We start from the raw sequence: 52,898 nt of genomic DNA on the forward strand, positions 1-52,898 counted from the left end.
CTTTCGTGTCCGATTCCCGGTCGAAGCGGGGCCGCTTTCCAGTTCCACGCTTTCGCGTTTCCCTTTCCGGCGATTCCAACCTTACCAGACTCTTTCCTCACCGTTTCCGGTTCGAATTTGAATTCCGGTGGCCTTTGGAGTGGCCTTGCCTTTCGGCGGATCCGACTTTATCAGAACTTCTGAGTCGGAATTCCCGCCCCGTTCGGGGTGACCACTGCACACGAGTGTGCGCGGTGCTTCCCGGCCTGGCGGAGCCGTAAACGTACTGGAGCGGGGCGCCCCGATGCAAATCGGGGGCCCCGCTCCGGAGTTCGCGCCGGTCGGGGTCAGACCTCGACGACGACGGGAAGGATCATCGGTCGCCGACGGTAGGTGTCGGAGACCCACTTGCCCAGCGTGCGGCGGACCAACTGCTGGAGCTGGTGGGGCTCCAGCACGCCGTCCTGGGCGGACCTGTTGATGGCTTCCTCGATCTTCGGCACGACGGCACTGAACGCCGAGTCGTCGATGCCGGAGCCACGGGCATGGATGTCCGGGCCGCCCGTGATCTTGCCGGTGGAACTGTCGACCACGATGAAGACGGAGACGATGCCCTCCTCACCGAGGATCCGACGGTCCTTCAGGGAGGTCTCGGTGACATCGCCGACCGAGAGGCCGTCGACGTACACGTAACCTGCCTGGACCTTGCCGACGATCTTGGCCTTGCCGTCGACGAGGTCGACGACGACGCCGTCCTCGGCGATGACGATGTGGTCCTTGGGTACGCCGGTGAGAGCACCCAGTTCGGCGTTGGCCCTCAGGTGGCGCCATTCGCCGTGGACCGGCATCAGGTTCTTCGGCCTGCAGATGTTGTAGAAGTACAGCAGTTCGCCGGCCGAGGCGTGGCCCGAGACATGGACCTTGGCGTTGCCCTTGTGGACGACGTTGGCACCCCAGCGCGTCAGGCCATTGATCACGCGGTAGACCGCGTTCTCGTTGCCCGGGATCAGGGACGACGCCAGGATCACCGTGTCGCCCTGCACGATGCGGATCTGGTGGTCGCGGTTGGCCATACGGGAGAGTGCGGCCATCGGCTCGCCCTGGGATCCCGTACAGACCAGCACGACCTCGTCGTCCGGCAGGTCGTCGAGGGTCTTGACGTCGACCACCAGGCCCGCGGGGACCTTCAGATAGCCCAGATCACGGGCGATGCCCATGTTGCGGACCATGGAGCGGCCGACGAAGGCGACCCGGCGGCCGTACTCGTGGGCCGCGTCGAGGATCTGCTGGATGCGGTGCACATGGCTGGCGAAGCTCGCCACGATGATGCGCTTCTGGGCGTTGGCGAAGACCGTGCGCAGGACGTTGGAGATGTCCCGCTCGGGCGGCACGAAGCCGGGGACCTCCGCGTTGGTCGAGTCGGAGAGGAGAAGGTCGATGCCTTCCTCGCTCAGCCGGGCGAACGCGTGCAGGTCGGTGAGTCGGCCGTCCAGCGGGAGCTGGTCCATCTTGAAGTCGCCGGTCGCGACGGCCATGCCTGCCGGCGTGCGGATGGCGACCGCGAGCGCGTCCGGGATCGAGTGGTTGACCGCGACGAACTCGCAGTCGAAGACGCCGATGCGCTCGCGCTGGCCCTCCGCGACTTCGAGGGTGTAGGGGCGGATGCGGTGCTCCTGCAGCTTCGCCTCGATCAGCGCGAGGGTCAGCTTGGAGCCGATGAGGGGGATGTCCGGCTTCAGGCGCAGCAGATACGGGACGCCACCGATGTGGTCCTCGTGGCCGTGCGTGAGGACGATGCCCTCGATGTCGTCGAGACGGTCCCGGATCGTGGTGAAGTCCGGCAGGATCAGGTCGATCCCGGGCTGCTCCTCCTCGGGGAAGAGAACGCCGCAGTCGACGATGAGCAGGCGGCCGCCGTACTCGAATACCGTCATGTTGCGGCCGATTTCACCGAGGCCGCCGAGCGGGGTGACGCGAAGGCCGCCCTTCGGGAGCTTCGGCGGGGTGCCGAGTTCGGGGTGCGGATGACTCAAAAGACTCTCCTTACCACGCGCGCCACGTACCGCTTGGGCACGTGGCGCGCATGTCATTCGTGCACTTGCTGTTGTCTGTGATGTCGCTCTTGCGAGTGTTCTTCGCTTATTCAGTTGTGAAGTCTGTGGTTACAGCTCTACCCCACCGGCGGCGAGATCGATCTTGAGCTGCGCCGTTTCCTGTGCGGTGAGTTCCACCAGGGGGAGGCGCAGCGGGCCCGCGGGGAGGCCCTGGAGCGCCAGCGCGGCCTTGGTGGTGATCACGCCCTGGGTACGGAACATACCGGTGAAGACCGGCAGGAGCTTCTGGTGGATCTCCGTGGCCTTCTGGACGTCGCCACCGAGGTAGGCCTCGATGAGGGCGCGCAGGTCGGGAGTGACGACATGGCCGACGACGGAGACGAAGCCGACGGCGCCGACCGAGAGGAGCGGCAGGTTCAGCATGTCGTCGCCGGAGTACCAGGCGAGGCCGGACCGGGTGATCGCCCAGCTGGCACGGCCGAGGTCGCCCTTGGCGTCCTTGTTGGCAACGATGTGCGGGTGCTCGGCGAGCCGCACCAGCGTCTCTGTGTCGATCGGCACACCGCTGCGGCCCGGAATGTCGTAGAGCATCACCGGCAGACCGGTGGCGTCGGCGATAGCCGTGAAGTGCCGGAAGAGGCCTTCCTGCGGCGGCTTGTTGTAGTACGGCGTCACGGCGAGGAGGCCGTGGGCGCCGGAGCGTTCGGCCGTGCGGGCGAGCTCGATGCTGTGCCGGGTGTCGTTGGTGCCGATGCCGGCGACGATGTGGGCCCGGTCCCCCACCGCTTCCAGTACTGCCCGTACGAGCTGGTCCTTCTCCGCGTCGCTGGTGGTCGGGGACTCGCCGGTGGTGCCGTTGACGATCAGGCCGTCATTGCCTGCGTCCACCAGATGGGCGGCGAGCCGCTGGGCGCCGTCGAGGTCGAGTGCGCCGTCCGCCGTGAAGGGCGTGACCATAGCGGTGAGGACCCGCCCGAAGGGGGTCTGCGGAGTGGAGATCGGAGCCATGGGTAACACGCTACTCGTTGCTCAGCGCCCAATGCCCCCTCGGGGGGACAAGCTAGAGGAGCCCGACACTGCCTGCTCGGGGGTTCAAGCAGTGCCGGGTCCGTTTGATCAGCCTAGATGAACTTCACGAAACGCCGCAATACGGACACCGCTTACGGGGCTACGCGTCCGTTTTTGTTGAAGGCTGCATGGGTGAGCGGCATGAGCCGGGCCCAGTGCTCTTCCATCTGCTGGCCGACCATCTCGATCTCGCGCTGCGGGAAGGACGGCACCTTCGCCAGCTCGTGCTGGGTGCGCAGGCCCAGGAAGTGCATCAGTGAGCGGGCGTTGCATGTGGCATACATCGAGGAGAACAGGCCCACAGGGAGCACGGCGCGGGCGACCTCGCGGGCCACTCCCGCGGCGAGCATCTCCTGGTACGCCTCGTACGCCTGGCGGTAGGAGTCCTCCATGATGCGGCCGGTGAGCTCCTGCTGGGCCTGGGTGCCCTCGACGAACTCGTACTTGCCGGGGCGGCCCTGCTGGACAAGCTTGCGGGACTCCCCCGGGACGTAGAAAACGGGTTCCAGCTCCCTGTAGCGGCCCGATTCCTCGTTGTACGACCAGCCGACGCGGTGGCGCATGAACTCGCGGAACACGAAGATCGGGGCGCTGATGAAGAAGGTCATCGAGTTGTGCTCGAACGGGCTGCCGTGCCGGTCGCGCATCAGGAAGTTGATGAGCCCCTTGGAGCGCTCAGGGTCCTTCGTGAGCTCCTCCAGGGACTGCTCACCGGCCGTGGAGACACGGGCCGCGAACAGCACGTCGGAGTCACCTGCAGCGTGTTTCACCAGGTCAACGGTGACATCGCTGCGGAAGCTGGGCTTTGCGGGCTCGGGGGTCTCGGTCACCGGCGGGGTCCTTCCAATTGCGTCGCTCGGGCGGCGCCCACTCTACGGGCCGCCACTGACAACGAGGGCTGGAAGGGCCGTCCAGGGATTTCTTCGACGAATTCGGCGATTCGGGGCACCGAATGGGCCCGCTGTGCGTCTGACTCAGTAGCAGCATCCGTAACAGAGTTCAAGGAGAGTTTCCTCATGTTCCGCCGGCGTGAATCCGTCCCGTTCTCGTTCGTAGCCGAGGCCGACCGATTCCGCAGTAACGTCACCCCGCCCCCGCGGGAACGCACCAGCGTCTCCCAGCTGGCCGGCCGTTCCCTCATCGGGCTGACGGTCGTCGCGGGCCTCGTGGGGTCGCTGATCCTCGGCCTGCCAGCCCTGAGCCCCGCCCAAGGCCCGTCGCACACCCAGCAGACCGAGGCCTCGCACGGGGGCTGACGCGCGCGGGCCCCCTGGGGTGGTCCCGTCGGCGATCTCCTCGATAGCCTCACCGAGCACAGCAATCGAGCGTGCTTGTGAGTGAGGATCAGTCGTGCCCCTGCCCTTTCTGACGGCCGACCGCGCGTTTGACGCGAGCGCCGAGGACATCGCGCTGCCGTTCGACGACCACGACGACTGGCGGCGTCCGTACCGCCCCGGGCCCTGGCGGGTCGCTGCCGCGGCCTTCCTGCTGCTGTTCGCTTCGTTCATCCTGCTCGCGGGGATGATCATCGCGTTCGCCGGAGCGGTACCGGGCGCCGTCGTCTGCCTGGGACTGGCCCTCGTGGTCATCGCCTGTGCCCTGCGGCTGCTGCGGATCGGCGCCTGGGTGAGCCGGCACGGCGTGCGCCGGGTGGGCTTCTTCACGACGACGACCGTGCCGTGGGACCAGGTCGCGGCCGTCCGTACGGTGCAGCAGCCGGTGAAGTGGCTCGGTTTTCCGCGCACCGTACAGGGCCAGGCGCTGATCGTCGTACGCCGGGGAGGCGAGGCGGTTCCGCCGCTGCTCACCGACAGCAACGCGGATTTCCTGACGCGGGGCGAGGCGTTCGACCGTGCCGCCGACGCGGTCGAGGCGTGGGGGGACGAGTACCGGCGGGACTGAGGCGAGGGGCGGCGGGGCCGTTCGGCAACCGGTTCGCCCTCCGTCCCCGGGCGCGCACGAAGGGCGTCCTCGACCGCAGACCGGCCACCTCATCCGGACACATCGGCCCGGATCAGGTGGCCGGTCGGCCCCGTCGGCCCGGATCAGGGCGTGCTGGGCCGGGTGGCCTTCATGTGCAGGGCGATGGCTCGCTGCATGGCCTTGCGGGCCCGAGGGGTGTCCCTGGCGTCCTGATAGGCGACGGCCAGTCGGAACCAGCAGCGCCAGTCGTCCGGAGCGTCCTCGGTCTCCTCACGGCGGCGTGCGAACACGGCGTCGGCCGAAGCACGGTCGATACGACCGGACGGGGTACGGACCAGTTCGTCGACCGGCAGACCGCCCTCCGCGTCGAGTTCCGCGGCCAGCGCGTTGGCCCGCGCCACGAACTGGGTGTTCTTCCAGAGGAACCAGACACCGATCACCGGCAGGATCAGCACCGCGACCCCGAAGGTGACCGTCAGCAGCGTGCCGTGCCGGATGAGCAGGACGCCACGGCTGCCGACCAGGACGAAGTAGAAGACCAGGACGGCAGCGGTGACGAAGTAGGTGATCTTTGCGCGCATGGCGTGGCTCAGTCAGTTCAGGTCGAGGAAGTGTTCCAGGCCGAACGTGAGACCCGGAGTGGTCACCACACGGCGTGCGCCGAGCAGGATGCCCGGCATGAAGCTGCTGTGGTGCAGGGAGTCGTGGCGGATGGTGAGGGTTTCGCCCTCACCGCCGAGCAGCACTTCCTGGTGGGCCAGGAGCCCCCGCAGCCGGATCGAGTGGACCGGGACCCCGTCGACGTCCGCGCCGCGGGCACCGTCGAGGGCCGTGGTGGTGGCGTCCGGCTGCGGGGCGCAGCCTGCCTTCCGCCGGGCCTCGGCGATCAGCTCGGCGGTGCGGGTGGCGGTGCCCGAGGGGGCGTCGGCCTTGTTCGGATGGTGCAGTTCGACGACCTCGACGGACTCGAAGTACCGGGCGGCCTGCTCCGCGAACTTCATGGTGAGGACGGCGCCGATGGAGAAGTTCGGCGCGATGAGCACACCGGTCTCCGGGGAGCCGGCGAGCCAGGTGTTCAGCTGCGCGAGCCGTTCGTCGGACCAGCCCGTCGTACCGACGACGGCGTGGATGCCGTGCCGGACGCAGTAGTCGAGGTTGTCCATCACCGACGCGGGGGTGGAGAGTTCGACGACGACCTGGGCGCCGGAGTCCGCGAGGGTCTCCAGCTTGTCGCCGCGGCCCAGGGCGGCCACCAGCTCCATGTCGTCGGCGGCCTCGACGGCTCGTACCGCCTCGGAGCCGATGCGGCCCTTGGCGCCGAGAACGGCCACGCGCAGCTTGCTCATTGCTCTGCTTCCTTACGGGGAGTTAGGAGACCGCTTCGTCGAGGCGGTCGGCCTGCTTGTCCTTGAGCGGGCCGATGACGGAGAGCGAGGGGCGGTGTCCGAGGACCTCGCCCGCCACCGCGCGGACGTCATCGGGGGTGACCTGCGCCATCCGGGCCAGCATGTCGTCGACCGACATCTGGTCGCCCCAGCACAGTTCGCTCTTGCCGATGCGGTTCATCAGCGCGCCGGTGTCCTCCAGGCCGAGGACCGTGGAGCCGGACAGCTGCCCGATGGCGCGGCCGATCTCCTCGTCGCTCAGTCCTTCGGACGCCACTCGGTCGAGCTCGTCGCGGCAGATCTTGAGGACGTCGTGGACCTGGCTGGGCCGGCAGCCCGCGTACACGCCGAAGAGTCCGCAGTCGGCGAAGCCCGAGGTGTACGAGTAGACGCTGTAGGCGAGGCCGCGCTTCTCCCGTACCTCCTGGAAGAGGCGCGAGCTCATGCCGCCGCCGAGGGCGGTGTTGAGGACGCCGAGCGCCCAGCGGCGGTCGTCGGTGCGGGCCAGGCCGGGGACGCCGAGGACGACGTGGGCCTGCTCGGTCCTGCGGTTCAGCAGCTCGACGCGGCCCGCGGTGCGCAGGGTGCGGGAGCCCGCGCGCGGGGCGACCGGAACGGCGTCGGTGCGGGACAGCGCACCCGCCCGCTCGAAGGCCTTGCGGACCTGGCGCACGACCGTGGCGTGGTCGATGTTGCCCGCGGCGGCGACGACCAGGTGGGTGGGGTCGTAGTGCTTCTTGTAGAAGCGGGCGATCCGGCCGCGGTCGAGCGCGTTGATGGTGTCGACGGTGCCGAGGACCGGGCGGCCGAGAGGGGTGTCGCCGAGCAGCGTGTGCGCGAACAGGTCGTGCACGCAGTCGCCCGGGTCGTCCTCGGTCATGGCGATCTCTTCGAGGATGACGCCACGCTCGGCGTCGACATCCTCGGCGGTGATCAGCGAGCCGGTCAGCATGTCGCAGACGACGTCGATGGCCAGCGGCAGGTCGGTGTCCAGGACCCGCGCGTAGTAGCAGGTGTACTCCTTTGCCGTGAAGGCGTTCATCTCGCCGCCGACCGCGTCGATCGCGGCGGAGATGTCGAGGGCGCTGCGCTTGGCGGTGCCCTTGAAGAGGAGGTGTTCGAGGTAGTGCGTCGCGCCGTTCAGGGTGGGGGTCTCGTCGCGTGAGCCGACGTTGGCCCAGATCCCGAAGGTGGCCGAGCGGACGGAGGGCAGGGTCTCGGTGACGACCCGGAGGCCGCCGGGGAGAACGGTGCGGCGAACCGTACCGATGCCGTTGCTGCCCTTGAGAAGCGTTTGGGTACGGGCGACGGCCCGCGCCTTCGAGGAGGCGCGGGCCGTCGTCACGGAACTACGGGACGTCACTTGGCGGCGTCGTCCTTCTTCTCGTCCCCTGCGGCGGAGCCGCCATCGGACTCAGCACCCTCGATGACCGGGATCAGGGAGAGCTTGCCGCGGGAGTCGATCTCGGCGATCTCGACCTGGACCTTGGTTCCGACGCCGACCACGTCCTCGACGTTCTCCACGCGCTTGCCACCGGCGAGCTTGCGGATCTGCGAGATGTGCAGCAGGCCGTCCTTGCCGGGCATGAGGGAGACGAACGCACCGAAGGTGGTGGTCTTGACGACCGTACCCAGGTAGCGCTCGCCGACCTCCGGCATGGTCGGGTTGGCGATCGAGTTGATCGTGGCACGGGCGGCCTCGGCGGCCGGTCCGTCGGCGGCACCGATGTAGATGGTGCCGTCGTCCTCGATCGTGATGTCGGCGCCGGTGTCCTCCTGGATCTGGTTGATCATCTTGCCCTTGGGGCCGATGACCTCACCGATCTTGTCCACCGGGATCTTGACGGTGATGATCCGCGGGGCGTTCGGGGACATCTCGTCCGGGACGTCGATGGCCTCGTTCATCACATCGAGGATGTGGAGGCGGGCGTCGCGGGCCTGCTTCAGCGCGGCGGCCAGGACCGAGGCGGGGATGCCGTCGAGCTTGGTGTCGAGCTGCAGCGCGGTCACGAACTGCTTCGTTCCGGCGACCTTGAAGTCCATGTCACCGAAGGCGTCCTCCGCACCGAGGATGTCGGTGAGGGCGACGTAGTGGGTCTTGCCGTCGATCTCCTGGGAGATCAGGCCCATGGCGATACCGGCGACGGCGGCCTTGAGCGGCACACCGGCGTTCAGCAGCGACATGGTGGAGGCGCAGACCGAGCCCATGGACGTCGAGCCGTTGGAGCCCAGCGCCTCGGAGACCTGGCGGATCGCGTAGGGGAACTCCTCGCGCGTCGGCAGCACCGGCACGATGGCGCGCTCGGCGAGCGCGCCGTGGCCGATCTCGCGGCGCTTGGGCGAGCCCACGCGGCCGGTCTCACCGACGGAGTACGGCGGGAAGTTGTAGTTGTGCATGTAGCGCTTGCGGGTCACCGGGGAGAGGGTGTCCAGCTGCTGCTCCATACGGAGCATGTTGAGGGTGGTGACGCCCAGGATCTGGGTCTCGCCACGCTCGAACAGCGCCGAGCCGTGCACGCGCGGGATGGCCTCGACCTCGGCGGCGAGCGTACGGATGTCCGTGACGCCACGGCCGTCGATGCGGACCTTGTCCTTGATGACGCGCTCGCGGACCAGCTTCTTGGTCAGCGCACGGTACGCGGCGGAGATCTCCTTCTCGCGGCCCTCGAAGGCCGGGAGGAGCTTCTCGGCGGCGATCTCCTTGACGCGGTCCAGCTCGGCCTCGCGGTCCTGCTTGCCCGCGATGGTGAGCGCCTGGGCCAGCTCGGACGTGACGGCGGCGGCGAGCGCCTCGAACACGTCGTCCTGGTAGTCCAGGAAGACCGGGAAGTCGCCGGTGGGCTTGGCGGCCTTGGCGGCGAGGTCCGACTGGGCCTTGCAGAGGACCTTGATGAAGGGCTTCGCGGCTTCGAGACCGGCGGCGACGACCTCTTCGGTCGGAGCCTCGGCGCCGTCCTTGACCAGCTGGATGGTCTTCTCGGTGGCCTCGGCCTCGACCATCATGATCGCGACGTCGCCGTCCTCCAGGACGCGACCGGCGACGACCATGTCGAAGACGGCGTCCTCGAGCTCGGTGTGCGTCGGGAAGGCGACCCACTGGCCCTTGATCAGGGCGACACGGGTGCCGCCGACCGGGCCGGAGAAGGGCAGGCCGGCCAGCTGTGTGGAGCAGGAGGCGGCGTTGATCGCGACCACGTCGTACAGGTGGTCGGGGTTGAGCGCCATGATCGTCTCGACGATCTGGATCTCGTTGCGCAGGCCCTTCTTGAAGGAGGGGCGCAGCGGGCGGTCGATCAGGCGGCAGGTGAGGATCGCGTCCTCGGAGGGCCGGCCCTCACGACGGAAGAAGGAGCCCGGGATCTTGCCCGCGGCGTACTGCCGCTCCTCGACATCCACCGTGAGGGGGAAGAAGTCGAGCTGGTCCTTGGGCTTCTTGGAAGCGGTGGTGGCCGACAGCACCATGGTGTCGTCGTCCAGGTACGCGACGGCGGAGCCTGCGGCCTGCTTGGCCAGGCGGCCCGTCTCGAAGCGGATGGTGCGGGTGCCGAAGGTTCCGTTGTCGATAACGGCCTCGGCGTAGTGGGTCTCGTTCTCCACTAGCTTTTTCTCCGATACATATCGTCTTCTCGCCCCCACGCCCGTGTGGCGGGGGACGGTAGCGGAGAAGCCCTCCATCGGGGGCCGGTCTTCGATCGAAGCACCCGGGTCGATGAGTCCGGGGGCCACTACCGAGGACCGGCGGCGGGGAGGTCTGCTTCTCGCTCGTCCGTGGGTCGTTCTGCGACCAGGTTACTGAGATTCGGCTCAGCTTGGCATTCCGGTGGTGCGGGCGGACGCGCCACACCCCGTACATGCGTACGCACGCATTCCTGTGCGTACAGCAAAGGGAGCGGCCCCCTCAGTGGTGGGAACCGCTCCCTTCACGGCGTACTACTTGGCGCCGCCGGCCGCACCGCGGCGGATGCCGAGGCGGTCGACCAGGGCACGGAAGCGCTGGATGTCCTTCTTGGCCAGGTACTGCAGAAGGCGGCGGCGCTGGCCGACCAGGATCAGCAGACCACGACGGGAGTGGTGGTCGTGCTTGTGGACCTTGAGGTGCTCCGTCAGGTCCGAGATGCGACGGGAGAGCATCGCGACCTGGACCTCGGGGGAACCGGTGTCACCCTCCTTGGTGGCGAACTCGGCCATGATCTGCTTCTTCGTAGCGGCGTCGAGCGACACGCGGTACTCCTCTTTGATGTTCGATGCGTCCACGAGTGCCCCTGGTCTTGGTCTCAGGGGGTCTTCCGTTACTCGGGGGCGAGGGTCCGATGGGCGCAGCTTCCAGGATGATCCGGAAGCGCGTACACAAACGGCCGTCACACAGCGTACCAGCCCCAGCGGGGCACGCCGCGCGGGGGCGGTCCCGGTGCCCCGGGAACGGTCGGTGCCGCTCCGTCCTCGGTTCTCGCAGGACCGTGTTGCGCCCGGCCTGCCCGGTTCCGGACCGGCCGGGGCGGCCGGTCTCAGCCGGTCAGGGACCTGGCCCGGGCGAAGACGTCCAGTACCGCCAGGCAGAGCGGGACCAGGGAGAGCAGGACGGTGCTCTCGGCCAGGTCGAGAAGACGTCCCCAGAACGGGGAGAGGCCCTTGCGGGGGATGATCAGGCCGATCGCGGTGAGCAGAGCGGCTCCGGCGGCCACGGCCGTGGAGAGCCAGATCGTCCGGATGTCCAGGGAGCTGCGGTCCCCGTACCGGACGAGATCGAACAACAGGTCCGTCGGCGGATTGAGGGAGAGGCCGAGGACGAGCAGCGCGACCGCGCCGAGGCCCGCCACCAGCACGCAGGCGACCTGCGAGGTGTAGCGGAAGAGGCGGGCGCGCAGCAGCATCGCGAGTCCGGCGGCCAGTGCCAGGAACTGCCCCCAGAAGTTGTCCGAGAAGCCGAGGACGGCCGCGCACCCCACGACGACCGCGGCGCAGCCCCCGACCAGGCCCAGCAGCATCTCGTGGCCGCGGCGGGCCTGGGCCGCGATGCGGTCGGCGTCGACGGGGGTGCCCTGGGTCCGGGGTTCCGCGTTCGGGTCGGCGAAGTTGTCGTCGTAGCCGCCGGGGGCGGTGTGCGGCGAGGCGTAGCCGATGGGCAGCCGGGCGAACCTGGCGGAGAGGCCGGGCAGGAAGGCGACGAGACCGAGGGCGACGGGCGCGCAGACCGCGGCGGTCTCGGTGGCGGACGCGTCGGTGAGGATCGCGACGAAGGTCGCCAGGGTGCCGACGGTGGCGAGGAAGGTCGCCGCGACGAACGGGGCGTCGCCGCTCGGGGTGAGGACGACCAGCGCGACCGAGGCGACCAGGACCGCGACGCAGCCGAGGAGGAACTGGAGCCTGCCGGGCCCCTGGCCGGCGTCCGGGCCGATGATGCCGGAGCCCGCGATGAGCACGAGGGGCAGCGCGCCGAGGCCGAGCGCAACGGCGGTGGCCCGGTCCGCGTAGACCCGGGCGCGCACCCCCGCGAACGCGGTCAGCAGGAGTCCCGCGGAACCGGCGATGACGCCGGGCAGACTGTGCATGTCGTGGCGGACGGGGTCGGCGAACCAGAGCACGAAGCCCATCAGCACGAGCAGCAGTACACCGCCGACGAGGCCCGCGCCGCGCAGCAGTTCATCGCTCCACAGGTGGCGGTCGCGGGTGACGGCCGAGGCGACGGCGTCCGAGACGTCGTCGAAGACGGCGGGCGGCAACGACTGGGCGAAGGGCCGCAGGCTGAGGAGTTCGCCGTCGAGGACCTGCTGGGCGGCGAGGGTGCGCGCGCCGTCGAGGACCGTGCCGTCGCGGCGTACGAGGTGGTAGCCGGTGGGACTTCCGGCCTCCTGGGTCTGGCCGGTGAGACGGAGGATCTCCGGGTAGACGTCGGCGACGGCGACGTCCTCCGGCAGGGCCACGTCGATCCGGCTGTCGGGTGCCACGACAGTCACGCGGCAGAAGCCCGTCGCTGCGGTCGAACTCACGTGTCTGGTCCCCCTGATTCGCGGTTGCGCACGGTGCGCGCGCCACCCTACCGGGAGGAGGACAGGTCATCTGCAAGTAGGATCGCCGTCTCGCGGAGGGACGTCCGCAAGCACAGGCAGCCACGGGGGCTTCGGTGCACGTCCGGCCGGCCTTCCGTCCGTCCGTACCGAGGGATTGATGTTTCGGTGAGCCAGATCGTCGTGAAACGACCTCCGCGGTCCCTGCCGCCGGAAGTCCCCATGGACGAGTTGACGTTGGAGTCCCCTCCCGAACTGCCCCGCGGGCAGCAGGAGGGCATGCTGATGCAGATCCTGCCGGTGCTCGGCATGGGTTCGTCGGTGGTCTTCTTCTTCTCGCCCCAGGCGCCTCCGTTCATGCGGATCATGGGCGTTCTGATGCTTGTCTCGACCGGCGGAATGGTGGTCGCGCAGTTGGTCCGTCATCGCCGCGGTACGCAGGGGCAAATGGCAGATGTCCGGCGCGACTACCTCAAATACCTGGCGCAGACGCGGCGTACGGTGCGCCGGACCGCGCGTCGGCAGCGGGACGTGCAGCTGTATCTGCAACCGGCTCCCGAGCAGCTGTGGTCGGTGGTCGCCGAGGGCAGCCGGGTGTGGGAACGGCGCGTCGGCGACAAGGACTTCGGGCAGGTTCGGGTCGGGCTGGGGGTGCAGCAGCTGGCCACACCGCTGATCGCCCCCGACACCGCTCCGGTGGACGAGCTGGAGCCGTTGTGCGCGGGTGCGATGCAGCGGTTCCTGGCCGTGCACGGGTCGTTGGACGGGCTGCCGATGGCCGTGTCGATCCGGGCGTTCTACCACGTGACGGTCTCCGGTCAGCCGGAGGCCGCGCACTCGGCGGCGCGCGCGCTCGTCGCGCAGCTGGTGACGCTGCACTCCCCCGAGGACCTGATGGTCGCCGTCGTGGCGGCGCGGGGCGCGGTGTCGCGCTGGGAGTGGACGAAGTGGCTTCCGCATCTGCAGGTGCCGGGGCAGATCGACGGGGCCGGAACGAAGCGGCTGTTCGGGGATGATCTGGGCGAGCTGGAGCAGTTGCTGGCGAGCCGGCTCGACGGGCGGCCGCGGTTCGGCCGGGAGGGCCAGCCGCTGCTGGACCAGCCGCACATCGTGGTGGTGCTGGACGGTGCGATGGTGCCGCCGGACTCGTTGTTCGCGGCGGCCGAGGGCATGCAGGGGGTGACGATCGTCGAGGTGGTGCCGGGCGAGCTCGACGAGCCGCGCGGCGGTCTCTCGGTGGTGGTGCGGCCGGGGCTGCTCCGGCTGGAGTCGGGTGCGGGGCTGGTGTACGAGGGTGAGCCGGACGGGATCTCGCTGCCGGCGGCCGAGGCGCTGGCCCGGCAGCTGGCGCCGCTGCGGATGGGCGGGGGCGACGACGACGAACCGCTGCTGGCCAACCTGGACTTCACGGATCTGCTGAGTCTGGGCGACGCGGCGTCGATCGACGTGGCACGGACCTGGCGGCCCCGGTCGGTCTCCGAGCGGCTGCGGGTGCCGATCGGGGTCGGCGAGGACGGCCAGCCGGTGATGCTGGACCTGAAGGAGGCCGCGCAGGACGGCATGGGTCCGCACGGCCTGTGTGTGGGCGCGACGGGGTCCGGCAAGTCGGAGCTGCTGCGGACGCTGGTGCTGGGGCTCGCGGTCACTCACTCCTCGGAGACGCTGAACTTCGTGCTCGCGGACTTCAAGGGCGGTGCGACCTTCGCCGGGATGTCGCACATGCCGCATGTGGCGGCCGTCATCACCAACCTCGCGGACGACCTGACGCTGGTCGACCGCATGGGGGACGCGATCCGCGGGGAGCTCCAGCGCCGTCAGGAGCTGCTGCGGTCCGCGGGCAACTACGCCAACATCCACGACTACGAGAAGGCGCGGGCGGCCGGAGCGGCGCTGGAGCCGCTCGCCTCACTCGTCCTGGTGATCGACGAGTTCTCCGAACTCCTCACCGCCAAGCCCGACTTCATCGACATGTTCATCCAGATCGGCCGGATCGGCCGTTCGCTGGGAGTGCATCTGCTGCTCGCCTCGCAGCGTCTGGAGGAGGGCAAGCTGCGCGGTCTCGACACGTATCTCTCGTACCGGGTCGGGCTGCGGACCTTCTCCGCCGCCGAGTCGCGTACGGCACTGGGCGTGCCCGACGCGTACCACCTGCCGTCGGTGCCCGGTTCCGGCTATCTCAAGTTCGGTACGGACGAGATGACACGGTTCAAGGCGGCGTACGTGTCGGGGACGTACCGCACCGGTGGTCCCGATCTCTCGGTGGGGGCACTGCCGATCGAGCGGCGGGCCGTGGTGTTCAGCGCCCTTCCGGTGCCGGTGGTGTACGCGGCCCCCGACCCGGCGCATCTGGTGGCGGCGCGGGCGAGCGCCGAGGACGAGGCGCTCGCCGACACGGTGCTCGATGTGATCGTGCGCCGGCTCGAAGGGCAGGGGGTGCCCGCGCATCAGGTGTGGCTGCCGCCGCTGGACCGAGCGCCGACGCTGGACCAGTTGCTGCCGGGCCTCGCGCCCACCGCCGAGCGGGGATTCACGGCCACGGAGTACACGCGTCCGGGCGGACTGACCGTGCCGCTCGGGCTCATCGACAAGCCCTTCGAGCAGCGGCGCGAGGTGCTGTACCGGGACTTCTCGGGCGCCGCGGGCCACATGTTGGTCGTCGGCGGACCGCAGTCCGGCAAGTCGACGCTGGTACGGACGCTCATCTCGTCGTTCGCCCTCACCCACACCCCGCACGAGGTGCAGTTCTACGGACTGGACTTCGGTGGCGGCGGCCTGGTCTCGCTGGCGGAGCTGCCGCACGTCGGCGGAATGGCCTCCCGGCTGGACCCGGAGCGGGTGCGGCGTACGGTCGCCGAGGTCGCCGGTGTGCTGAACCGGCGTGAGGAGTTCTTCCGCGCCCACGCCATCGACTCCATCGCCACGTACCGGCGCAAGCGCGCCCTGGGCGAACTGCCCGGCGAGGCCTGGGGCGACGTCTTCCTGGTGGTCGACGGCTGGGGCGGATTCCGGTCCGAGTACGAGATGCTGGAGCAGGTCGTCACCGACATCGCCGCGCGCGGGCTCGGCTACGGCATCCACGTCGTCATCACGGCCGCCCGCTACATGGAGGTGCGGGCCGCGCTGAAGGACCAGATCCTCGGCCGGCTGGAGCTGCGGCTCGGCGATGTCATGGACTCCGAGTTCGACCGCAAGGTCGCGGCCAATGTCCCCGCGGGTGTTCCGGGCCGGGGACAGGTGGCGCAGAAACTGCACTTCATGGGGGCGCTGCCGCGCATCGACTCCTCCAGCAGCGCCGCGGATCTCTCCGACGGTACGGCCGCGCTCGTCGGATCGGTGAAGGCCAACTGGGCGGGGCCCGCGGCGCCGGCCGTACGGCTGCTGCCGCGCAAGCTGCCGGCCGATCATCTGCCGAAGGGCTTCGAGTTCCCCCAGCGGGGCATCGCGATCGGTATCGACGAGACCGATCTGGAGCCGGTGTTCGTCGACTTCGAGACCGATCCGTTCTTCCTCGTCTTCGGGGAGAGCGAATCGGGGAAGACCAATCTGCTGCGGCTGATCGCGAAGCAGATCGCGGAGCGCTACTCCCCCGACGAGGCGAAGCTCGTCGTCGGCGACTACCGGCGGGCGCTGCTGGGTGCGCTGCCGGAGAGCCATCTGCTGGAGTACGCACCGATGGCGAGCTCGATGCAGATGCACATGGAGGCACTGGCCGGGGTGTTCGCGCGCCGACAGCCTCCGACGGACGTCACCCCGCAGCAGCTGCGGGACCGCAGTTGGTGGACCGGTCCGCAGATCTTCATCATCGTCGACGACTACGACCTGGTGGCGACGAACGCGGGCAATCCGCTCGCACCGCTGGCGGAGTATCTGCCGTTCGCGCGGGACACCGGGGTCCGCTTCATCATCGCGCGGAACTCCGCCGGGGCGTCGCGGTCGATGTACGAGGCGTTCATGCAGCGCATCAAGGAGCTGGGGGCGCAGGGCGTGGTGCTCTCCGGTGATCCGTCCGAGGGCGATCTGATCGGTTCGGTGCGCGGGCACGCGATGCCGCCGGGGCGCGGGTACTTCGCCTCGCGCCGCCGGGGGAACCCGCTGGTGCAGATCGGTCGGCTGCCGGAGCAGCACTGAGCCGACGGGGAGCCGGGGCGGGATTCTCACGCACCCCGGCTCCTTCGGCGGGCACAGGTGTATTAGCGTCTCCTAAGTGATCTCCACCCGTGCGGGCGAGGGGCATCAGGTGTACGACAGTCGCTGTTTCGGGGGAGCTCAGGGGTTTTGACGAGGAATGGGGTCTGCTGCACGGTCGGTGGCCTTCTTGGTGTTCGGCTCCAGCTCGGCCTCGATCGTGTTGACGTCCACCGCGGCGGTCAAGGAGTTCGAGCTCATGCTCAATGGTCGGACGACCGGCAGCACCCAAGCCCACACGTACCTGACCGACACCACCAATTGACCGCCCCAAGCAACACGTCCCCGGCCCGACCGGTCGCTCCCCACCTGCCGCGGAGGAACACCACATGTCCGAACCATCCGCCGGCAAAACGCCCAACCGCCGTCCCCTGTACGCGGTCACCGCCGCCCTGCTCGCCGTGGCCATGGCCGGGGGCGCGTGGTTCCTGCTCGGCCGGGGGCAGCCGACGGACTACTGCGGCACGCTCATCAAGGATGATCGTGTCAAGTCCGCGCTCGGCTCGCACCGCTCGGCCGACATGAGTTGCGCGGATCTGGGTGCGGCGGTGAAGGCCGCCACCACCGGTGGCAAGGTCGCGCCGCACACCCGGGCCCAGGCCGACAGCATGAAGAAGATCCTGCTCGCCGTGAACGACAGTCTCGTCCACGACGACCGGGCTCTCGCCGCGGATCTCCGGATGCCACTCGCCGAATCCCTGGCCGCCTACGCGAACGACACCCAGGAGATCCTGGACGGCACCAACTCCGAGTACACCCGGTGGGTCTCCCCGAACAGCATCGCGTGGCAGGACGAAACGGGGTACCACTTCTCGGTGTTCCGGGGCGAACTCGTCCGCGTGCTGCGGGGCGTCTCGGAGGAACCGACGGCGTACGCGATCCTGCGCGATGCCCAGACGCGATGGGGTGCGGCGCAGCTCGGTTCGCTGACCGCGGAGGCGAAGAGCAACGTTCTGGAGGGTGCGCCGGTCACCAATGCCTCGGCTCTCGGCGGCTACGACGCGATCGCGGCCGACGTGGTGCGGGACAAGGAGGCGTCGGCCGCGGCCCGGTGGAGGGAAGCGGTGTACACGGCCCTGAGCAGCCCCGAGGCGACCGCGTCGGCGACCCCTCGGTCCGCACTGTCCGACCGGGTCGCCGAGAAGTGGCGGGCGTCGCTGGCATCGGTACCGGCCAAGGAACGGACGGACCACCTGCGCAAGCAGGGCACGTTCATGTTCACCACCTGGGCCGAGGCGGCGGGGGTGGGCCGTGACCGGGCGGAGCCGGTGGAGACGCAGTGCCGTCTGACCAGTGGGGAGCAGTACGCCGCACTCGCCCAGAGCCTGAGAATGTCGTGACGATCGGGAAGCTGAAGGGGAACACCGCATGTCCGGACCGTCTGCCGCCGCGCAGCCGCCGCCTGCTGTACGGAGCCGCCGCCTCGTTGATCGCCGTGGTCCTGGCCGGAGGGGCGTGGTTTCTGTTCAGCCGGGGGCAAGCGGCGGTCGGCTGCGAGGGGCTCGGCCAGGACCGTCGTGTCAAGTCCGCGCTCGGCTCGCACTACTCGTCCGAGATGAGCTGCTCGGAGCTCGGCGCGGCGGTGAGGACCAGCACCACAGGTGGCGGTGCCGGGCCGCGCACCAAGGCTCAGGCTGACAGCATGAAGCAGGTCCTGCTCGCCGTGAACGACAGTGTTGACGGGGACGGCCGGGCCGTTGCCGCAGACCTCCGGAAACCGCTCGCCGAGTCACTGGCCGGTTACGCGAACGATGTTCAAGAAATTCTGGACGGTGTCAGCTCGGAGTACTTCGACGCGGACGGCCAGGACGATCCCGCGTGGCAGGACAAGGACGAGGCGGGTTACCACTTCTCCGTGTACTACGGCGATCTCGTCAACGTGCTGCTGGCTGTCGCAGAGGACCCGGCGGCGTACGCGGTGCTGCGCAACGCCCAGACGGAGTGGGGGGCAGCTCAGCTCGCCTCCCTGTCCAGCGCGACGATGGGCAAGAACCTGGTGGCGGCCCCCACACCCAACGCGTCGGCACTCGGGGCCTATGACGCGATCGCTGCCGATGTGGTGCGGCGCAAGGGGGCATCGTCCGGGGCCCAGTGGACGGGCACGGTGTTCAAGGCACTGCACAGGCCCGCGACAATCGCTCCGGCGCCCCCTCCGTCCGCGCTGTCCGACCGGATCACGAAGAGCTGGCGAGCGTCATTGGTGTCGGTGCCGGCCGGGCAGCGGACGGACCGGCTGGGCCGGCAAGGGCTGTTCATGTTCACCACTTGGGCCGAGGCCGTGGGGATGAGCCGCGAGCGGGCGGAGGTCGTGGGGGAGTTGTACCGCCTCAGCAGCGAGAGCGGGTACGGCCGGCTGATGTCGCGCCTGAAAATGTCATGACGGCACTTCCGGAAGAGTGCCCGCAGGAGTCGCGATGAGCGACACGACGCCGTCGCCCGAGCCCGGGAGCAAGCGGCTCCGCACTCGGCCGCGGCGCCCTGCGGGCGGTCGCTACCACCGTGGCACGGATGCTGTAAACACCGGGACCGCTGGGCGCGGCAGCGGGGATAGTCTGTTCGCGGGCGACGAACGCGTTCCGCCACGGGAGAGGAAAGGCACCTGATGGGCACGCAAGCGGAGAAGGACGAGCTGTACGCACTCGACATCTCGGGGGTGGAGTGGCTGAGTGCGCCCGGTACCGAGGAGGCCGAGGAGCGCGTCGAGATCGCGCATCTGCCGGGCGGCGCGGTGGCGATGAGGTCCTCGTTGGATCCCGGGACCGTGCTGCGGTACACCGAGGCCGAGTGGACTGCCTTCGTCCTGGGCGCACGGGACGGCGAGTTCGACCTGAAGTAGTCGCCGTGGCAGGACACGAAGAGGGGCACGCCCGTCGGAGCGTGCCCCTCTTCGTGTGCGGCCGCGGGTGGTCAGTACGCCTCGGTGAAGGCGCGCGAAGCCTTGAGGTCCGTGGCCCGGTAGCTGTCCTTGCCGGACTCGATGATCTTCGCGACCTGCTCCAGGCGGTTCTTCATGTGGTCCGCCTTCTCCTTGTACTTGCGCTGGAGGTTCACGTACTCCCGGTGCGCCTCACCGTCCCAGGTGTCGGTGACAACCTTGAGTGAGGCGTCCATCTCCGTGAGGTCGTTGACGATGTCCTGCGAGACCTTGCGGATACGGTTCGCCATCTCCTGGACGCTCTCGTACCTGACCTTGGTGTTCGGGTCGTGCCCCATGTCGTGTCCTCTCCTCGGTGCTCAGCATGTGCGGAAGGGGTGGTGCGGCGTCGCTCAGACGGTGTTCAGACCGGAGGTGTTGGCCGACGGCCCCTGGTCCTTGACCGCGTTGAAGGCCGCACGGACCTCCTCGTCATTGGCGTTGCTGAGGTTCTTGGTGCTGCCCACCGCGTTGAGCAGGACGTTGAGGAGCCGACGGATCTCGTCGTGGTCCTCGTTGATCATGATCTGTGCGGAGGTGAACCCCGAGGCGCCGACACCCGTCCATCCGGCGGCGGCCGTCGCGAGGATGTCCGCCAGCTCCCTGGACTGCCGGGACACCCCCTGGGCCGTCTCGATGATCTTATTCTTCGCCTGGACGATCGGATCGTCGGCGAGTCCGAAACCGCCTGCGGGATTGGTCATCCGGAGGTCCTATCTCTCAGTTCCCGGGCCTGCCCGCGTGTCGCGGTCAAGCTTCTTCCTGCCCCCGTGTGCTCCGGCAAAGGGGTGGGGAAAGCACGGGACCGGGCCGCGCTTTGTCGGCATTTCCGCGCTCCGAAATCGGACTCGGCCACTTCTCGTTCCCCCGTCACACACGTGAAGTCTGGTACCACCCTAGTCATTTCGTCGGCTCTCCCCAACTGTGGTTCGCGAAGGCCGAGTCGGCGCATCGGGCGGGCGGTGTCATCGCGGAGCGCGCCTTCGGCGAACGTCCCGGACGACCGTCGCGGTCCCGGCGATCACACTGACCACGACGGCCGCCACGGCGAGCGCGTAGGTGGCGTACCGCTCGTCGCGCTCCCGCGGGGTCTCCGAGAGCGAGAGGTGCGCGGGCTCGGGAGCGGGTGCCCTGGGCGGTGCCGGATCGGGGTGCGGGGCATCCTGCGGGACGTCGTCGCCGGACAGGGCACGGACCGGGTCGACCACGCCCCAGCCGACGAAGGCGTCGTGGCCGGTGACGGAGCGTTCGGCGGTCTGCTCGATCCGGGCGACGATCTGGGCCGCCGTCCACTTCGGGTACTTGGCGCGCATCAGGGCGGCGACCCCGGCGACGTACGGGGCTGAGAAGCTCGTGCCGTTGTCGGTGCACTGACCGTTGCCGGGGACGGTGGAGACGATGTCGACGCCCGGTGCGGCGACCCCGACGAACTCACCGGCCTGGGAGAAGGGGGCGCGTTCGTTGTTGCGGTCGGAGGAGGCGACGGCGAGGACCCCGTCGAAGGCCGCGGGATAGGTGAGCTTCAGTTGGCCGTCCATGCCGTCATTGCCCGCGGAGGCGACCACGACGATGTTCTTGGCGAGCGCCCTGGCCACCGCCCGGCCCAGGGCGGACGTCTCCGTCAGGGGTTGGGTCGTGTCCTGGGAGATGTTGATGACGTCGGCCCCCTTGGCGATCGCGTGGTCGATCGCGGTCGCCATCGTGGTGTCCTTGCCGCTGTTCTTCTCGTCGTTCTGGCGGATCGGGATGATCGTGGCCTCGGGGGCCAGTCCGACGAATCCGGTGCCCTTCCGGGGGCGGGCGGCGATGATGCCCGCGACCTTGGTGCCGTGTCCGACCTCGTCGACCGTGCCGTCGCTCTTGCCGCCCTTGAGGTAGTCGGCGCCCGCGGACACGTCGACGGCCGGCTTGAGCTGCGGATTGACGTTGTCCACGCCGGTGTCGATGACCGCGACCCGTACCCCCTTGCCCTTGGTGTCCTGCCACAGTTCGTCCAGCAGGACGCGCTGCAGCGACCAGGGGCGGCCCTCGTACTGCCGCTTCATCGGGAAGGTGCATTCGCCGCTGCCGTCCACGCCCAGCGCACCGGGGTCCCGGGCTCCGTCGACGGCGTACGCGGCCGTCGGCGCCGCCAGTGCGAGCAGCACGGCGACGACCGCCGTCGGCAGGACCGTCCTGCGGTACGACATCTGTTCCTCTCCCCCGGGGTCCGCGATTCCCGCGGCGCTCCGGAACGTCATGAACCCTGGGGCTGGCGGGCGCTGTTGGTATCGAGCCGGGGGCCCTTGGACAGGAAATCCGACCAGGCGATCGGTACGAGGACGGGCGTGACCTTCTCATATCCGAGCCTGCTCTGCGCCTGGCTGGGCTCGGGGCGGCCGTCCGACTGCTTCTGCCCGTCGCCGGCGCCGATGTCGGAGCGCCGGGCATCGCTGTCGCCGTTCGCCTGGACCGCGTACCGCAGTCCGGTGTCGGTCACCAGGAAGAGCGATCCGTCGGGGCTGGTCTGCCGGCCCCGGACCTGGGTGTAGAGCAGGCCGCTGCCGGGGGTCACATAGGTGCTGGTGCCTCCGGCGCCGATGGTGGCGGGGTAGGCGGTGCCCGCCCAGGTGCTCAGGGTCGTGCGTCCCGAGCCGTCGACCTTGCGCAGCACACTGCAGATGGTGTCGCGGCTGCCACTGCCGCCCTCCGCGGAGTTCACCTGGTCGGCCTTGCGGGCCGGCCAGCGTGCGGCCTGTCCGGCGAAGGGCGCGACATCGGGCACGAAGTCCTGCAGACCCACGGCGCGTGCCTCGCTGTCCAGGTTGAGGACGGCTGTCTGTGGGGAGTTGATGAGCAGCCAGGCGGTGAACTCGGAGACCGGCTGCACCATTCCGTCGAGCACGACGTAGTAACCGGTGCCCTCACCGGTCCTGGTCCTGAGGACCATGCCGACCCTGTTCTCCTCGGCGGAGAGCTGCCCTTCGACATGTGCCGCGGCGCCGACGGTGCCCGGGATCCGCGGGAAGACGATCGGGCTGCCGTCGTGCAGGGTGGCCAGCCAGTCGTCGGTGACGGACTGCGGCTGCCTGCTGCCGACCAGGGCGTTGGTCAGATGGCCGTTGTCGGCGGCGGTCTCCTTGATGCGGTACTTGGTGCCGTTCGCGCCGACGAGATAGCGGGCCCGGTCCTGGCCCTGCACGTACAGCACCTGGCCGCCGGCGAGCCGCTTCCTGCCCTCGGTCAGCCTGGTGTCGCGTTCGCCGAAGACGAAGGCGGCCTTCTGCACCGTGTTGCCCTTGCCACCGGGCTGTACGCAGACGGCCCACCGCTTGGCCGTCCCGGCGTCCTTCGCGTCGGGCAGCCGGTCGGGGGCGTAGGGGATGCCCAGGATCGGTCCGCGCGGGGGTTTGCCCGCGTCCAGGACCTCGTCGCCGACCTGGATGACGTCGTAGTTCTGCGGGTTGAGGAGCAGCCGGGCCGAGGCGAGGTTGAGCACGGGGTGCAGGAGGGTCTTCTTCCTGCCGCCCTGGCCTGTGGTGAGCACGACGTAGCGGGTGGTGGACTTCTTGCCGACGATCACCTTGGTGCCGGGCTTGTCCCAGTCCTTGGGCGCGGTGGGCTTGAACATGCCGAAGGCGCCGAAGCCCGCGAGGATCAGCGCACCGACGACCATGCTGGGAAGGACCGCGCGCAGCGGTCGCGGAGCGCCCTCCTCGGTGCCGGTGGGCGAGGGTTGGAGGAATGCCGCCACCGTGCGTTTCTTCGCAAAGGTGTACGCGTTGAGCTCATCCCGCCGTGATGCCATGAGTCGCTTTTTCTCCCGTGTCTCCCCGCGCGGCACCAGGAGCGGTCGCTTCCGGCTCCCGTGCCGGGCCCGCGATGCCGGACCTAGGTGCCGGACCGGCCCCTACTATGCCTGCTGACCGTCGGTGACGGTGGGGCGGGTAGGGTGATCCAGCCGCCGAAGCCCCGTACGGGACAGGCGGAATACGGGCGGAGTTGGGGACTGATGAACGGGGGGAATGCCGGAATGACGGCTTCCGCAACACGGACGCGTCCGGCCGGGAACGCACATGTCCCCGCTGCTCCCCCGGCCGGTGGGCCACCGGCCTCCCGCCGCCCCGCCCGGGGCGCGGGCGGGCGGACGCCCGGTCGGCTCGACGGACTTCCCGGACTGTTCGGTTCGTTCCGATTGCAACAGCTCGTACTGCTGGAGATCGCGGCCGCGCTGCTGCTCACGGCATGGGTGATCGAACCCCTGCTGCTGGCCCCGGCCGCCGTTCTCGCCGCGCTGCTGGTGCTGTTGGCCGTCGTGCGCAGACACCGCCGCTCGCTTCCGGAGTGGCTGGGCACCGTCCTCTCGCTGCGCGCGCGCTCCCGCAGGGCCGGCTCGCTGGAGCTTCCCGCGGGCACGGAGCCGGGCATCGCGCCCGTCGTCGAGTGCGATCCGGCGCTGCGTACGTACTCCTTCAGCGACCGTGACCGGCGGCCCGTGGGCATGATCGGCGACGGTACGTTCGTCACGGCCGTGCTCCAGGTGGAGTCGGACGCCACGGCGCTCAGGCCGGACCGGTCCGCGCAGCCGCTGCCTCTGGCGCTCGTGAGGGACGTCCTCGAAGTCGACGGCATCCGGCTGGAGTCGGCGCAGATCGTGCAGCACACCCAGCCCGCGCCCGCCCCGCATCTGCCCCCGCAGTCCGTCGCCGCGCGCAACTACGCACCGCTGCAGGCGCAGACGGGTTCGCCCGCCGTCCGGATCACCTGGATCGCGCTCAAGCTGGCCCCGGAGCTGTGTCCGGAGGCGGTGCAGGCGCGCGGCGGCGGCATCACGGGCGCCCAGAAATGCGTGGTGCGCGCGGCCGACCAGCTGTCCAGCAGGCTGACCGGGGCGGGTTTCCGCGCGACGGTGCTGACCGAGCAGGAGCTGACGTCCGCGATCGCGACCTCGGTCTGCGCCAGTGCGCCGGCCATGGCGCAGGCCGGCCGGACCGGGACGCCGGCGCGCCGCACCGAGGAGACCTCGCGGACCTGGCGCTGCGACGACCGGTGGCACACCACCTACTGGGTGGCCCGCTGGCCGCAGTTCGGCGGCGGCAGCGGGGGCGCGGCGATGCCACAGCTCGTCGCCCTGCTCACCTCGATGCCCGCGCTCGCCACGACCTTCAGCCTCACACTGGGGCACGGCGAACGGCAGGGCGTCTCGATCACCGGGCACATCCGGATCACCGGGCGCAGCGACGAGGAACTGCTGGGCGCCCGCCATGAGTTGGAGCGCACCGCGCGCGGCGTCAGGACCTCGCTGGTCCGGCTCGACCGCGAGCAACTGCCCGGTGTGCTCGCCACGCTGCCGCTCGGGGGTACCCGCTGATGTCCGTACCCACGCACGCCCGTGCCCGGCTCGGCTTCGGGCTGATCGGTCCGCGTCGCGGACGCCGGTCGGTCTCGCTCGACCAGTTGGCGTCGCTGGCCCTGCCGGTCGGTGACGACGGCATGGTGATCGGTGTGGACGCCCACGGCCGCCCCGCCGTGCTCGGCGTCAACCGGCCGACCCCGTACGACGTCACACTGATCGGCGGGCTGTGGACGGCGCAGGTGTTCGCGCTGCGGGCCGCCGCGACCGGGGCACGGATCGTCGTGGAGACCGGGCGGGCCCCGACATGGACGGGGCTCGCGCACGCCGCGGGCGGCGGTCAGCCGTGCATCACACTGCACGATGTGGGGCGGGTGCCGCCGCAGGGGCCGTCGGCCGGTTCGCCGGTGGTCGTGGTGCGGGACTGCGGCATGCGGCCGCCGCGCGGGCGCGTGGTGTCCGGACCGTGGCAGTCGGTGCTGACGCTGCTGCCCTATCTCAGTCCGGTGGCGCCGAGGCTGATCGAGAAGTCGGCCCTGGTCGGCATTCAGCGGGTATCTCCTGACGAAGCGGCACAGCTCGGTCGCATCCTGAATCTTCCGGCTGCCGAGACGCAGGCGCTGTCCACCCTGGCGGACGGGGTCACCCTCTGGTGCTCGGGGCAGGACCGGCAGTTCGTGATGACCCAGGCGACCGACGCCGAGACCGGATTGCTGGGCGGCGCGCGCCGGATGGACTGACAGGGTCCGGCCTCCTCGCGGCGTGCACGGAGCGTTCGGCATTCCGTGCGCAGTTGCACGAGTTTGACCGTTTCGCCCTTCACGCTGTGCCGTACTCGGTTCACTTGGGGGGCAGTGCGTGATGTACGGGACAGCTCCCGCGGTGCCGTACGGCCTGCCGGAGCGGGCCCCATGACGATTAGGGTGGGTCCGGGCGCGGCAGAAGAACCTGCGGGCAGGCGATGCGGGTCCCGGGGGGAGAGCCGGGCGGTCAGGAAGTCGGAAACGCTCGCCCCCACCCACCACGGCACAAGGGTGCTCGACCACACCAGGAGGCAAAGTGAACGGCGATCGGGACGAGATCCGCGGGGGCTGGAACAAGCCCGTCGACGAGTCGTCCGACGCGGAGCCCGCCGAGATGACGGGTGAGTTCACCATCGACTACACCCCGCCCGCCTGGTACACGCAGAACGCGCCGGGGGACTCGTCGGGCGGTGCCGGAACACACCTGGCGCCGCCTCCGCCGCCCAACGGGGCGCCGTTGTCCGTGCCCGCGCCGCCGGCCGGCGGCGGGTTCGACCCCGACTGGGCTCCGGCACCACCCGCGCCGGCTCCGGTTCAGTCCGTGGCGGGGGACTCCGCGCCCACCCCTGCCGCGGCTCCTGCCGAGGGGACCGCGGCGGCCTCTCCCGACGGGATGACGGACCCCTTCGGGGGCGGCGATGTGGAGAGCGGCGCGACCATGCGGTTCTCCCCGGCCGCACTGAAGCGGGAGATCGCGGAGCGCGAGGAGACGTCGAAGAACGCGGGCGCGGACGGCTCGGGTTCGGATGCGGGTACGGGCTCCGCGGGTGCCGGTACCGGTGCCGGTGCCGGCACCCGCGGTGCTGACGGTACGGACGAGAGCGAGGTGTCCGCCTCCGACTCCGTTTCCGACCCGGACTCCGTTTCCGGCTCCGCGCCGGCGGCGGACGCGAGCGCCGATGGGCCGGACGGCGCTGCCGTCGTGGATTCCGGTGCCGACGCCGCGGCAACCGCCGGGGCTCCGGCCGGCACCACGGGCGGCGCCGACGGCCCCGAGGACTCCGCGCCCTCCGACGCCGTCACGGACGCCGCGCCCCAGGACGCACCGCCGCTCGGCGCACCGCAGGACGCCCCGGCTCCCGCCGCGCCGACCCCCTGGGCCCCGGGGCCGCCGCAGGCCGGTCTGCCGCCGCTGCCGCCCGCCTTCCAGCCCGCCGCGCCGCAGCCCCTCGCGCCCCAGCCGGCGCAGCAGTGGCCCGCCCCCGGCCCGGCAGGCCAGGGGCAGCCCGGCGGCTACGGATTCCCCAACGCCGCAGCGCCTCAGGCACCGCAGCCGCCGCAGGGCGGTTACGGGTTCCCGCAGCAGCCCGCACCCCCGGCCCAGCAGACACCGCCACAGGGGGGTTACGGGTTCCCACAGCCGCCTCAGACAGTGCAGCCCCCTCAGGCACCGCACGTGCCCCAGCAGCCGCAGCCTTCCCAGGGGCCGCAGACTCCCCAGGCACCTCAGGCACCTCAGTGGCCCGCACAGCAGGGCGTTCCCCTGCCCCCGCAGGCCCCCCAGGCACACCAGCAGCCGGTCCAGGGCATGCCGCCCCATCTGCCCGCGCAGGTCGCCCCGCAGCCGCCCGCACAGCAGCCGGGGCCCCTCGCACCGCAGCAACAGCAGGCCCCGGTGCAGGGACAGCCCGTCGACCCGCGTACCGGGGCGGCCTGGCCGACGCCGGTCACCCACGACCAGCGCGAGCGTTCCGTGCCCGGCGCCCCACTCGGCTACACGGCGGCGGTGGAGCTCTCCTCCGACCGGCTCGTCCGGGGCAAGCAGAAGGCGAAGAGCAGCCGTACGCCGTCCGGCGCGGCCCGCTTCAAGCTGGGCGGCAAGAAGGAGGAGGCCGAGCGGCAGCGCAAGCTCGACCTGATCCGTACGCCTGTGCTGTCCTGCTACCGGATCGCGGTCATCAGCCTCAAGGGCGGAGTGGGCAAGACCACGACGACCACCGCCCTCGGCGCGACCCTGGCCACCGAGCGCCAGGACAAGATCCTCGCCATCGACGCCAACCCGGACGCGGGCACGCTCGGCCGCCGGGTGCGCCGGGAGACCGGGGCCACCATCCGTGACCTGGTCCAGGCGATCCCGTACCTCAACTCGTACATGGACATCCGCCGCTTCACCTCCCAGGCGCCCTCCGGCCTGGAGATCATCGCCAACGACGTGGACCCGGCCGTCTCCACGACGTTCAACGACGAGGACTACCGGCGCGCCATCGATGTACTGGGCAAGCAGTACCCGATCATCCTCACCGACTCCGGCACCGGTCTGCTCTACAGCGCGATGCGTGGAGTGCTGGACCTCGCCGACCAGTTGATCATCATCTCGACACCGTCGGTCGACGGTGCGTCCAGCGCGTCCACCACGCTGGACTGGCTGTCGGCGCACGGGTACGCGGAGCTCGTGCAGCGTTCCCTCACCGTGATCTCCGGCGTCCGGGAGACCGGCAAGATGATCAAGGTCGATGACATCGTGCAGCACTTCGAGACGCGCTGCCGCGGCGTGGTCGTCGTACCGTTCGACGAGCATCTGGCGGCGGGCGCCGAGGTCGACCTCGACATGATGCGCCCCAAGACCCGCGAGGCGTACTTCAATCTCTCCGCCATGGTCGCCGAGGACTTCGCACGCGCCCAGCAGCAACAGGGACTGTGGACGTCGAACGGCCCCAACCCGCCCCCGCAGTACGCCCCGCCGATGCCCGGCCAGCAGCAGTACGCTCCTCAGCAGCCGCCGCAGCCCTACCCGCCGCAGCAACAGCCGCCGTACGGCGGCCCGCAGCCCCAGCAGCCCTACCCGCCGCACCCCGGCCCCGGAGTGCAACAGAACGGCTGGCAGCAGTCGTTGCCCTCCCAGGCCCAGTCCGCGGCGAGCCCGGCCGGCCCGCCGCAGCAACACCAGCGGCCCGGACAGCCAGGTCAGCCGATCCCGCCCGAGCCGCAGGGTCCCGTCCCGCCCGCCGGTTGGCAGCAGCAGCCGCCGCCAGCGCCTCAGCAGTAAGGCAACAGAGGTCTAAACCAATGAGGGCCCGCACCGTCTCCACGGTGCGGGCCCTCTGCGCATTCCCGCAGACCACACGCCATTTCGATGACCGTTGACGCGGCTCGACCCCCGCTGATAAACCTTCGCTTCACCAGCTGGCGAACCACAGATCAACCCGCCTTCTCCGTGCGAGTCATGACGCGAGGTCCCTGACCATGGTCGAAAGAGTTCCACCACGCTCCATCCAGCCACGCTCACGTCTGCGTGTCCTGCTGGCCTCCGGCGCCGCCGCTCTGGCACTGACCGCCGGGTCCGTCGTCGGCGTGCCCCTGGGTGCCGCGCCGCAGCAGGCGCAGGCCGCCGACAGCGGCAAGTCGACGCTGACCGTCGCCGTCGCACAGAGCGTCGATTCCCTGAGCCCGTTCCTCGCTCAGAAGCTGATGAGCACGAGCGTCAGCCGGCTCATGTACGACTTCCTGACGAACTACGACCCCAAGGACAACCACGCGGTCCCCGCCCTCGCCACCAAGTGGGAGCCGTCCGCGGACAAGTTGACCTGGACGTACACCATCCGGTCCGACTCCAAGTGGTCGGACGGCCGGCAGGCCACCGCCGAGGACGCGGCGTGGACGTTCAACAAGATGATGACCGACGAGGGCGCAGCGCAGGCCAACGGCAACTTCGTCGCGAACTTCAAGAAGGTGACGGCTCCAAGCCCGACGCAGCTGGTCATCGAACTCAAGGAGCCGCAGGCCACCATGGCCGCGCTCGACGTGCCGATAGTCCCGAAGCACGTCTGGGAGAAGGTCGGTGACTTCTCCAAGTTCAACAACGACACGAAGTTCCCGATCGTCGGCAACGGGCCGTTCATCCTGACGGACTACAAGGTCGACCAGTATGTGAAGCTCAAGGCCAACAAGGACTTCTGGCGCGGTAAGCCGAAGTTCGACGAGCTGGTCTTCAAGACGTACAAGGACCAGGACGCCGCGGTCGCCGCGCTGCGCAAGGGCGAGGTCTCCTTCGTCGCCGGCTCCCCCGCCCTGACGCCCGCCCAGGCTGCCTCCCTCAACGGCGAGAAGAACGTCAAGGTCAACGAGGGTCCGGGCCGCCGCTTCTTCGCGCTGGCGACCAACCCGGGCGCGCAGACCAAGGACGGCAAGAAGTTCGGCAACGGCAACAAGGCCCTTCTCGACCAGAAGGTGCGCCAGGCCCTCTTCCTGTCCATCGACCGCAAGACCATCATCGACAAGGTCTTCCAGGGCCACGCCGTCGAGGGCCAGGGCTACATCCCGCCGCGCTTCTCCACGTACTTCTGGCAGCCCTCCGCCGACCAGAGTCTCGCCTACGACCCAGCCAAGGCGGCCAAGCTCCTCGACGAGGCGGGCTACCCGCTCAAGGGCGACCAGCGCGTCGGCAAGGACGGCAAGCCGCTCGACCTGCGCATCCTCTGCCACGCCACGGACCCGAACGACAAGGCGATCGGCAAGTACCTCCAGGAGTGGTGGGGCAAGCTCGGGATCGGCCTCAAGGTCGACTGCCGCGACGACGTCTCCGTGCCCTGGTACGCGGGCGAGTACGACCTCGCCTTCGACGGCTGGTCCGTCAACCCGGACCCGGACTTCGTCCTCGGCATCCACACCTGCGGCGCGCTGCCCGTCAAGGCCAAGGACAGCGCCACCACCGACAACTTCATCTGCGACAAGACGTACGACGAGCTGTACAAGAAGCAACTCGCCGAGTACGACCCGGCCAAGCGCGCGGAACTCGTCAAGCAGATGCAGTCGTGGATGTACGACTCGGGGTACATGAACATCATCGCGTACCCGAACGCGGTCGAGGCCTACCGCACCGACCAGATCAAGTCGATCACGACCATGCCCGAGGCGGCAGGCAACATCTACGGCCAGGACGGGTACTGGAGCTGGTGGTCGGCCGTTCCGGCGGGCAGCAGCAGTTCGGACAGCTCCGGCGGGTCCGGCTCCACCGGAGTCGTCGTAGGCATCATCGTGGCGGTCGTGGTACTCGCCGGTGGCGGGCTGTTCATCGCGAAGCGCCGTCGTACCACCGCGGACGACCGCGAGTAATCACACGGAAGGGTTGAGAGGGGCCGGCCGGGGCGGCGCGGAAGCCGTCCCGCCGGTTCCTCCAAGTGCAGCACGAGTAACGAGAGTTCCCCATGACAGCTGAAAGCACTCCGGCGCTCGTGCAGGTCGCGGACGCGGACACCGAAGGTCCGGCTCAGGCCGGGCCCTCGGCCGCCCGCGGCCCACGGGCGCGTAACACCAAGGCCTACCTCCAGTACGTGGCGGCCAAGATCGTGGGAGCGGCCGTCTCCCTGTTCGCAGTCCTGGTCACCAGCTTCTTCCTCTTCCGGCTCATTCCCAGCGACCCGGTGAAGCAGATGACGGGCGGCCGTCCCGTCTCCGCCGAACAGCTCCAGTCGCTGCGTCATCAGTTCGGCCTCGACCAGCCGATGTGGCGGCAGTTCACCAGCTACGTCGGCGACGCCCTCACGGGCGACTTCGGCACTTCGTTCCAGTTCCACGCGCCCGTCATCGACAAGATCACCGAGGCGCTCCCCGCGACCCTGCTCCTCACCGGCACGTCGTACGTCCTGTACACCGCGCTCGGCATCTGGCTCGGCACGCGTACCGCGTGGCGCAACGGCTCCATGAGCGACCGGTTCAACACCGCGTTCGCGCTCACGCTGTACTCGGTGCCGGCGTTCTGGCTGGGCCTGCTCCTGATCATCGTCTTCGCGGTGGGCATCGGACCGATCCCCGGGATGTTCCCGACCGGCGGAATGCAATCGGGCGGCGAGAGCGGATTCGCGTACATCCTCGATGTGGCGCATCACCTGGTCCTCCCGGTGATCACGCTGGTCGCGGTCGGGTACGCACAGACGCTTCTGGTGATGCGCTCCTCGCTGCTGGACGAGATGGGCAGCGACTATCTGACGACGGCCCGCGCGAAGGGGCTGCGGGACGATGTCGTACGCCGCAAGCACGCCGTGCCGAACGCGATGCTGCCGACGTTCACGCTGATGTTCGTGAACCTCGGCCATGTGGTCGCCGGGCAGATCCTGGTCGAGACGGTGTTCTCCTGGCCGGGCCTCGGCGGTCTCTTCTACCAGGCCCTGAGCGTGCCCGATCTCCCCCTCGTGCAAGGGCTGTTCTTCACCTTCGCCACCGCGGTGATCCTGGCGAACACCCTTGCCGATGTGCTGTATCCGCTGCTCGATCCCCGGGTGGGCCGATGACGACCGAATCCATGCCCACGCCCACGAAGGCCGAACCGGCCGGGAATCCGCGCGCGCTCGCCCGCGCCCGCAAGCGGCAGTCCGCCGCCCGGTTCTGGCGGGAGTACCGCAAGCACAGGAGCGGATTGTGGGGTCTGGGCGCGCTCGTTCTGATCGCGCTGATCGCCGTCTTCGCGCCGCAGCTCGTCGGAGCCGACTCGCAGAGCGTCACCGGCGCGCCCGGTGGCGCGCTGGAGTCGCCGAGCGGTGAATTCCCGCTCGGCACCGATCAGTTCGGACGCAGCGTGCTGGCCCTGCTGGTCTGGGGCACCCGTGTCTCATTGACGGTGGGCCTGCTCGCTGCGTTCCTGTGCGTCGCCATCGGCACGGTCGTCGGCATCGTCGCGGGGCACTTCCACGGCTGGTACTCGACGATCCTGATGCGGATCACCGACTGGTTCCTGGTGATGCCGACCCTGGTCCTCGCGATCGCGCTCGCCACCGTGATGGACCGTTCGATGTGGACGGTCATCATCGCGATCGGCGTCACGACCTGGCCGACCACGGCCCGGCTGGTCCGCGCCCAGACCCTGGCCGTGGAGTCCCGACCGTACATCGAGCGGGCCCGTGCCCTGGGGGGCGGCCACGGACACATCATGGTCCGGCACGTCCTGCCGAACGTGATGCCGCTGGTGCTCGCGCAGACCACGCTGGTGATCTCCAGCGCGATCCTCACCGAGGCCACCCTGGCGTTCCTCGGCCTGAGCGACCCGACCACCACCTCCTGGGGCGGCATGCTCCAGGACGCCCGTGAGGCGGGCGCGGTGAGCGCGGGCGACTGGTGGTACCTGGCACCGCCCGGCATCGCCATCGCCGTGGTGGCCCTGGCATTCACGCTGTGCGGCCGCGCCATCGAGTCCGTCCTCAATCCGAAGCTGGGGGTGGCCCGTTGAGTACGACGAGCATCCGTAGGACGCCGCTTCTCGACGTACGGGACCTCACGGTGACGTACGCGGGTGGGGCGCAGGCCGTCCGCGGGGTGAACCTCACCGTCGACGCGGGGCAGAAGCTCGGCATCGCCGGTGAGTCGGGCTGCGGGAAGTCGACGCTGGCGCTCGCGCTGCTGCGGCTGCTGCCCGCCGGGACGAAGGTCTCCGGCGAGATCCTGCTGAACGGCGAGGACGTCCTCGCCATGAAGTGGGGCCAGGTCAGGGCGGTGCGCTGGGCGGGGGCATCGATCGTGTTCCAGGGCGCGATGCACTCGCTGAACGCGGTGCACCGCATCGGGGACCAGATCGCCGAGCCGATCCTGCTGCACCGGAAGGCGACGCAGGCGGCGGCTGCGAAGAAGGCCGGCGAGCTCCTGGAACAGGTGGGGCTGCCGGCCGCCCGCGCGAGCGCCTATCCGCACGAGCTCTCCGGCGGGCAGCGGCAGCGCGTGATGATCGCGATGGCGCTCGCCTGCGATCCGGGGCTGGTCATCGCGGACGAGCCCACCACGGCACTCGATGTGATGATCCAGGCCCAGATCCTGCGGCTGATCGAGCAGTTGGTGTCCGAGCAGGACCTCGGCCTGATCATGATCAGCCATGACCTCGCGGTGCTCTCGGACACCTGTGACCGACTCGCGGTGATGTACGCGGGCCGGGTCGTGGAGGAGGGCCCGGCGTCCGAGGTCTACGAGAACGCGCACCATCCGTACGGCAAGGCCCTGTCCGGCGCGTTTCCGCGCATCGGCGACCCGGCCTCCCGGTTCGCGCCCCGCGGGCTGCCCGGTGACCCGCCGGACCCGTCGGCGCTGCCCGGCGGCTGCACGTTCCATCCGCGCTGCCCGGTGGCCCTGGACTCCTGTTCGACGCAGGACCAGGAACTGCGCGCGGCGGGGCCGGAGCGGCGGGCCGCCTGTGTGCTGGTGGAGACCGGGGCGACGGCCGCGGCCGCGGCCCGGCCGGACGCTGAGGAAGCAAGGAGCACACCATGACCACCACCACTCCCCTGCTCAGCGCGGAGGACCTGAAGGTCACCTTCCCCGGCCGGCGCGGGGCCGCGCCGGCGCGGGCCGTGGACAGCGTGGACCTGGACATCCGGCCCGGCGAGATCGTCGCGCTGGTCGGCGAGTCGGGCTGCGGCAAGACGACGCTGGCGCGTTCGCTACTGGGCCTGGTCCCGCCGACGTCCGGGCGGGTGACCTTCGGCGGGCAGCCGCTCGACTACGCGAGCCGGGCGCTGAAGGCGTACCGCAAGCGGGTCCAGCTGGTGCTCCAGGACCCCAGCGGTTCGCTCAATCCGCGGCACACGGTGTACGACGCCGTCGCCGAGGGCCTGCGGATCCACGGGTACGCGGGCGACGAGCGGACGGCGGTGGCCGAGGCGCTGTCGCGGGCGGGGCTGCGGCCCCCGGAGCGATTTTTCCTGCGCTATCCGCACGAGCTGTCGGGCGGTCAGCGCCAGCGGGTCGTGATCGCGGGCGCGCTCGTCCTGGAGCCCGAACTCATCGTGGCCGACGAGCCGGTGGCCTCGCTGGACGCTTCGGTGCGCGGCGAGATCCTGGCCCTGCTGCTGCGGCTGCGGGACGAGCTGGGCCTGTCCGCGCTGGTGGTCACGCACGACCTCGGGCTGGCGTGGAACATCGCGGACCGGGTCGCGGTGATGTACCTCGGGCGGATCGTGGAGACGGGCGAGGTGGAGCAGATCCTCACTGCTCCGCAACACCCTTACACCCAGGCGCTGTTGTCGGTGCTGCCGGAGTCCGGGGACGATCCGGTGATTCTGACCGGCGAGCCGCCGGACCCGTCCAGGGTGCCGTCCGGGTGCCGGTTCCACGTCCGCTGCCAGGTGCTGGCCTCGGGCGAGGCGGAGCGGGCGGGCGTCGCGGACGCGTGCCGTACGAAGGATCTGCCGGTGCTCGCGGGCGGCGGGCAGACCCAGGTGGCATGCCACTGGGCGACCGCGGCGGCGAAGGCACGGGCGTAGCGCGGTGCCGGGGAGCGCGTCTCCCCGGCCCGACCCGGCCCCGACCCGATCCGGCCCGGGGTGAACCACGGTCCCGGGGCCCGGCCACCGGACAGGTCGCGCCCCGGTCTGCCCGGCGGCCGGGAGGGAGTGCCGTCGGATCCCCCGCTCGGTGAGCCGCGCGTACACCACCCGGCGCGCACGGCGAAGAGGTCAGCCGCGCTCGTACGCGGAGACCAGCTCGCTGCACCGCTTCACATCGGCGGCCATCGCCACGAGCAGCTCGTCGATCGAGTCGAACTTCAGCATCCCGCGCACGTACGCGAGGAAGTCCACCGAGACATGGAGTCCGTACAGGTCGAGGCCGACGCGGTCGATCGCGTACGCCTCCACCGTCCGCTCCGTGCCGTCGAACTGCGGGTTCGTGCCGACCGAGATCGCGGCGGGCATCGCCTCGCCGTCCACATTGAGCCAGCCCGCGTAGACGCCGTCGGCGGGGATGGCGGTGTGCGGCAGGGTCTCCACGTTGGCCGTGGGGAAGCCCATGTCACGGCCGCGCTGGGCGCCGCGGACCACGATGCCCTCGACCCGGTGCGGCCGGCCGAGGATCTCGGCGGCGCCCGCGACATCGCCCTCGGCGACCAGTCGCCGGGTGAGCGTGGAGGAGAACGGCTCGCCGCCGCCCGCCTCACCGCTCACGTACAGGTCGATGACCTCGACGCGGTAGTCGTAGGTCTCGCCGAATTCGGTGAGCAGCCGCACGTTCCCGGCCGCCCTGTGGCCGAAGCGGAAGTTGGGGCCCTCGATGACCAGCTGCGCGTGCAGCTTGTCGACGAGCACCTTCACGATGAAGTCGGCCGGTGCCAGCTTCGAGAACTCCGTGGTGAACGGCAGGATCAGCACCGCGTCCACCCCCAGCTCCGCCATCAGCTCGGCGCGCCGGTGGTGCGGGGCGAGCAGCGGCGGGTGGCTGCCGGGCCGCACGACCTCGCTGGGATGCGGGTCGAAGGTCACCACGACCGACGGCACGCCCAGCTCGCGGGCGCGCTCCACGGCCCGTCCGATGATCAGCTGGTGCCCGCGGTGCACCCCGTCATAGGAGCCGATGGTGACGACGCTGCGTCCCCAGTCCTCGGGGATGTCCTCCAAGCCACGCCAGCGCTGCACTGTGACCGCTCCTCGCCCGAACCTGTGTACGTGAGATTGCCTGTTACGCAGGTCTAAGACTGCCATGCTCACGCCCCGCGGCCCGCATCGGCATCGTCTTCGGGCTCGCCAGGGCCTCCACCGTCCGCCGTGCGCTGGGGCCGACGAGCGCCGCCCACTCCTGCGGGGCGTCGGCCAGCCACCCGGTCACCAGGGCGGCGAATCCGGGTACGTCACGAGCCAGCTCGACCAGCCGGCCGTCGAAGCGGACCGCGCCCTCGGGCGTGCGGACCAGGAGCATCCCGGTGCGGTGGACCAGCGCACGGGTACGCGCCGGCGTGCGGGCGCCGGAGCCGGTCGCGGCGGCCCGCAGCAGCGCGTCGAGCACGGCCGGATCGCGGTGGGCCTCCTGCTCGAAGTCCAGCAGGACCTCCAGCAGCTCGCCCCTGAGCTGTGCGGAGGCGGGGCTGCCCGGCGCGGCGAGCACCCCGGCGAGCGCGGCGCGCACCGGCGGCGGCACCGGCCGGTCCCGCAGCAGTCCGGTCACCAGGGGCAGCAGCAGGGCGCGGGCGGCGGGTCCGTGCTCCAGCCTCCGGTCGATGTACGAGGCGGCGTGCACGGCGTCGTCCGGGTGGCTGTCGATGTACGCCCGCACGAGCCCGGCGGCGTGCAGGGCCAGCGCGGGCGCGTCGATCCCGGCGAGCGCGCACAACGCCTCGCCCGCCCCGTCGCCGGGCCGGGTCAGCCTCTCCCGCAACGCGGCGAGCACCGGCTCCGGATGGGAGGGCAGCGCGACGGCCAGCGCCTGCGCGGACAGCTGCGGCTCGCCCACGACGAAGGCCCGCAGCGCCTGCGGGAGGTGGCGGTCCCGGGTCCGTGGATCCTGTACGAGGAGGGTGAGCGCGGTCCCGTGCAGGGGGCCGTCGGTCGGGCGGGCCAGCAGGGCGAGGGCGGCCCCGCGTAGCAGCTCGCGGTCGGCGTCGCACGTCGCGTGCACGGCGGTGAGCAGGGCGTACGAGGCGGCGGCGGCCCGGCGGCCGGGCCTGTCCTCGTCGCGGGCCCAGCGGTCGACAGCGCGGCACAACGCGGCGGGCTCGTCCTCGGCCAGCGCGGCCAGCAGCTCCTCGGCGCGGGGGTGGGCGGTCGAGACGAGTGCTTCGGTCAGGTCGTCGACGGCCAGGTCCCGGCAGGCGTAGAGCAGCGCCTGAGCGGCCGCGGCCACGGTCGGGCGCATCGCGGCCCCCTCCCCCTCCTCGGCGGACAGTGGGCGCTCGTCGGTGAACCAGCCGCAGAGCAGCGGCTGCACGGTCCGGGGCTCGGCGGCGAGCCGCCGCGCGACGGCATCCAGGAAGCGTTCACCGCCGTCGGAATGCGGGGCACAGCTGTGGTCCTTGTCATCGCGCGGGCCGTCGGCGGGGACGAGACGCCGGAACAGATCGATCCGGTCCGCCTCGGGCAGCCTCAGGCGGCGCCAGAACCACGGACCGAACTCCGCGAACGGCCTCGCGCCCGCGGACCCTCCCGCCCCGGCGCTTCCGACGACGCGGTCGGCCAGCAGCCGCAGCACCCCGAGCTGGGTCCGGGCGTCGGGCACCCGGAGCAGGGTCTCCGAGAGCAGGTGGACCGCCCACCAGCGGGCGTCGTCGAGGCCCCCGGCGTGCGATCCGGGCCCCGGTGCCGGCCGGCCGAGGGCCTCGATGAGGCCGGTCAGCCGGTGTGCCGGCGCGGCGGGCCCCTGTCTGCGGCCCAGGAGCAGCAGGGCCTGGACGACCGGGCCCGTCCGATGGTGCGGTACGGGCAGGGTGCGCGGCGCGGTCGCCGATGCGGCCTCCGCGGCGGCGTCCGGCGCGGGGACGCGGCTGAGCTCCGCTCGCGGCCCCTTCGGCCCCCGGAGCACCGCCACGACGTCCTGCGCGGGCCCCCGGCCGCGCCCGGTGCGCGGCCTCCGTGGCTGCGGAACACGGGCCTCCACCGCCCCTGCCCCGTCCTCCGCCTGCCACCGGTGGACCAGCGCGTACAGTGCCGCGTCCAAGTCCAGGTGGGCGCCCTGCACCCAGTCCCCCAGCTCCTCGTGCGCGAAGCGGTAGCCCGCGCCCGCCGGCACGAACAGGCCCTCGGCGAGGACCGCCGACGCCCAGCCCGTGCGCCAGGGGAACACCTCCTCGAACGCCGCCCGGTCCAGCTCCCCCTGTCCGGGACCCAGACAGCGCCGCGCCGCCTCGTGGACCTGCCCGGCCACCCGCGCGGCGAGCCGGCGGACGGCGGTGCCCCGGGGCACCGGGCCCGACAGCGCCGCGATGCGGACCGCGACCCGCAGGCACATCAGATCCAGGTGGGCACCGAAGACGTCCTCGGCGTCGGGCCGCCCGGCGACGTCCCCGGGCAGCGCCTCGCGGACCTCCGCGAGCAGGCGCAGGGTGAGCGGGTGCCGGTCGTGGCCGGGGGCGAGCGCGCCGGGCGGAATGGCGTACCGCTCCCGGGCCTGTTCGGCCTGGCTCGCGGTGAGCTCGCCGAGCCGGACCGCGGACGGCAGTCGTCCGGCCGGCCTGGCCGGGCGGTACAGCGCACCGGCCGGGCAGAGCGCACCGGCCGTCTCCCAGTGCTCGGGCGTGCAGGCCATCACGAGCCGCGCCCCGTTCCCCCGCAGCCAGTCGACGGTGCCCGCGGTCCACCGGGCCGCCCCCCGGGCCAATACGGGCGGCATCTCCTCGGGTCCGTCCAGCAGGACGAACAGCGGGCTCCCGGACTCCGTGGCCAGCCGGGCCACCCTCTCGGGGGTGACGGTCGTCATGTCGCCCCTCGCCCCGGCGGCGGTGACGATCCGGCAGGACCGCCGCAGCGTGCGGGCGATCGCGTCGGCGACCGAGGAGTCGTCGGCCAGCAGGTCGGCACCGCGGAGCCGGAGCGTGGCCGCGGGCACGGAGCCGCGGGCCCGGCGAGCGGCGAGCGCGGCCAGTTCGGTGGTACGGCCGGTGCCCGGCGCTCCGACGAGACCGAGGACCACGGCGGGACCTGGCGGCACGGACGAGGGGCCGTCGGGCATCGAGAAGGCCGTCAACTCCGCGATCACCTCCGGGCGTTCGACCGGATCGGGACAGGCGGCCGGACCGCCGGCCGAGCCGAGCGAGGTCGCGGTGAGGTGCAGGGCGCCCGCGAGATTCAGATCGCGTCCGTATCCGGGAACGCTCCTTGCGTTGCGCCGCAGCAACGCGCCCAGCGGGCCGTCGGCGTTCACGCTCCCGAGCGGCACCGCGAAACCCGCGGCGGGATGCCCGGCGCGCAGTGCGGTACCCAGCACGGCGAGGACCGCGCCGCTGTCCGGGTCGAGGACGGGCCCACCCACGGCCGTGCCGCCGAGCCGCAGCGCGTCCGAACCGTCCGTGCCCAGCGCCAGCTCCAGCGCGGCGCCGATCCGATGGGAGCGGCCGTTCGCGGTGTACGTCACCGGGGCAGTGCCGAGCACCCGCGCCTCGCGCCAGCCGTGGGCGGCGATCGTCACATACGTACCGGCGTCGATCCCCTCCCGCGACGCGATCGGTGCCGGCTCCACGCCGAGCGCCCAGGGCCCCCCGGTACGCAGCAGGGCGAGGTCCCATTCGGGCAGCGCGGTGACATCGGCGGCCCCGACGGTGCAGCTGCGGTCGTCCGTTCCGCGCAGGACGAGCCGCGTGAGTCCGTCGACCGCTTCATGACTGGTCACCACCGTGCCCCGGTCGTCCGCGACGAACCCGGTCCCCCGTGGCCGGCCGGCCTGATCGCAGATACGTACCAGCGCTGCCCGGTCCCCGCTTCCCATGGTCCGACGTTAGGGCGGCGACCATCGGCACGTGTACCACTCGGAGCAAAAGCGCCCCTGAACGCTCCCCTGGTTCACTCCGAGCGCCTGCTCATTGGGGTGAATTCATGGCGCCCGGTGGACAGGAATCGTTGGGGGGACCGTGGAGCGGGCGCGGGGGCTCCGCCCGCTCCACGATGGGGTCTTCCGGCCCCGGATCGCCCGTCAGGCGAAGACGGCGAGGCTCTTGGCCTTGCCCTTCTGCTCCTCGACGAGAACCAGGAAGCGCCCGTCCGGCCCGAAGACCCCGACCGGACCCGGTGGGAAGGCGGGCATGTCCAGCCGCACCCCGTTCAACAGCAGCTTGGCGCGCTTCTCGTCCACGTCCCAGCGGGGGAACGCCGAGGCGGCGGCCTCGGCCACCGGCATCACGGTCAGCTCCTGCTGATGCTGGTCGAGCGTCCGCGCCACGTCGATACCGTACGGCCCGACCCGGGTGCGCCGCAGCGCCGTCAGATGACCGCCGACGCCGAGCCCGGCGCCGAGATCGCGGGCGATCGCGCGGATGTACGTGCCGGAGGAGCAGACCACGGAGACGACCAGGTCGACGACCGGCGTGCCGTCCTCGGCGACCTCCTGGCGGACGTCGTAGACATGGAAGGACGAGATCGTCACCGGCCTGGCCGGGATCTCGAACTCCTCGCCGCCGCGCACCCTGGCGTAGGACCGCTTGCCGTCGATCTTGATGGCGCTGACCTTGGACGGCACCTGCATGATCGGTCCGGTCAGGGCCGCGACCCCGGCGTCGATGCCCTCACGGGTCACACCGGAGGCGTCGGTGGACGAGGTGATCTCGCCCTCCGCGTCGTCGGTGACGGTGTTCTGGCCGAGCCGGATCGTGCCGAGGTACTCCTTCTCGGTCAGTGCGAGATGGCCCAGCAGCTTGGTGGCCTTCTCGATGCCGAGCACCAGAACGCCCGTCGCCATCGGGTCCAGCGTGCCGGCGTGGCCGACGCGGCGGGTCCTGGCGATGCCGCGCATCTTGGCGACGACGTCGTGCGAAGTGAAGCCGGACGGCTTGTCGACGATGACAAGGCCGTCCTCCCGGCGCCCACCACCACCCTGGTCAGAGGTCGCCGCGATCCCGCGCCCCTGACCGGGTGTCCTGTTCTGCGATGTCATTCGGAGGCGGTGTCCTCGTCGTTCTCGTCATCCGCCTTGCGGTACGGGTCCGCGCCACCGGCGTACGTGGCGCCCGAGGACGCCTCGCGCACCCGCGCGTCCGAGGCCCGCGCCCGGTCGAGGAGGTCCTCGATCGCCTTGGCGTTCTCCGGAAGGGCGTCGGCCACGAAGGCCAGCGTGGGGGTGAACTTCGTCCCCGCCGCCGCTCCGACCGCCGAACGCAGGATGCCCTTGGCGCTCTCCAGGCCGGCCGCCGCGCTCGCCCGCTCCTCGTCGTCGCCGTAGACCGTGTAGAAGACCGTGGCCTCCCGCAGGTCACCGGTGACCCGGGTGTCCGTGATCGTCACGTGCGTACCCAGACGCGGGTCCTTGATACCGCGCTGCAGTTTCTCGGCGACCACCTCCTGGATGAGGTCCGCCAGCTTTTTCGCCCGCGCGTTGTCGGCCACTGGTCCTTCTCCTTCTCAGCCTTGCTCAATCGTCTTCGTCGCTGTGCAGCCGCCGTCGTACGGACAGCAGCTCCACTTCCGGCCGGGCGGCCACCAGCCGCTCGCACCGGTCCAGAACGTCTGTGAGGTGTCCGGTTTCCCCGGAGACCACGGCAAGGCCGATCTCGGCCCTGCGATGGAGATCCTGATCGCCCACCTCCGCCGCGCTCACCGCGAATTTGCGCTGGAGCTCGGCGACGATCGGGCGGACGACGGAGCGTTTCTCCTTCAACGACCGTACGTCGCCGAGAAGCAGATCGAAGGACAGTGTCCCCACATACATGTATGTCCGGATGTCCCGCCGGTTCGGGTTCGCGCCCTGCCAGCGCTTGGCAGGAACACAAGAACCGTACACGGAACGGCCGGGGCCGATCGACGGAAATATGACCCGCCGACCGGCCCCGACTCTTGAAGAGAGGTCCGGGGTCTCCCCCGGAAATCCCTGCGGATCAGCCTCGCGGCTTCTCGCGCATCTCGTACGTCGCGATGACGTCGTCGATCTTGATGTCGTTGAAGTTTCCGAGGTTGATACCACCCTCGAAGCCTTCGCGGATCTCGGTGACGTCGTCCTTGAAGCGGCGCAGACCGGAGATGTTGAGGTTCTCCGCGATGACCTTGCCATCGCGCAGCAGGCGCGCCTTGGTGTTGCGCTTGACCTCGCCGGAGCGGACCAGCACACCGGCGATGTTGCCCAGCTTGGACGAGCGGAAGATCTCGCGGATCTCCGCTGTACCGAGCTCGACCTCTTCGTACTCCGGCTTGAGCATGCCCTTGAGGGCCGCCTCGATCTCCTCGATGGCCTGGTAGATCACCGAGTAGTAGCGGACGTCGACACCCTCGCGCTCCGCCATCTGCTGGGCACGCCCGGCAGCGCGGACGTTGAAGCCGATGACGATGGCGTCGGAGCCGGTCGCCAGGTCGATGTCCGACTCGGTGACGGCACCCACACCGCGGTGCAGGACCCGGATGTCGACCTCGTCGCCGACATCGAGCTGGAGCAGCGAGGACTCGAGAGCCTCCACCGAACCGGACGCGTCGCCCTTGATGATGAGGTTGAGTTCCTGGACCAGACCGGCCTTGAGCGCCTCGTCCAGGTTCTCCAGGGAGAACCGGACACCCTTGCGGGCGAAGTTGGCGTTGCGCTCACGGGCGGCACGCTTCTCGGCGATCTGACGGGCCGTACGGTCCTCGTCGACCACCAGGAAGTTGTCGCCGGCACCCGGGACATTGGTGAGACCCAGCACGAGGACGGGGGTCGACGGACCCGCTTCCTCGACGTTGTTGCCGTTGTCGTCGAGCATCGCCCGGACACGGCCGTACGCGTCGCCGACCACCATCGTGTCACCGATGCGCAGCGTGCCGCGCTGGACCAGGACGGTCGAAACGGCACCGCGGCCGCGGTCGAGGTGGGACTCGATCGCAATACCCTGTGCGTCCTGCTCCGGGTTGGCCCGCAGGTCGAGCGAGGCGTCGGCGGTCAGGACCACGGCCTCCAGCAGCTGGTCGATGTGCAGACCCTGCTTGGCGGAGATGTCGACGAACATCGTGTCGCCGCCGTACTCCTCGGCCACCAGACCGAACTCGGTGAGCTGACCGCGCACCTTGGTCGGGTCCGCGCCCTCGACGTCGATCTTGTTGACCGCGACCACGATCGGCACCTCGGCCGCCTTGGCGTGGTTCAGCGCCTCGATCGTCTGGGGCATCACACCGTCGTTCGCCGCCACCACGAGGATCGCGATGTCGGTGGACTTCGCACCACGGGCACGCATGGCGGTGAACGCCTCGTGACCCGGGGTGTCGATGAAGGTGATCCGGCGGTCCTCGCCGTTGACCTCGGAGGAGACCTGGTAGGCACCGATGTGCTGGGTGATGCCGCCGGCCTCGCCCGCGACGACGTTCGTCTTGCGGATCGCGTCCAGCAGTCGGGTCTTACCGTGGTCGACGTGACCCATGACGGTCACGACCGGCGGACGGGAGACCAGGGCCTCTTCGCCGCCCTCGTCCTCACCGAACTCGATGTCGAAGGACTCGAGCAGCTCGCGGTCCTCCTCCTCCGGGCTGACGATCTCAAGGACGTAGTTCATCTCGTCCGCGAGCAGCCTGAGGGTGTCGTCGGAGACGGACTGCGTCGCCGTGACCATCTCGCCGAGGTTCATCATCACGGCGACGAGCGACGCCGGGTTGGCGTTGATCTTCTCCGCGAAGTCGGTGAGGGAGGCACCGCGCGACAGACGGACGGACTGTCCGTTGCCGCGAGGCAGCATGACGCCGCCCACCGACGGGGCCTGCATGGCCTCGTACTCCTGGCGCCTCTGCCGCTTCGACTTGCGGCCACGACGCGCGGGACCGCCGGGACGGCCGAACGCACCCTGTGTGCCACCACGGCCACCGGGGCCGCCGGGACGTCCACCGAAGCCGGGACGACCGCCGAAGCCGCCGCCACCGCCGGGACGACCCGCACCGCCACCGCCGCCGCCACCGGGACGACCGGCGAAACCGCCGCCACCGCCACCGGGACCGGCCGGACGGCCGGCGAAGCCACCGCCGCCGGGACGACCTGCGCCGCCACCGCCGCCGGGACGACCGCCGCCGCCACCGGGACCACGGCCACCGCCGGGGCCACCACCGGGACGCGGACCCGCGGCGGGACGCTGCGGCATCATGCCCGGGTTCGGACGGTTACCACCGGGGGCACCGCCCGGACGGGGAGCCTGCGGACGGGGCATGCCGCCCGGAGTGGGACGGGCACCGCCCTGACCCTGGGGACGCGGGGCGCCACCGGGGCCGCCCTGCGGACGCGGGGCGCCCGGACGGTCCTGACCGCCACCGGGACGCGGGGCGCCGCCGGGACGGGGCGCCTGCGGACGGGCCATGCCCGTCGAGCCGCCGGAGGTGAAGGGGTTGTTGCCCGGACGGGGACCGGCCGGACGGGCGCCGGGGCGCGGGGCACCCTGACCCGCGGGACGCGCGGGACGGTCGCCACGCTCGCCACCACGACCACCGTCACGCTGACCGCCGGACGGAGCCGGACGGGCGGGACGCGGGCCGGGGGTGGCGCCGGTGGGACGCGAGGCCTGCTGCTGCGGGGCAGCGGGCTGGGCCGGAGCCGGAGCCGAGAACTCGGCAGCGGGGACCGGGGTCACCGGAGCCGGCTTGGGCGCGGGCTTCGGGCCCGGCCGCGGTCCGGCGGACGGCGCGGAAGGCGCCGCGGGGGTGCTGCTCGCCGATGCGGCGGGGGCCGGCTTGGGGGCCGGGGCGCCGGGCTTCGGGGCAGCGGGACGTGCCGCAGCGGCCGGGGAGGGCGCTGCGGGCTTCACGGGCGCCGCCTTGCGGGGCGCACCAGGCTTCGCAGCGGACTTGCCGGCGTTGCCGCCGGGCCCCTGCAGTGCGTCAGTCAACTTGCGTACAACCGGCGCCTCGATCGTCGAGGACGCCGAACGGACGAATTCACCGAGCTCTTGGAGCTTGGCCATGACGACCTTGCTCTCGACGCCGAACTCCTTGGCGAGTTCGTATACCCGGACCTTAGCCACTTCGCTCCTTTTAGGTCCGGGTTACCGCCGGACCGTCGCTACTTCATGGGCGTACTCATCGCGTACTCATCGAGTGCTCATCGCAATCTCGACCTACTTCCAACTCGCGAGGTACCTGACCGCACGGGGTCCCGTGCCGTTCACTTCTTACGGTGTCACCCGCTCGACGAACCGCTGCACTGCGGCGGGGTCGAACGGCCCCTTGGCCTTGAAGGCCCGGGGGAATGCCCGGCGGCGAACCGCCAGGTCCAGACAGACGGGGACGGGGTGTACATAGGCACCCCGGCCGGGCAGCGTACCGCGAGGATCGGGGACGCAGGCGTCCTCGTCCGCGACGATGCGCAGCAGCTCGTTCTTGGCCGCCCGCTCCCGGCATCCCACACAGGTTCGCTCAGGGCAAGCGCGGGCGTGCGTCCGGCCAGACACGGCTAAGTCTACCTCCCCGCACCGACCCCACCCCTTTGGGGCAAAAATCGAACGGATGTTGTCGTGTTCTCAGCGGCGTGCCGCTCAGATCTATTCCCTGCGGCCCGCGCCACCGCCCCCGGACGCCCGTTCCCGACGGTGTCCGGTGGTCCGGCGCGGGCCGGCCGACCGCGTCGCCGGGTCAGCCTCGCTCGGAACGCTCACGGGCCCGCTCGGCCCGCTCACGGTCGGCGACATCGCGCTCGGCGTCGGTCTCGGTGTCCGGACGGATGTCGATGCGCCAGCCGGTGAGGCGGGCGGCGAGGCGGGCGTTCTGCCCCTCCTTGCCGATCGCCAGCGACAGCTGGTAGTCCGGAACGGTGACCCGGGCGGACCGTGCGCCGAGGTCCACGACCTCGACCTGGCTCACCCGCGCGGGCGACAGGGCGTTGGCGACCATCTCGGCCGGGTCGTCCGACCAGTCCACGATGTCGATCTTCTCGCCGTGCAGTTCGGCCATGACGTTGCGCACCCGGCCGCCCATCGGACCGATGCAGGCGCCCTTGGCGTTCAGCCCGGAGCGGGTCGAACGGACCGCGATCTTGGTGCGGTGACCGGCCTCGCGGGCGATCGCGCAGATCTCGACGGAACCGTCCGCGATCTCCGGGACCTCCAGCGCGAAGAGCTTCTTGACCAGGTTGGGGTGGGTCCGCGACAGCGTCACGGACGGACCGCGCACCCCCTTGGCCACGCGTACGACGTAGGTGCGCAGGCGCAGACCGTGGGTGTACTCCTCGCCCGGCACCTGCTCCTGCACCGGCAGGATCGCTTCCAGCTTGCCGATGTCGACCAGGACGTTCTTCGGGTCCTTGCCCTGCTGGACGACACCGGTGACGACATCGCCCTCGTGGCCCGCGTACTCCCCGAACGTCCGGTCGTCCTCGGCGTCGCGCAGACGCTGCAGGATGACCTGCTTGGCGGTGGTCGCGGCGATCCGGCCGAAGCCGGACGGGGTGTCGTCGAACTCCTTGGGCTCCTGGCCCGGTTCGAGGTCGGCCGGGTCCTCCTTCGCCCACACCGTCACGTGACCGCGCTCGTCGAGCTCCACGCGCGCGCGGCGGTGGCTCCCGTCCGTACGGTGGTAGGCGATGAGGAGGGCCGACTCGATCGCCTCGACGAGCACGTCGAAGGGGATCTCCTTGTCCTGTGCCAAGCCCTTCAAGAGCTTCACATCGATGTCCACGGCTACGCCTCCTCTTCCTTCTTGTCCTTGCGGCTGAATTCGATCTCCACGCGCGCCTTGGCGATCTCGTCGAAGGCGACCCGGCGGGACGTGGGCTTGCGGCCCTTGACGCCCGGGACTTCGAGGTCGAGCCCCTCTTCGTCCACGGCGAGGATGCGGGCCACCAGCTCACCGCCCTCGCGCAGCTGCAGCTTGGCCAGGCGGCCCGTGGCACGTACGTAGTGGCGGTGCTCCGTCAGCGGACGGTCGGCACCGGGCGAGCTGACTTCGAGGACGTACTCGTCGTCGCCCATCGCGTCGGTCTCGTCGAGCTTCTCGGAGAGCGCGCGGCTCAGCCGGGCACAGGCGTCCAGCTCCACGCCTTCATCGGAGTCCACGACGATCCGCAGCACCCGGCGGCGGCCGGCCCGGGACACCTCGATCTCTTCGAGATCCAGCTGCTCGGCGCTGACGAGCGGTTCGAGCAGTCCGCGCAGCCTCTCGCTCTGGGTGGTGCTCATCCGGGTGACTCCTCGGCCGCGTGTGCTGTTGTGGGGATCTCGCGTGTCAGGTCAAAGGGTATCCGGTCCCGAGGGGTGTTGCCGTCCGCGTGCTCCGCGACCGCGGGTACGCTCGCCTGCGGTGATCACTTCAGGACAGATCCAGTCAAGACAGGTCCAAGCCCGAAGGAGAACAAGTGCGGCGCACGGGGACGACGCGCAGAGGTGCGTTCACCGCGACGGGGGCGATCGCCATGGGGGCGGTGCTGGCCGGCTGCGGTGACGGGTCCGGGCAGCGGGAGGGCTCCGCCCGGCCCGACGGGGCGACCCCGGCCGAGCAGGCCTCGGCCGCACGGGCGGAGCGGACGCTCCGGGCGACTGCCGCCCGTACCAGCAGGGAACTGCTCGCCCGGTACGAGCAGGTGGTCCGGGCCCACCCGGCGACCGCCGCCGGGCTCTCGCCGCTGCGGGACGCCGTACGGGCCCACGCCGAGGCGCTGGCATCCGACAGCGGCGGGACGCCGGTCTTCTCGCACACCCGCGCGACCGACGCCAGGGCCGCCGTCAAGGAGCTGGCAGAGGCGGAGCGCCGCGCCTCGGACGCCCACACGGTGACGCTGCTGAAGGCCCCGCCCGAGCTGGCCCGGCTGCTGGCGTCGATCGCGGCGGCGGGCGCTGCACACGCCTATCTGCTGTCCGAACTGGCCAAGGAGACCTCGTCATGAACGCCGGGACACAAAAGGCGGCGCAGGCGGCCCTGGCCGCCGAACACGCGGCGGTGTACGGGTACGGGGTCGTCGGCGGCCGGGTCGCCGGCGGCCGCCGGACCGAGGCCACGGCGGCGTACCACGCGCACCGCGCCCGGCGCGACGCGCTGCAGCGGACCGTGCGTGACCTGGGCGGTGAACCGGTGGCCGCGCAGGCCGCGTACGCTCTGCCGTTCGCGGTGCCGGACCCGTCCGCGGCGGTGCGGCTGGCCGCCCTGCTGGAGGACCGAGTGGCGGACGTCTACTCCGATCTCGTACGGGCCGCCGAAGGGCCGCTCCGGCGGGAGGCCGCGGACGCGCTGCGGGAGGCCGCGGTGCGAGCGGTCCGCTGGCGGGGCAGCGGCGTGCCCTTTCCCGGGCTCGCCGAGCGGACCGCCGACGGGACCGGCGCGGCGGCGGGGTCCGACGCGAAGGCCGGGTCCGGCACGAAGGACAGGGCCGGTGTGAGGAACGGGACCGGCACGACGCACTGAAGAACCTCTGAAAGGGAACAAAGCACGTATGGGTTTCGAACCGCCGCAGCGTCTGGTGCGAGCGCTCGGCGAGTCGTACGGGGATTCGGCCGCCGACTGGCTCGCGCGCCTTCCCGCACTGACCGAGGAAGCGCTGGCCTCGACCGGGGAGCAGCTGACCGTGGACCGGGTGGCCGCCCCCGGGGGCCGCAGCAGTCTGGTCCTGTTGGTGACATGCTCCGACGGCACCCCGGCGGCGCTGAAGATCGCTCCGTCCGGAGCCGCACCCGAGCTGGAGCAGGCCGCGCTGGCGCACTGGAACGGCTGGGGTGCGGTGCGGCTCGTCGCCACCGGCCCCGGTGCGCTGCTGCTCGAACGGCTGCACCCCGAGGTGTCACTGCGCTCACTGCCGGAGGCGAAGGCGCTGCTGGAGGCGGCGGGGACGGTACGCCGGCTGTGGGTCGAGCCCCCGGCCGGACACGGGTTCGAGACGGTCACCGAGCGGACCGCGCGTCGTACGGAGCCGATGCGGGCCTTCGCCGCGGCGGACCCGGGCCTGGAGCCACTGGTCTCCGCGGCGCTCGCGGCGCGTGCGGAGCTGGTCGCCGGCTCCTGCGAACTCCTGCTGCTGCACGGCAACTTCCGCCAGAGCAAGGTGCTCGCGGGCGAGCGGGCGCCCTGGCTGACGGTCGGGCCGGAGCCGCTGGTGGGCGAGCGTGCCTACGATCTGGCGCGCCTGGTGCGCGATCGCGTCGAGGACCTGATCGCCTCCCCCGGCGGCGCGGTGACGGCCCGGCGCCGGATCAAGAAGCTCGCCGATTCGCTGGACGTGGACCGGGAACGGCTGCACGGCTGGACGCTGTTCCGTGCGGTGGAGTCGGGCACCCGGGCGCTGGCGGTCGGCCGTCGCCAGGAGGGCGAGCTGACGCTGGAGTTCGCCAGCTGGCTGTAGCGGGGCACGGCAAGCCGCAGGCCCCCGCGCGATGCGCGGGGGCCTGCGGCTTCGTCCGTCCGGTGTCAGCCCCGGACGGTGAGTCGGGCGATCGCCTCGTCGACGGTGAGCTCCTCGCGCTCGCCCGTACGGCGGTCCTTGAGCTCCAGGACGCCTTCGGCCGAGCGGCGGCCCGCGACCAGGATCTTCGGGATGCCGATCAGCTCGGCGTCGGTGAACTTCACACCGGGCGAGACGCCCGCGCGGTCGTCGACCATGACCCGCACACCGGCGGCGGCGAGCTTGTCGGCGACGTCGAGGGCCAGCTCCGTCTGGAGGGCCTTGCCCGCCGCGACGACATGGACGTCGGCCGGGGCGATCTCGCGGGGCCAGCACAGCCCCTGCTCGTCGGCGGTCTGCTCGGCGAGCGCGGCGACGGCGCGGGAGACGCCGATGCCGTACGAGCCCATGGTGACCCGGACCGGCTTGCCGTTCTGGCCGAGCACGTCGAGCTGGAAGGCGTCCGCGAACTTGCGGCCCAGCTGGAAGATGTGGCCGATCTCGATGGCACGGTCCAGCTTGAGGCCGGTGCCGCACTTGGGGCACGGGTCGCCCTCCTGGACGACGACGACGTCGAGGTAGTCGTCGACCTCGAAGTCACGCCCGGCGACGACGTTCTTCGCGTGGGTGCCGGGCTTGTTCGCACCGGTGATCCAGGCGGTGCCGGCGGCGATGCGCGGGTCGGCGATGTAGCGGACCTTCTCCAGGCCCTGCGGGCCGACGTAGCCGCGGACCAGGTCGGGGCGGCCCTCGAAGTCGTCCGCGGTGACCAGCTCGACGACTGCGGGCGCGAGGTGCTCGCCCAGCTTGCCGAGGTCGACCTCGCGGTCGCCGGGCACGCCCACGGCGACGATCTCGCCGTCGACCTTGACCAGCAGGTTCTTCAGGGTCGCGGAGGCCGGGACGCCCAGGTGCCCGGCGAGGGTCTCGATGGTCGGGGTGTCGGGGGTGTCCAGCTCCTCGACGGAGCCGTGGGCCGAGCCGTCCACAGCGGTGGCCTTGAAGGTCACGGCCTCGGTGTTGGCGGCGTAGTCGCAGGCGGGGCAGTCGACGAAGGTGTCCTCACCGGCCGGGGCGGGGGCCAGGAACTCCTCGGAGGCCGAGCCGCCCATCGCGCCGGAGACGGCGGAGACGATGCGGTGGTCGAGGCCGAGCCGCTCGAAGATCCGGATGTAGGCGGCGCGGTGCAGCTGGTACGCCTCGACCAGCCCCTCGTCCGTGGTGTCGAAGGAGTACGAGTCCTTCATCTGGAACTCGCGGCCGCGCAGCACACCGGCGCGCGGGCGGGCCTCGTCCCGGTACTTGGTCTGGATCTGGTACAGGATCACGGGCAGGTCCTTGTAGGACGTGATCTGATCCTTGACGACCTGGGTGAAGATCTCTTCGTGGGTCGGGCCGAGGAGGTACTCCGCGCCCTTGCGGTCCTTGAGCTTGAAGAGCAGATCGCCGTACTCGTCGTAGCGGCCGCTGGCGTCGTACGACTCCTTCGGGAGCAGCGCGGGCAGCAGTACTTCCTGGCCGCCGATGGCGTCCATCTCCTCGCGCACGACGCGGGTGATGTTCTCCAGGACCTTCTTTCCCAGCGGCAGCCAGGTCCAGATTCCGGCCGCCGTGCGACGCACGTATCCGGCCCGGACGAGCAGCTTGTGGTTGAGCGTCTCGGCGTCCGCCGGGTCGTCGCGCAGTGTCTTGATCATCAATCGGGACATGCGCTGGACCTGGGCCATGATGAACTCCTGCTCGGAAGGGTGATGAGCGTGAGGTTAGCCGGGCGGCACCGGTGGGCGGAAATCGATTGGCTCCGGCCCCGGGTTCTTTCGCCGGACGAAGGACCCTAGACCTTGCGGCGCAGCGGAAGCGGGGCCCCCATCACCGCGTACGGCTTGGGAGCGCTGGGGAAGAGCACCTGCCGGGCCAGGTCCTGGTATCCGAGACTGCGATACAGCCCCCGTGCCGGGCTGTCCGTGTCGATCGCGGAGAGGATGGACCGGGGCTGGTCGGCGGTGTCCGTGATGGTGGTGATCAGCGCGCGGCCGATGCCCCGGTTCTGGAATTCCGGGAGGACGTGCAGCTCGGTGATGACGAACGAGTCGTCGAGCCAGTACGCGGAGCCGGTGGCGCGGAGGTAGGGCTCGACGACGGCGGACCACCACTGGTGGCGTTCGTTCGGCATGCCGTAGACGAAGCCGACGAGCCGGCCGCCTGTGGTGGTGGCGCCCAGCGCGCGGGCGTGGGGGTGTTCGAGGTGCCTGAGAACGATGTGGCGCCGTACCTCGATCTCCTCCGGGGCCAGGCCGAAGGCGACGGCCTGCACGGCGAGCGCCTCGTCCACGCGCGCGGCGAGATCGATCGGTCCGATCCGGACGCCGGGAGTGCGGGGACCGCCCCAGGGAAGTGCTGCCATGGGCCGACCCTACTGGCCCGGACGGCGCGGGCGGTACGGGGTGGTGGAGCCGGTCGTCGACCGGTCAGAACAGCACGCTCATGAACGTGCCGGTCTCACGGAAGCCGACCCTGGCGTACGCCTTGCGCGCGGGGGTGTTGTAGTCGTTCACGTAGAGGCTGACGACGGGTGCGACGTCGGCCAGTGCGTAGCGCAGGACGGCCGCCATACCGGTCTCGGAGAGCCCCCGGCCGCGGTGTTCGGGGGCGACCCAGACGCCCTGGATCTGACAGGCCTGCGGGGTGGCCGCGCCGATCTCCGCCTTGAAGACGACCCGGCCGTCCTCGATCCGGGCGAAGGAGCGGCCGGCGCCGACGAGTTCGGCGACGCGTGCCTGGTAGAGGAGTCCGCCGTCGCCCGCGAGCGGGGAGATGCCGACCTCCTCGGTGAACATCGCCACGCAGGCCGGCATCAGGACGTCCATCTCGTCCTTGCGGATCCGGCGGACCAGCGGGTCGGGGGTGACGTCGGCGGACGGGCTCTCGGTGACCATGAGCGGCTGATGGGCCCGGACCTCGCGGGCGGGGCCCCAGCCGGGTTCGAGGAGCCGCCACAGCTGGGCGGTGGGCTCCGCGGGGCCGACGATCGAGGAGCAGCGGCGGCCGGTCCGGCGGGCGCGGTCGGCGAAGGCCCTGACCGCCTCGGGGGTGGCGCAGATCGGTACGAGGTTGGCACCGGAGTAGCACAGTGAGCGCAGCCTGCCGTCGGCGTACCAGCCCCACATCTCGCCGCCGAGGCGCCATGGGTCGAGACCCGCGATCTGGACCCGGGACGTCACGAACGCGTTGGCGACGGGTTCGCTCTCCAGAATGGCGAGAGCGGCGCCGAGGTCGCTGGGTTCGAGGACCCGGGTGGTCGTCTGCGTCAACACGAGGGGGCCTCACCATGCGGTCTGCTGATTTCCGCACTGTACCCAAAGAGGCTCGGTGGCGCCGCCCAGGCCCGGAAAGAGCGTTTGCAGAGCACCGTGAGGTCGCTCACGACCGCGCCCCGCCGGGTGGTGTTCGTCCGGCGGGGCGCGGTGGGGCACATCGTGGTTCAGCTGATGGAGACCTCGGGCTCGCCCGAGGCGACGCCGTCCTTCTCCATCTGTTCGGCGATCTTCAGGGCTTCTTCGATCAGCGTCTCGACGATCTTCGACTCCGGCACGGTCTTGATGACCTCGCCCTTCACGAAGATCTGCCCCTT

Annotated in this window: 42 protein-coding genes and 1 pseudogene; 17 read left to right on the forward strand and 26 right to left on the reverse strand. The window is 70.8% G+C overall.

All coding sequences use genetic code 11. The annotated features are described in order from the left end of the window. Window positions 1–326: 326 nt before the first annotated feature. From ABZ826_RS31680 to thyX, 3 genes are all read right to left on the reverse strand, one after another. On the reverse strand, window positions 327–2,012 hold the full coding sequence (locus ABZ826_RS31680; RefSeq protein ID WP_361455952.1) for a ribonuclease J: 1,686 nt from the start codon (window positions 2,010–2,012) through the stop codon (window positions 327–329). Window positions 2,013–2,141: 129 nt separating this feature from the next. Further along, window positions 2,142–3,041 (reverse strand): 4-hydroxy-tetrahydrodipicolinate synthase, encoded by a 900-nt coding sequence (dapA, locus tag ABZ826_RS31685; RefSeq protein WP_361455955.1) that lies wholly within the window; start codon window positions 3,039–3,041, stop codon window positions 2,142–2,144. A 152-nt stretch (window positions 3,042–3,193) separates the two neighbouring features. Beyond that, window positions 3,194–3,931: an FAD-dependent thymidylate synthase gene (gene thyX, locus ABZ826_RS31690; RefSeq protein WP_361455958.1), complete on the reverse strand. Its 738-nt coding sequence runs from the start codon at window positions 3,929–3,931 to the stop codon at window positions 3,194–3,196. Window positions 3,932–4,117: 186 nt separating this feature from the next. Here thyX and ABZ826_RS31695 point away from each other — a divergent pair, with 186 nt between their 5' ends. Further along, window positions 4,118–4,357 (forward strand): hypothetical protein, encoded by a 240-nt coding sequence (locus tag ABZ826_RS31695; RefSeq protein ID WP_361455961.1) that lies wholly within the window; start codon window positions 4,118–4,120, stop codon window positions 4,355–4,357. Window positions 4,358–4,451: 94 nt separating this feature from the next. Beyond that, complete coding sequence (locus ABZ826_RS31700) at window positions 4,452–5,003, forward strand: hypothetical protein (protein ID WP_361455964.1); 552 nt, start codon at window positions 4,452–4,454, stop codon at window positions 5,001–5,003. Between the two features lie 143 nt (window positions 5,004–5,146). Here ABZ826_RS31700 and ABZ826_RS31705 read toward each other — a convergent pair whose 3' ends face one another. From ABZ826_RS31705 to eccD, 6 genes are all read right to left on the reverse strand, one after another. Then, on the reverse strand, window positions 5,147–5,605 hold the full coding sequence (locus ABZ826_RS31705) for a tetratricopeptide repeat protein (RefSeq protein WP_361455967.1): 459 nt from the start codon (window positions 5,603–5,605) through the stop codon (window positions 5,147–5,149). Window positions 5,606–5,617: 12 nt separating this feature from the next. After that, window positions 5,618–6,370, reverse strand: coding sequence for a 4-hydroxy-tetrahydrodipicolinate reductase (gene dapB, locus ABZ826_RS31710; RefSeq protein ID WP_361455970.1), 753 nt, complete (start codon window positions 6,368–6,370; stop codon window positions 5,618–5,620). Window positions 6,371–6,392: 22 nt separating this feature from the next. Beyond that, window positions 6,393–7,772: a pitrilysin family protein gene (locus tag ABZ826_RS31715; protein ID WP_361455973.1), complete on the reverse strand. Its 1,380-nt coding sequence runs from the start codon at window positions 7,770–7,772 to the stop codon at window positions 6,393–6,395. After that, window positions 7,769–10,006 carry a polyribonucleotide nucleotidyltransferase gene (locus tag ABZ826_RS31720; RefSeq protein WP_361455976.1) on the reverse strand — a complete coding sequence of 746 codons (2,238 nt, stop codon included), beginning with the start codon at window positions 10,004–10,006 and terminating at the stop codon, window positions 7,769–7,771. Before ABZ826_RS31720 ends, ABZ826_RS31715 begins: the two co-directional genes overlap by 4 nt. Before the next feature lie 333 nt (window positions 10,007–10,339). Next, complete coding sequence (gene rpsO / locus ABZ826_RS31725; RefSeq protein ID WP_351084700.1) at window positions 10,340–10,630, reverse strand: 30S ribosomal protein S15; 291 nt, start codon at window positions 10,628–10,630, stop codon at window positions 10,340–10,342. A gap of 284 nt (window positions 10,631–10,914) precedes the next feature. Beyond that, window positions 10,915–12,396, reverse strand: coding sequence for a type VII secretion integral membrane protein EccD (gene eccD / locus ABZ826_RS31730; RefSeq protein WP_361455979.1), 1,482 nt, complete (start codon window positions 12,394–12,396; stop codon window positions 10,915–10,917). A 186-nt stretch (window positions 12,397–12,582) separates the two neighbouring features. Between eccD and eccCa the strand changes: the two genes are divergently transcribed. From eccCa to ABZ826_RS31750, 4 genes are all read left to right on the forward strand, one after another. Further along, the gene (gene eccCa, locus ABZ826_RS31735; RefSeq protein ID WP_361455982.1) at window positions 12,583–16,542 is read left to right on the forward strand and encodes a type VII secretion protein EccCa; all 3,960 of its coding nucleotides are present in this window, start codon (window positions 12,583–12,585) and stop codon (window positions 16,540–16,542) included. 386 nt (window positions 16,543–16,928) lie between these two features. Further along, entirely contained in the window at window positions 16,929–17,939 is a 1,011-nt protein-coding gene (locus ABZ826_RS31740; protein ID WP_361455985.1) for a hypothetical protein, read from the forward strand. Further along, the gene (locus ABZ826_RS31745) at window positions 17,936–18,979 is read left to right on the forward strand and encodes a hypothetical protein (RefSeq protein WP_361455988.1); all 1,044 of its coding nucleotides are present in this window, start codon (window positions 17,936–17,938) and stop codon (window positions 18,977–18,979) included. Before ABZ826_RS31740 ends, ABZ826_RS31745 begins: the two co-directional genes overlap by 4 nt. A gap of 222 nt (window positions 18,980–19,201) precedes the next feature. Then, complete coding sequence (locus ABZ826_RS31750; RefSeq protein WP_351084679.1) at window positions 19,202–19,435, forward strand: DUF397 domain-containing protein; 234 nt, start codon at window positions 19,202–19,204, stop codon at window positions 19,433–19,435. 71 nt (window positions 19,436–19,506) lie between these two features. On the opposite strand, the gene ABZ826_RS31755 is transcribed toward ABZ826_RS31750, so the two are convergent. From ABZ826_RS31755 to eccB, 4 genes are all read right to left on the reverse strand, one after another. Then, window positions 19,507–19,812, reverse strand: a complete 306-nt coding sequence (locus tag ABZ826_RS31755; RefSeq protein WP_361455992.1) for a WXG100 family type VII secretion target — start codon at window positions 19,810–19,812, stop codon at window positions 19,507–19,509. 54 nt (window positions 19,813–19,866) lie between these two features. Further along, window positions 19,867–20,217, reverse strand: a complete 351-nt coding sequence (locus ABZ826_RS31760; RefSeq protein ID WP_361455995.1) for a hypothetical protein — start codon at window positions 20,215–20,217, stop codon at window positions 19,867–19,869. Between the two features lie 261 nt (window positions 20,218–20,478). After that, entirely contained in the window at window positions 20,479–21,702 is a 1,224-nt protein-coding gene (gene mycP, locus ABZ826_RS31765) for a type VII secretion-associated serine protease mycosin (RefSeq protein WP_361455998.1), read from the reverse strand. Window positions 21,703–21,749: 47 nt separating this feature from the next. Further along, window positions 21,750–23,300 carry a type VII secretion protein EccB gene (eccB, locus tag ABZ826_RS31770; protein ID WP_361456001.1) on the reverse strand — a complete coding sequence of 517 codons (1,551 nt, stop codon included), beginning with the start codon at window positions 23,298–23,300 and terminating at the stop codon, window positions 21,750–21,752. 225 nt (window positions 23,301–23,525) lie between these two features. On the opposite strand from eccB, the gene eccE reads away from it, so the two are divergent. From eccE to ABZ826_RS31810, 8 genes are all read left to right on the forward strand, one after another. Continuing rightward, window positions 23,526–24,863 (forward strand): type VII secretion protein EccE, encoded by a 1,338-nt coding sequence (eccE, locus tag ABZ826_RS31775; protein WP_361456004.1) that lies wholly within the window; start codon window positions 23,526–23,528, stop codon window positions 24,861–24,863. Next, entirely contained in the window at window positions 24,863–25,585 is a 723-nt protein-coding gene (locus ABZ826_RS31780; protein ID WP_361456007.1) for a hypothetical protein, read from the forward strand. The genes eccE and ABZ826_RS31780 overlap by 1 nt, the downstream gene beginning before the upstream one ends. Before the next feature lie 319 nt (window positions 25,586–25,904). After that, window positions 25,905–28,634, forward strand: a complete 2,730-nt coding sequence (locus ABZ826_RS31785) for an SCO5717 family growth-regulating ATPase (RefSeq protein ID WP_361456010.1) — start codon at window positions 25,905–25,907, stop codon at window positions 28,632–28,634. A 197-nt stretch (window positions 28,635–28,831) separates the two neighbouring features. Next, a complete protein-coding gene (locus ABZ826_RS31790; RefSeq protein WP_361456013.1) occupies window positions 28,832–30,700 on the forward strand; it encodes an ABC transporter substrate-binding protein in 1,869 nt (622 codons plus the stop codon). Window positions 30,701–30,792: 92 nt separating this feature from the next. Further along, window positions 30,793–31,875, forward strand: coding sequence for an ABC transporter permease (locus tag ABZ826_RS31795; RefSeq protein WP_361456016.1), 1,083 nt, complete (start codon window positions 30,793–30,795; stop codon window positions 31,873–31,875). 11 nt (window positions 31,876–31,886) lie between these two features. Further along, the gene (locus tag ABZ826_RS31800; protein ID WP_361456019.1) at window positions 31,887–32,807 is read left to right on the forward strand and encodes an ABC transporter permease; all 921 of its coding nucleotides are present in this window, start codon (window positions 31,887–31,889) and stop codon (window positions 32,805–32,807) included. Continuing rightward, complete coding sequence (locus ABZ826_RS31805) at window positions 32,804–33,835, forward strand: ABC transporter ATP-binding protein (RefSeq protein WP_361456022.1); 1,032 nt, start codon at window positions 32,804–32,806, stop codon at window positions 33,833–33,835. The genes ABZ826_RS31800 and ABZ826_RS31805 overlap by 4 nt, the downstream gene beginning before the upstream one ends. Next, the gene (locus tag ABZ826_RS31810) at window positions 33,832–34,827 is read left to right on the forward strand and encodes an ABC transporter ATP-binding protein (RefSeq protein ID WP_361456025.1); all 996 of its coding nucleotides are present in this window, start codon (window positions 33,832–33,834) and stop codon (window positions 34,825–34,827) included. The genes ABZ826_RS31805 and ABZ826_RS31810 overlap by 4 nt, the downstream gene beginning before the upstream one ends. 192 nt (window positions 34,828–35,019) lie before the next feature. Here ABZ826_RS31810 and ABZ826_RS31815 read toward each other — a convergent pair whose 3' ends face one another. The 9 genes from ABZ826_RS31815 to rimP form a co-directional block, all read right to left on the reverse strand. Continuing rightward, on the reverse strand, window positions 35,020–35,973 hold the full coding sequence (locus ABZ826_RS31815) for a bifunctional riboflavin kinase/FAD synthetase (RefSeq protein WP_361456028.1): 954 nt from the start codon (window positions 35,971–35,973) through the stop codon (window positions 35,020–35,022). 43 nt (window positions 35,974–36,016) lie between these two features. Continuing rightward, window positions 36,017–39,748: a serine protease gene (locus ABZ826_RS31820; protein ID WP_361456031.1), complete on the reverse strand. Its 3,732-nt coding sequence runs from the start codon at window positions 39,746–39,748 to the stop codon at window positions 36,017–36,019. Window positions 39,749–39,952: 204 nt separating this feature from the next. Beyond that, complete coding sequence (truB, locus tag ABZ826_RS31825) at window positions 39,953–40,909, reverse strand: tRNA pseudouridine(55) synthase TruB (RefSeq protein ID WP_361456034.1); 957 nt, start codon at window positions 40,907–40,909, stop codon at window positions 39,953–39,955. Then, window positions 40,906–41,358, reverse strand: a complete 453-nt coding sequence (gene rbfA / locus ABZ826_RS31830) for a 30S ribosome-binding factor RbfA (protein WP_361456037.1) — start codon at window positions 41,356–41,358, stop codon at window positions 40,906–40,908. The genes truB and rbfA overlap by 4 nt, the downstream gene beginning before the upstream one ends. A 25-nt stretch (window positions 41,359–41,383) precedes the next feature. Beyond that, entirely contained in the window at window positions 41,384–41,680 is a 297-nt protein-coding gene (locus ABZ826_RS31835) for a DUF503 domain-containing protein (protein WP_361456040.1), read from the reverse strand. Window positions 41,681–41,846: 166 nt separating this feature from the next. Continuing rightward, window positions 41,847–44,930 (reverse strand): translation initiation factor IF-2, encoded by a 3,084-nt coding sequence (infB, locus tag ABZ826_RS31840; RefSeq protein WP_361456043.1) that lies wholly within the window; start codon window positions 44,928–44,930, stop codon window positions 41,847–41,849. Between the two features lie 147 nt (window positions 44,931–45,077). Next, window positions 45,078–45,356, reverse strand: a complete 279-nt coding sequence (locus tag ABZ826_RS31845) for a YlxR family protein (RefSeq protein ID WP_361456046.1) — start codon at window positions 45,354–45,356, stop codon at window positions 45,078–45,080. Window positions 45,357–45,537: 181 nt separating this feature from the next. After that, window positions 45,538–46,578 carry a transcription termination factor NusA gene (gene nusA, locus ABZ826_RS31850; RefSeq protein ID WP_361456049.1) on the reverse strand — a complete coding sequence of 347 codons (1,041 nt, stop codon included), beginning with the start codon at window positions 46,576–46,578 and terminating at the stop codon, window positions 45,538–45,540. Between the two features lie 2 nt (window positions 46,579–46,580). Then, a complete protein-coding gene (rimP, locus tag ABZ826_RS31855) occupies window positions 46,581–47,078 on the reverse strand; it encodes a ribosome maturation factor RimP (protein ID WP_361456052.1) in 498 nt (165 codons plus the stop codon). A 176-nt stretch (window positions 47,079–47,254) separates the two neighbouring features. Between rimP and ABZ826_RS31860 the strand changes: the two genes are divergently transcribed. The 3 genes from ABZ826_RS31860 to ABZ826_RS31870 are packed head-to-tail and all read left to right on the forward strand — an operon-like array spanning window position 47,255 to window position 49,228. Beyond that, the gene (locus ABZ826_RS31860; protein ID WP_361456055.1) at window positions 47,255–47,782 is read left to right on the forward strand and encodes a hypothetical protein; all 528 of its coding nucleotides are present in this window, start codon (window positions 47,255–47,257) and stop codon (window positions 47,780–47,782) included. Further along, window positions 47,779–48,297 (forward strand): ferritin-like domain-containing protein, encoded by a 519-nt coding sequence (locus ABZ826_RS31865; protein WP_361456058.1) that lies wholly within the window; start codon window positions 47,779–47,781, stop codon window positions 48,295–48,297. The genes ABZ826_RS31860 and ABZ826_RS31865 overlap by 4 nt, the downstream gene beginning before the upstream one ends. A 28-nt stretch (window positions 48,298–48,325) precedes the next feature. Beyond that, on the forward strand, window positions 48,326–49,228 hold the full coding sequence (locus ABZ826_RS31870; protein WP_361456061.1) for an aminoglycoside phosphotransferase family protein: 903 nt from the start codon (window positions 48,326–48,328) through the stop codon (window positions 49,226–49,228). A gap of 65 nt (window positions 49,229–49,293) precedes the next feature. On the opposite strand, the gene ABZ826_RS31875 is transcribed toward ABZ826_RS31870, so the two are convergent. The 4 genes and pseudogenes from ABZ826_RS31875 to ABZ826_RS31890 all read right to left on the reverse strand — a co-directional run. Next, on the reverse strand, window positions 49,294–50,994 hold the full coding sequence (locus ABZ826_RS31875) for a proline--tRNA ligase (RefSeq protein ID WP_361456064.1): 1,701 nt from the start codon (window positions 50,992–50,994) through the stop codon (window positions 49,294–49,296). 107 nt (window positions 50,995–51,101) lie between these two features. Beyond that, on the reverse strand, window positions 51,102–51,671 hold the full coding sequence (locus ABZ826_RS31880) for a GNAT family N-acetyltransferase (protein WP_361456067.1): 570 nt from the start codon (window positions 51,669–51,671) through the stop codon (window positions 51,102–51,104). Window positions 51,672–51,735: 64 nt separating this feature from the next. Beyond that, the gene (locus tag ABZ826_RS31885; protein ID WP_361456070.1) at window positions 51,736–52,581 is read right to left on the reverse strand and encodes a GNAT family N-acetyltransferase; all 846 of its coding nucleotides are present in this window, start codon (window positions 52,579–52,581) and stop codon (window positions 51,736–51,738) included. Window positions 52,582–52,748: 167 nt separating this feature from the next. Next, window positions 52,749–52,898: pseudogene (locus ABZ826_RS31890) on the reverse strand (4-hydroxy-3-methylbut-2-en-1-yl diphosphate synthase); the annotation flags it as partial.

It is taken from the genome of Streptomyces sp. NPDC047515, assembly GCF_040643055.1.
Taxonomy (GTDB): domain Bacteria; phylum Actinomycetota; class Actinomycetes; order Streptomycetales; family Streptomycetaceae; genus Streptomyces.

Bases quoted from the DNA above. Each gene is read 5' to 3' on its own strand.
- dapA (WP_361455955.1), bottom strand. From the start codon at position 3,041: ATGGCTCCGATCTCCACTCCGCAGACCCCCTTCGGGCGGGTCCTCACC.
- ABZ826_RS31695 (WP_361455961.1), top strand. From the start codon at position 4,118: ATGTTCCGCCGGCGTGAATCCGTCCCGTTCTCGTTCGTAGCCGAGGCC.
- ABZ826_RS31705 (WP_361455967.1), bottom strand. From the start codon at position 5,605: ATGCGCGCAAAGATCACCTACTTCGTCACCGCTGCCGTCCTGGTCTTC.
- dapB (WP_361455970.1), bottom strand. From the start codon at position 6,370: ATGAGCAAGCTGCGCGTGGCCGTTCTCGGCGCCAAGGGCCGCATCGGC.
- ABZ826_RS31740 (WP_361455985.1), top strand. From the start codon at position 16,929: ATGTCCGAACCATCCGCCGGCAAAACGCCCAACCGCCGTCCCCTGTAC.
- ABZ826_RS31750 (WP_351084679.1), top strand. From the start codon at position 19,202: ATGGGCACGCAAGCGGAGAAGGACGAGCTGTACGCACTCGACATCTCG.
- ABZ826_RS31755 (WP_361455992.1), bottom strand. From the start codon at position 19,812: ATGGGGCACGACCCGAACACCAAGGTCAGGTACGAGAGCGTCCAGGAG.
- ABZ826_RS31760 (WP_361455995.1), bottom strand. From the start codon at position 20,217: ATGACCAATCCCGCAGGCGGTTTCGGACTCGCCGACGATCCGATCGTC.
- mycP (WP_361455998.1), bottom strand. From the start codon at position 21,702: ATGTCGTACCGCAGGACGGTCCTGCCGACGGCGGTCGTCGCCGTGCTG.
- eccB (WP_361456001.1), bottom strand. From the start codon at position 23,300: ATGGCATCACGGCGGGATGAGCTCAACGCGTACACCTTTGCGAAGAAA.
- eccE (WP_361456004.1), top strand. From the start codon at position 23,526: ATGACGGCTTCCGCAACACGGACGCGTCCGGCCGGGAACGCACATGTC.
- ABZ826_RS31780 (WP_361456007.1), top strand. From the start codon at position 24,863: ATGTCCGTACCCACGCACGCCCGTGCCCGGCTCGGCTTCGGGCTGATC.
- ABZ826_RS31790 (WP_361456013.1), top strand. From the start codon at position 28,832: ATGGTCGAAAGAGTTCCACCACGCTCCATCCAGCCACGCTCACGTCTG.
- ABZ826_RS31795 (WP_361456016.1), top strand. From the start codon at position 30,793: ATGACAGCTGAAAGCACTCCGGCGCTCGTGCAGGTCGCGGACGCGGAC.
- ABZ826_RS31800 (WP_361456019.1), top strand. From the start codon at position 31,887: ATGCCCACGCCCACGAAGGCCGAACCGGCCGGGAATCCGCGCGCGCTC.
- ABZ826_RS31810 (WP_361456025.1), top strand. From the start codon at position 33,832: ATGACCACCACCACTCCCCTGCTCAGCGCGGAGGACCTGAAGGTCACC.
- ABZ826_RS31820 (WP_361456031.1), bottom strand. From the start codon at position 39,748: ATGGGAAGCGGGGACCGGGCAGCGCTGGTACGTATCTGCGATCAGGCC.
- truB (WP_361456034.1), bottom strand. From the start codon at position 40,909: ATGACATCGCAGAACAGGACACCCGGTCAGGGGCGCGGGATCGCGGCG.
- ABZ826_RS31835 (WP_361456040.1), bottom strand. From the start codon at position 41,680: ATGTATGTGGGGACACTGTCCTTCGATCTGCTTCTCGGCGACGTACGG.
- rimP (WP_361456052.1), bottom strand. From the start codon at position 47,078: ATGAGCACCACCCAGAGCGAGAGGCTGCGCGGACTGCTCGAACCGCTC.
- ABZ826_RS31865 (WP_361456058.1), top strand. From the start codon at position 47,779: ATGAACGCCGGGACACAAAAGGCGGCGCAGGCGGCCCTGGCCGCCGAA.
- ABZ826_RS31870 (WP_361456061.1), top strand. From the start codon at position 48,326: ATGGGTTTCGAACCGCCGCAGCGTCTGGTGCGAGCGCTCGGCGAGTCG.
- ABZ826_RS31875 (WP_361456064.1), bottom strand. From the start codon at position 50,994: ATGGCCCAGGTCCAGCGCATGTCCCGATTGATGATCAAGACACTGCGC.
- ABZ826_RS31880 (WP_361456067.1), bottom strand. From the start codon at position 51,671: ATGGCAGCACTTCCCTGGGGCGGTCCCCGCACTCCCGGCGTCCGGATC.